Genomic DNA, 57,671 nt, shown 5'->3' with positions numbered 1-57,671 from the left:
CTTCCCATTTTCCGTTTACCTTTTTCAATTGCATATCAATAATACCTAAGTTACTGCCAAAAACGCCAGGCATTACAACTGGAACACCATTAAATATATCCTGCACTTCAGTATGTGAATGTCCCATTAATACTGCATCTACGTCAGGAACCTCTGTTAAATAATACGACGCGTTTTCCATACCAACGTTGTATCCACTTTTATCAACACCGGAATGAGCTAGTGCAACGATAACATCTGCACCTTCTGCTTTCATTTTTGGTACCATTTTCTTCGCTGTTTCAACTATATCTTTCGCTTTAACTTGTCCTTCTAAATTCGCTTTATCCCAATTCATAATTTGTGGTGGAACAAATCCCATTACACCAATTTTCACTATTTGTTTTTGGCCTGCTTCATCCACTACTTCTTTCTCTAAAATATGATATGGTCTATCAAAGTAATGCTCGTCATTCTCATCATTACCATCATGGTCATCTCTGTAGACATTCGAGTTAATAACCGGAATTTTTGTTTTACTAGTCACTTCCTTTAAATAATCTAAACCATAGTTAAATTCATGATTCCCAAGAGAGATGACGTCATACTTCATTAAATTCATTACACGATATAATGGATGTGTATAACTAGGATCCACACGATTCTTCTGATCTTTTATTTTATTTGCTACATAATCTCCAAGCGGTGTCCCTTGTAATGCATCCCCATCATCAAATAGGACAGAGTTCTTCACTTCTTCACGTGCTTTATTAACGAGTGTTGCAGTTTGCACGAGGCCTACTTTATTATCTGTTTTCGTTTGATAATAATCGTAATTCATTAAGTTAACGTGAATATCCGATGTTTCTAGAATTCGTAACTTAACTGTACTCTCCCCAGTGTTCTCATCTGCATGAGCTGTTGTTGGCATTACTTGCGGTGCTATAACACCAATCGCAAGAGTTGCTCCAGCTAGCATTTTTTTTGACTTTTTCACAAAAAATCCCCCTTATACAATTACCAGAAATAATGAAATGAATCCCTATCTGTCTCTAACCACATACCTTTTTTCTTCTATTAGAGACACAATTTTCATTTCACCCTGCGCTAACGAGTAGTCCCCTTAAACGCCCGATTGATGAAGACTAACAATTAATAGGAAATAAAGCTCCCACTAATTAAAGTTTCACCTTATCTGACATTATCATATATAAAGTTCTTTCCTATCGTCAATATTTTTTGACAAACTTCAACAAATTTTCTGTAAAGTTATTATAAACTTTTCATAAACATATAATATGCCCTTACATTGCTAATACTGCTGAATATGATACAATTACCAATTACAAGGAGGATGAATTTATGAAAAAAGTCATCTTAACAATTGTTTGTCTCCTCCTTCTGATCATTTCTTATTCTTATTTTGAAAAGAACGACGAGACAAAACAAAATGAATCTGAAGAAAAAACAGAAAAAACATCTGCCCCAAATTGGATTGATAAGCAAACAAACGAATCTTTTTATCATCTTGTATTAGGTGATTCACTCGCTAAAGGATATGGATCGACACAAGGTGGATTTGCTGAATTAGCTTCTAAGCAAATAGAAGCACAAATTCATAAACCAATTACAGTAGAAAACCTTGGGGTAAACGGTCTTACAACAGATCGTCTCGCTAAAAAAGTTCAATCAGAAGATGTAAAGGAAAAAATTAGAGCAGCAAATATAATTACAATTAATATTGGAGGAAATAATTTATTTCGTTTAAATCGTGATGTCGGTGTTATAGATGATATAAAAATGTTAAATAAAGAAAAAGCCCATTTTGAAGCGGATGTAAAAAATATTGTAAAGACAGTCCGAGATCAAAATCCGAATGCTTTACTCATTCTTTCTGAACTCTATAACCCGTTACAACTCGATGACTCCATCGCAAGTTATGCAGATATGTTTTTAGATGGCTGGAATGAATCTGTTTATTCCATTGCAAAAGTGAATCAACCATCTATCGTTTTGCCAATTCGTAAATTAATATCGAATGATAAAAAAGAATTGCTCTTTGACCAAGTACACCCAAATGATAAAGGCTATACGATTATTGCCGATTCATTTACAAAAAAAGTATTGGCCTACAAATATTAAAATTCCCATGAAACAATTCTATTTTTATAACATGTCTTTTTTGTTACAATGAGAGTGGAAGGGGGCCTTTATATGGAATCACGCGAGTGGGAACGTATTGTTGATCATCTTCTTTCGCTAGTGCCTCTTTTTTATCGCAAATTTATGCTTCCTGGAGAATTCTCTTCTCAAAGACATATGCCGCCATCACATACACAAGTATTACTGCTTTTGCATGAAAACGGCACATTAGCAGTTTCCGAAATCGGCAAGCGGCTAGCGATTTCACGGCCTAACATGACACCTCTATTAAACAAACTTATTCAAGAAGAACTAATAGAGCGTCATTATAGCGAAAAAGATCGACGGGTCATTTTAATTTCTCTAACAGCTGAAGGGAAATTATTAGTAAATCAGTATCAGCAATTCATTTTAGACAAACTAAAAGAAAATTTCCAAACATTATCTGAGGAAGAGCGCGAAAAGCTCATTCATTCTCTTCAAACCATTCAAAATTTAATTTTGAAAACAAACGTATAAAGCTGCTTCTAAATAGAAGCAGCTTTATGATTCGTAATAATTACCATAGTACACATTGGAATATGGCCATGTTGTTAAATATGGTTTTTTTTCCTGTGTAGGCTGTTGTTGTGGTAATTGTGGTAATTGTGGTATTTGCTGTAATTGTTGTTGCCGATATAATTCGTATTGTCTACTCGTATTATAAACCGGATAATAATTTACATATGGATATACTTGAGGTACGTAATAATAATACATTATCCTCTCCTCCTTTTTCTTAAACATATTCAAAGGAGAAAATGAATGTGACATTGTTTATAATTGTACAAGTGGTTCTCTCACTCGTTTCTTCCTTTTCTTCAAGCGTAACTTACGGTTCTTTTCGTATAAATAATACACAACGAAATATGAAATGAGACCAAACACAACTCCTAAAATCGTCATTCCAATTAATACATACACTTCACTTTGTAATAAGCTCTTTAATATCGTAAAAATGTGACTTGAAAACAAGTCCGATATCGTAAATGGTTCATGATGAATTTTCTGTACATGAAATGGATAAATCATTTTTCCTAGCGCATACGCAAGCGGAAATAAAAATACTGGGAGAAACGATATTTTCCCAATAATATTGCCAATAACTGCCGCAGGAAAAGATCCCTTTGCTAACCTGACGATTGGATAAAATATTACATATACGAGCGATGCCGTATAAATGACTAACATTTCTAAGCCGAATCCTATAGCAAACCCTAACGATACTTTCTTTGCGCCTTCTGGCGATCGAAGCAACTTATAATATTGAAACTTTAATATTCTCCACATCCGCTGAAAAAACGAATATGTTTTCTTAGTTGTTTTCACCCTCATCATCTCTTTAACTATATTTTTATATGTAGTATGTCCTTACACACTCTGAAAAACAAATTTAGTTTTCTCTTTTATTATAAATGATATCGAAATGGTTAACTAAATATACATATGACATTTCACTATAAAAAAATACGTGTATCAACTTATTTCTACGCTGAAACCAAAAAAGCACTTGTTGCCTTTAATCGACAATCAAGTACTTTCAGTTCATATTGTTTTTAATTTGCACTAGATTTTATCTTAACCTTAAAACTTGTATATCTTGACAATTAATATCCATTTTCTTTTCTGTTCACTTCAAATATATTTTGCTCTGGCTGTATTAGTATTTATGTTTTTATAGCTGTACAGTAACAGACACTTAAAAAACATGATTGCATAAACTACCCCTTTAAAGCTAATATCTCTTCTCTATTATAGTCAATCATTACTAAAAAGTACTCGTCAAAATTCTCAAATCTATCTATTTCTTCACCCGCAAACCAAATTATTTCTCCTGGTCTAGAAGAATTAGGTAAACATAAAACAAATAAATCCCTATCAAATTCCGAAACTGCTATTGGTAATAGCTCCTGCCTTAAAACACCGCTTTCTTCTAAAACAACATCATCTATAGCTTCTAATAGTACCTGAGCATAATCCATTATAGCTGATTCCTTTAATTGCTCCGTACCAAATAAATCCACCGTTTGATAAAAAACTGCCCATCCATTGGCATATTGAAGAAATTCTCTATACATTAAATCAAGTTTATATCCCAATTCTTGTTCAATAATGCGAATAGATTTTTCATTTGCTCCCACCTCCGGAAAATGGTGTGGCCATATTTTTTCTACATCTTGTTTCATTAGCTCCTGCTTCACTAAAATCATTGTAGCTATCTTATCTTTCCAATTATTCATCGTCTACTCCTCCTCTACAAACTTAAATTTTGTAGGTTTATAACCAATTGAATATTTATTAGCCTGTCTACCTATGCTCATATTAACTTTTGGGTAAAGGTCTAACCAACTATGAGGATCCGGTTTCCCCATCCAAGTTGTATCAGGAACATGACCAACATATCCTTTGTATGTTTCTCCATTATCAGCAGCTCGCTTACCTTCTAGTCTTGCCGCACGTAAGTCTTCTTTTCTTAATTTACCTTTAGTTGATACCTTTCCTGTTGGCGATAAAGCACTAGCTTCAACCGTACCCTATGTTTTAACCTTAAAATAAAAAGCACTTGTTGTCTTTAATCGACACCCAGTGCTTTAAGTTCATCTGTTTTTAAATAGTATAGATTTTCAAGTTTTGTAGTAACAGTTTGACAGCCTTTATATGTCATGACAACTACTACGTTAAAACTTACGATTTTGTATGAGTTCATTAGTTTTATATCCATTCCATGTGTTTATATTCATCATCCAGTAAAATGTCATCTCGCCTAAGCTCGTACTTCGTTTTTCTATTCTATCATTGCACAAAGTACTCCATGATGGTACAACCATCATGGAGTATGTACTTTTTAATAGCTTATTCTTTCCACTCCAATAATAAATTCTTTTCTGTTACTTGGCCTTATGTACTTATATATCCTTTCAACTTTAAACATTAGATGCTCTTAATTACCTCATTAACAGATTCACTAAACATATCTGGGTCTTCATTTTTTATATCAATCAATAATTCTTTAATACTAATCGTAATTGATGGATCAAATCCCGAAAGTACTTTTCCATATGCTAATCTTACTTGAGGATGATTAAGAATTCTATAATGTAAAATTTCTACCCATTCTTGAGCTGAGCTAATCATCTTTGGAAAAGCTTTAGCAATACATACAAGTCCTTCTTCTATGTTATTTTTATATAAGCTCTCTATTCCATAAATCAAATCAAACATAACATCAAATTGCTCAGTCTCATCATCCAGAACTAAACATAAATCTGTAATAACAGAGACGTCGTTATACGCTATTACTTCCATTAATGACTCATTAAAATCTCGTATCTCATTCTCCCTTTCTAATAAACGATTATCGTATAATCTTTTTAAATGACTCTTTATATCCAAAGATAATCGTCCTTTCCATGTTTTATTTATCAAATAAATGTGGATAAAGCTCTTTGTTTCTTTTTATAACTCCTCGTAAACCTTCTCTTATCTCAGCAGTATATAAACCATCTTTTATATACATTCTTCGAGCATCCAAACTAGTATGAGCTAAAGTTTAAATACTCCTTTGATTTTATCTTGATAGACCATATACATTTCACGATATCTCCACCAGTTTCTTCATTTTAAAATGTTTCTTTTATCGTAATTCATTTATTTTCTTGCATAACTTAATCCTCTCGAACTAAATAGTTTTTATTCTTATCTTCCCAGTATCTATACTTATAGAGTACTTGTTCATCAAATCGCTGTAAATAACCTTCCCACTTATTCGGAATATATTCTTCAAAAGATATTGATTCCGGATAAGTGGAATAAAAAATTAAACGATCAAAATCTATGAAGAAACATTGATTATAATCATAATAGGCTTCTTCTCTATTAGTTCTTAGTTCCCTTAAAAATTCTAACCTAATATCTTCTGTAAATCTTTCATATTTTTCTATTCTTTCTAAAAAATTAGCTATTGTAGTCTCATTTAAAATACGAATGCCTTTTCTTTCTTCTCGATATTCACTAGGAGCGTACCCAGCTTGATCATAATCTAAATACCATAAATCCGGTTCAGTTATATACCAACTATCGACTAATGGGGGGAGGTAATTCTTATGCAACACCTTGAAATACATATTTCCCAATGCATTGTCGTCATATTTGAATATTAATTTAAGATCATAAGTTTTTATGTGAAACTTTTTAGATTACTAAAAAACCTTGAAAGACATATAGCCAATCAAGGTTTCAATAGAATTTTACCCAATTCCATAGTATAGATTATTGATTCTTTTATTTTCTTAAAATATATACTTATATGCATAAAGTTTTATGCTAGTAGATATATAGCTGTACTAATCACTAAAATACCTTCTTAAAAATCTACTTTTTCTCCCGAATCAGTATAAACAAAATACTTTTTATTATTTTCATTTAGTAAAGTAATATCTGTGCCAATTGGCATATTAAAAATATTCATTACCGCTGGTTCTATTTCAATAATAGTTCCCCAATCACAAACTGACATATTTGATGCATCAGCAAGATATTCATCTGTATCTATTTCTGACAAAAATCTCCATCCATTATCGATAGCATTAACTGGTTGTTCTTTAATACACCATTTCACATTCCCTTTATTTTGTAAAATATTCTTAGATACAACGCTACCACCTAATCCACTACTCTTTTTCAAACAATCATCTCCAAAACTTTTTTCATATCATCTGTTCCACGTTCTTCAATTAAATCCCTTAATGAATATCCATATTTATTTTCATCATTAATATTCGGTCGTTTTCCCAAACATTTTACTATTAAATCATTTCCCTCCTTTGTTCTTTTTTTTAATACTTCTTGACATAAAGACCATATTGCAGAATTACCAAATTTTTTATCTTTTAAATTCAAATCTACCCCCATATCAACCAGCCTACAAGCTACTTCAACCGCACCTGGACAATTAATATTTGCTGCTAAATAGTGAAACTCATTACAGTCATCATTAGAAATTATATTAACCTTTGCACCATTATCCAATAGAAAGTTTGCTATATCAAACTTTCTACTAATTAATGATTTTTCAAGTAAACTAATACCATTTTTATCAATTGAATCTACAATCTCTTCAATACAGTTTCCCTCAATTTTTAGCTTCTCTAAAAATAATTTAAGATTCCCGAATTTTATAATAGTCCCATAATCAGCTTTATTAATATCCATTTATACTATCACCCTCTCATTCATACTTATGACTTCGGTTAGTACTTGGCAATTCCGGTCGATAGTTTTCAGGGTTTCTATACCACTTTAAGAACTCTTCTTTTGTAATAATCTCGTTCATATACAATTCATGCATATCAGAATATTTCTCTCCTGGTATATGCCCCATATCCCATTGACCACTTCTTGTTTTAGATTTATCCCAAATTATTTCTACACCTGATGGATCATAAACTTTCCCATCGATAGAATCTTTCGCATTTTCCCACACTTCTTCAACCTGACCTTTTCCATAACTAGGCCTGCTTTTACTATATGGTTTTTTAGTAACGATACTATCCTCTGTAGCTTTTACAGTATCCTTAACTCCATTGACTTTCTCCACAGGTACTTTTTTAGCTTTATTCACAGCCTCAGCAGCCTTAGCAGTCATTTTAACTCCTTTACCTACTTTAGCTATCTTTCCAAAGGGTGTAAGCCCTGCTACTGCCATTCCTCCAGCAAATACTCTATCCAAAGTAGATAGTTTTTCGCCAGTAGATGGATCAATCCCATCCCAAGCACGACGAATATCATACTCACCACTTATTTCACCTACTATATCCCTAGCAAGTTTTTCACCATCAAAATCCTCTTTTTCTGACGATAGTGGTCCACACATCGCTCCTTGTTCCATTGTAACATCTTGATTATCTGTATTGCGGAATTTTTCAGCAATTCTTTTCAAATCTTCCTCTACTTTTACAAGTGAATGAATAGATGCAAAAGCTTTTGGTCTCGCATCATTGAACAGTTGAATGAACTGTTGATTAGAGGCACCAATCCACTGAAAACACAACTGATCTATTTCATTACATAAATTATTATGTATAGATTCTAATGCGATTCGGGTATTACTTGCACGATTCGCAACTTCTTCTAGCATTTCAGGTGTTACTTTAATTTGAACCATTTTTTTCCTCCCTCTCCCCATTAAAATTATGAGACAAAAAGAAAAAAATGTAAATATAGAAATTTCAGAATATCTAAAAATCTTCATGTTACATAAAACCTACTTAACGGCAAACGAAGCCTATGTGTATGTGAAGTAAAGGGCCTTCCTGGTAAACTAGGCACAAATGGTTATACAAAAAATTTAGTAGCTGTTTCTCTAATAGATATCCTCCCTCTATCCATATAATTAAGTACATTCAGTATATACTCAAAGTAATATCTTTTTACCGTATTTACTTTCTCTTCTAAAAAGAATTTAACCATAAAAAACACCCCAGTTTTTATTCGTATCTAGCAACTGGGGTGTACATCCTTTAGGAAAGCTCTTCTATATTTTTAAATAAACTCACTAATAATGCTTTTTGCGCATGCAATCGATTACCAGCTTGCTCAAAGACGATAGACTGTGGTCCATCTATAATTTCTCCTGTTACTTCTTCTTCACGATGGGCAGGTAAACAGTGTAAGAAACGATATGTTTGCTTCGCATGCTTAACAAGTTCGTTATTGATTTGGTAAGGTTGAAATAAAGAATATTTCTCTTCTTCGCCCTCTTGCCCCATGCTCATCCAAACGTCAGTATAAATGAAATCTGCTTCATTCACCGCTAATTCAGGATCATGCAAAACTTCAATTTCAGCTCCTGTTTCTTCAGCAATCGCTAACGCTTTTTTTACAATCTCCTCATTCGGTTCATACCCTATAGGCGTTGCAACAGTCATATGCATTCCAACTTTTGCACTCGCTAGCAACAATGAATGACATACATTATTTCCGTCACCTACGTAAGCTAATTTTATTCCTTTAAATGTATTTATTTCTTCATATATCGTCATGAGGTCTGCCAATGCTTGACAAGGATGATGGTCATCCGTTAATCCATTAATAACAGGAATACTCGATTCTTTTGCAAGCTCTTCTACATCCGCGTGTGAGAATGTACGTATCATGATCCCGTCAATATACTGCGATAATACTTTCGCAGTATCTGAAACAGTTTCTCCTCTTCCCATTTGCATCTCTTTCCCACTTAAAAACATACCATGTCCCCCGAGTTGTACCATTCCCGCTTCAAAAGATACACGAGTACGAGTTGAATGCTTATCAAAAATAAGCCCTAATATTTTGCCTTGTAATAAAGGCTCTTGCTTATTCTTTTTTAAATATATAGCGAAATCAATTAAAGAAATAATTTCTTCTTTCGTTAATTCTTCTAGTGTTAAAAGATCTTTCGTATTTAATTTCGGTACTTGTACAGTTGACATGCAACTTCCCCCTTATATGATTGATACGTTTTTTGTACAAACTACTTTTTTTATTATATATACTGCCTGTTCTAACTCTTCATTCGTGACAATGAGTGGCGGTAATAGTCTTATAACATTAGGCCCTGCTTGTAATACGAGAAGTCCTTCGTTTTCTAGTTGTTCTATAAAACTTGCAACTTCATGCTTACACTCAATCCCAATCATAAGCCCCTTACCACGTATATTTTGAATACATTCGACATGCTGTAATTCCTCTTGCAACTTCTCTAATACATACTCGCCTTTTTCTTGTACTTCTTTTAAAAACAATGGTCTTTTACTCACTTGCAATACTTCTTTCGCTGCAGCCATCGCGATGTAATTCCCGCCAAAAGTTGAACCGTGTGATCCTGCAGTAAACGACGTTCCGAGCTCTTTCCCGCCAATCATCGCTCCGACAGGAATCCCATTCCCAAGTGCCTTTGCAACGGTAACGATATCAGGCTCTATTCCCACTTGTTCATAAGCGAATAGTGTTCCAGTTCTTCCTATCCCCGTTTGTACTTCGTCTATAATAAATAAGGAACCGAACTTATTACATAATGTTTCAATCTCTTTCAAAAAAGATAAATCAGCAGGTATTACTCCTCCCTCTCCTTGAACTACTTCTACCATTACCGCCGCAACTTCTTCATTCATTACTTCCTCTAATGCTTTAATATCGTTAAAAGGGATATGTAAAAAAGATGGAAGTAATGGACCAAATCCTTCTTTTACCTTATCTTGGCCTGTTGCACTCATCGTTCCAAATGTTCTACCGTGAAAAGACTGCTGGCATGTTACGACGAGAGATTTTCCAGTATGCTTACGTGCTAACTTTAAAGCCGCTTCATTTGCCTCTGCCCCACTATTACAGAAAAACACATAATCTAATGCTCTATTTTCTGTTAATAATGACGCAACTTCTTCTTGTAAGCTGTTTGTAAACAGGTTAGATATATGCCATATATCATCAAGTTGCTCTTGTACACCTTTGAGAACAGTAGGGTGACAATGTCCTAAATTACATACGCCAATTCCTGATGTAAAATCTAAATATTGCTTACCTTTATTATCAATAACTTTCGTTCCAGTTCCCTTTACAAACTCAATAGTTCTTCTGCCATACGTTTGAAAAAGATGACTCGTCATGCAATACTCACACCTTTCGTTACCGTCGTTCCAATACACTCTCCCGTAACCTCAGTAAAATCTTTTGTACCATTCACAATACTTATCTTTTGCACTCCCATTTTTAATGATGCTAGTGCCGCCTGTACTTTCGGAATCATCCCACCTGTAATAACACCTGTTTCTATAAAAGTTGCAATTTCAGATTCATCCGTTTCCTTTACCAAATTCCCTTCATGTAATATTCCATCTACATCCGTAATAAAAATCAGCTCTTTTGCCCCTAACGCGGCCGCAATCCCAGCTGCAGCATTGTCCGCATTTATGTTATAAATTTCATTACCATTTACCCCGATTGGAGCAATAACAGGAATATACCCCATATTTATTAATCCTTTTAATAAGGCTGTTTCTACATAACTTACTTCTCCCACATATCCTATCTCCTCGCTGACAGGTTGAACTTGAAGTAAATTACCGTCACACCCTGAACAACCTACAGCAAGTAAATTATGCTTTTGTAAATTCATTACGAGTTTTTTATTCGTACTTCCGCATAGCACCATTTGAACAACATCCATAACTTCTTTTGGTGTTACGCGTAATCCATCTCTTTTTTCTACGTTGATGTTACAATCTTTTAATTTGGCATCAATTTCTGGCCCACCACCATGAACAATCACCACTTTATACTTCTGTTGCAATTTCTTTATACAATCAAAAAACACAGCATTTAATTCATTCAACATACTACCGCCGCATTTCACTACAATATAATCGCTCATCTTCTCTCTCCTTATGTACGATAACAAGCATTTATTTTCACATATTCATAGCTTAAGTCACAGCCCCAAGCTGATCCTGTCTCTTCACCTAAGTGTAAGTACACATTAATGACTATTTCATCTTCTTGTAATCTCTCTTTCATTTCTTCTTCAGAAAATATTTGAGGCTCACTATTTTTTAATACCGATATAGATTGAAGAGTAATGTCAATTGTGTTCGGATGAATAGCTACTTCACTTTGTCCAATACTGCTAATAATTCGCCCCCAGTTTGGGTCTTCACCATGTATTGCTGTTTTCACAAGACTCGAACCGACTATTTGCTTTGCAATTTTTTTTGCCTCTTCATTCGTTTGAGCTCCTAGCACATTTACTTCTATTAACTTCGTAGCTCCTTCACCATCTTGCGCAATTTTTTTCGCTAAATCTTCACATACTTGCTGTAAAGCACATACGAAAGTTTCCCAATCTGTATGTTCCATATTTATCGGCCTTGTTTCTGATAATCCACTTGCCATAACGATGACCATATCATTCGTAGAAGTATCTCCATCTACCGTAATTTGATTAAATGTATGATTCGTTATTTGTGATAACGCTGTTTGCAATACGTCATGCTCTATATGAGCATCTGTCGTAATAAAACTAAGCATCGTTGCCATATTCGGATGAATCATCCCTGAACCTTTTGCAACACCCGCAACCGCCACTTTCTTCCCATCAATAATCATTTCATAGCAAGTTTCTTTCGTTATAAGATCCGTCGTTAAAATTGCTTCAGAAAAACAATATGCTTCACTTTCTTCCTTCGTCGGTATAAGAGTCGCAACTCCCTTTCGGATTATATCCATCGGCAGTGGAACACCAATTACACCTGTTGAAGCTACTGCAACGTAATTTTCTTTCATCCCAAAATGTTCCGCCCCTAATGCGCGCATCTCGTATGCGTCTTGTAATCCTTTCATTCCAGTACAAGCATTTGCATTTCCACTATTAACGATAATTGCTTGTAACTTCCCTTCTGCCGTTATACTATCCTTCGTTACTTGCAAAGGAGCTGCTTGTATTTGATTCGTTGTATACACAGCGGCACATGATGCTGGTACATCACAAACGATGGCACCTAAATCCTTTTTCTCCTTTTTTAAACCATTTGCAGTACCAATTGCCGAAAAGCCTTTCGGCGTTACAATTGAACCATTTTCTAATTTTGTAATAGACGCTACTTTAATCATCATGTCCCCCTTATAGATAAAGCGGCATATGTTGTAAACCTGTTGTCTCTTCTAGTCCCGCTATTATGTTTGCATTTTGAATCGCTTGCCCAGCCGCGCCTTTCATCATATTGTCTATAACAGAAACGACCGTAACTCTTTCAGCTCTTTCATTGTAAGCTATGCCAATATCACAATAATTTGAGCCTCTCACTTCTTTTGGACTTGGAAATTTCCCTTGCGTACAAATTCGGATGAAAGGCGATTGTTCATACGTTTCTTCATACAATTTTTGAAGTTGCTTTGTTTCCATCTTTTGTTTTACTTTTGCATAAAGTGTAATCATGATTCCTCGTGATATCGGTATTAAATGTGTGCTAAATGTAATTGGCTGTGATTCACTATTCCATTCTGTAAGCATTTGCTCAATCTCTGGAACGTGCTGATGCTCATTCACTTTATAAATGTGCAAGTTATCATATAGCTCAGGAAAGTGAGTCATTGTTGTTGGTGTTTTACCTGCTCCTGATACCCCTGATTTCGCATCAATAATAATCGAATCTTCTTCAATCATGCCGCTACGTACTAACGGCGCTATCGCTAGCAATGTGGCTGTAGCAAAACATCCTGGGTTTGCAATTAAATTTGCCTTTTGAATCCCAGTCCTTTTCCATTCACTTAACCCATACACTGCTTTTCTAAGAATTTCTTCTTTCGCTGCTGGCCTTTTATACCACAGTTCATATGACGAAGGATCTATCATACGAAAGTCTCCAGATAGGTCAATTACTTTTAAACCTTCTGCTAATAACTTGGGAGTTAACTCCGCCGATACTCCTGCTGGGGTTGCTAGAAATACAATTTCTGCTTCTTTTCCTATCGTCTCCACATCAATTTCTTGTAACGTATGAAAAAGGACATTTCGAAGATGCGGATATACATTTGTTATACACTCACCAACTTGTGAAAAAGAATGGAGAGATGCTATCGAAAAATATGGATGTTGTTCTAATAAACGAATTAACTCAATGCCCCCATATCCAGTGGCTCCAATAATTGCGACTTTCATAAGTTCCTCCTCATATCGATTCTTTAAATTAAGTATGATTATAATATTGTATATTTATAGAGTCAATTAAATATTTATAAATTTTTAAATCTAAAAAAACTTAATTTTATTAGAAAAACAATATACTCAACCGGATTTTTATACAAAAATAGTGCATAGTAGTTTTTTTATTTCACTTCAAGTACAATAGAACAATACATACGTACATACAGGCGGGGAAAAATATGAACGAAAAATTAATTGAGAAAATGATTATAAAAAGTTTTCAACAATATCAATGCAGTCCAATATCAAAAGAAGATCAGGAAATGCTAGTGAAACATATTCAAACGGTGACTCATTCAAATATTGAAATTGATTTATACGAGGAAATTGAGGATATTGTTTATGATTATGTAACTGGAAAACAATAAAAAATAGGAGATTTCCATATGGAAATCTCCTATTTTTTACTTAATGATTTACCTGCTACACGTTCAAATAAACCTGGGAATAAAGCATAAAGTTTCGGGCCAATTCCCATCCACTTCGGTAAGTTTACTTCACGTTTTTTCGTGTGCATCGACTTTACGATTTGTTCTGCTACGTATGTTGGTTTTAACATGTAACGTCCCATATTCTTTACATATGTACCAGATTGATCCGCTATTTCAAAAAAGTTTGTATCTATCGGACCTGGATTAATTGCTGTAACATAAATATCTGTATTCGCTAATTCCATGCGTAAACTATTCGTAAATCCTAATACGGCGTGTTTCGTTGCTGCATAAGCACTCGATTTCGGAGTTGCAATTTTTCCAGCAAGTGAAGCAATATTAATAATATGTCCTTCATTCTTGTTTACCATATAAGGTAGTACCGCTTTCGTACATGCTACTAATCCAAATACATTTACTTGGAACATATCTTTTACTTCACCCATTGACGCATCTTCAAACGTTTTAAAAATACCAAATCCCGCATTGTTTACTAATATATCAATACGTCCCACTTCTTGTAATACCTTTGAAAAAACAGACTGTACTTCCATCTCTTCACTTACATCTAATACATAATAATAGCAAGGCGTATTATAAGTTTCTTTAATTTTGTCTACTAACGCTTGTAGTTTCTCTTCTGTTCGAGCCATTAATACTGGAGTCGCTCCCTGTGCTGCAACTTGCATTGCAACTTGCTCACCAATTCCACTAGAAGCACCTGTAATGACGATTACTTTATTTTGTAAACGTCCTGTCATTGCTGTCACCTACTTTGCATAATAAATCAATTGTTGCGATGACTCATCAATCATCACTTGTTGATTATATGCTAAATAGTCCAATTGTCCAACCGTTTCTGAAATAGTAAGTGGTAATTGTTCTTTATATAATACCGGAAATAGTTTTACACATACTTCAAATGCTGTCATTGGTTTTTCCTTTAATAACTCAAGTACTTTAAAAGCACGTGTTTCTTGCTTTTGTAATCTCGTTTCAATAAGTTGTTTCACATTTAGAACATCTTCCCCATGCCCTGATAAAATGCGTGAAATATTCATTTCGCTTAAACGCTGTAATGTTTGATTATATTGTAGTAATGGGCGTGCCCGTTCTGTTTGCCCTTCATATGGTGGTTCTAGTATTGGATTCGAAGAAATATGACTAATGAGAGCATCTCCACCAATTAATATTCCATCAGATTCTCTATATAAAGAAATATGAGTAGAAGCATGACCTGGTGTTTCAAGCACTGTAAATCCAGGCAAAGAATTAATACGATCTCCTTCTCTCACAGTATGCGTTAACGATCTATTACAAGAATATTTAAGTGTCCTCGTCGTCAATAACGACTCGTCTTTCAAAAATGCTACTGGCACACCAAACTGTAAGGCCGTCTCTCTAAAAAATTCATGATACCGCTTTAAAAACTCTGGATTTTGTGTGATCCAAGGCTCATTCCAAGGATGTCCAATAATATTCGTCTTCTCAGAAAATATATTTAAAAGTCCACAATGATCTGCATGATGATGCGTAATGACTACTGTTTCAATATCTTCTATCGTATGTCCTAATGTACCTAATTGACTTTCTAACGCATTTCTTGCCTCTTCTGTATTCGTCCCTGTATCAATTAATGTTAATGTCTCCCCCTCAACTAAAAACACATTCACAGTTTCCACTGCAAATGGTACAGGAATCTCCATTCGGTGAATCGCCGTCATGCTTAGCCCCCCTGTCTCTTTCCGGTTCAAAAATGAATACTTCTTCAGTTTACAACTTCTATATATATTTGTCATTATTTTCAGATAAAAAGAGGTGTTTCCTATAAAAAAACGAATGTATGTACATTTATAAGAATTTCTAACCAAAATTAAAGGAGGAACATCATGTCTATTCAAAACATTTCCTTTCTCGGTGCAGGCTCTATTGCTGAAGCTATTATTGGTGGCTTGTTACATGCAAATGTTGTTAAATGTGAACAAATTACTGTAAGTAATCGTTCTAACGAGACAAGATTACAAGAGCTACATAAAAAATACGGTGTCAAAGGTACTCATAATAAAAAAGAATTACTTACTGATGCAAATATTCTTTTTCTAGCAATGAAACCAAAGGATGTTGCAGAGGCGCTTATCCCTTTTAAAGAATACATAAATAATAACGTGCTTATTATTTCATTACTAGCAGGTGTTTCTACTCACTCAATTAGAAAACTACTTCAAAAAGACGTTCCAATTATTCGTGCAATGCCAAATACATCCGCAGCCATTTTAAAATCAGCTACCGCTATCTCCCCTTCGAAACATGCAACAGCGGAACATATTCGCACTGCAACATCTTTATTTGAAACGATTGGTCTCGTCTCTGTTGTAGAGGAAGAAGATATGCATGCTGTCACTGCATTATCCGGAAGTGGACCTGCTTATATTTATTACGTAGTGGAAGCTATGGAAGAAGCTGCAAAAAAAATTGGTTTAAAAGAAGATGTTGCAAAATCACTTATTCTTCAAACGATGATTGGTGCTGCTGAAATGCTAAAAGCAAGTGACAAACACCCTTCTATTTTGCGAAAGGAAATTACTTCTCCTGGCGGAACTACCGAAGCAGGTATTGAAGTATTACAAGAACATAAATTTCAACAAGCACTTATTTCTTGTATTACACAGGCAACGGAACGATCACATAATCTTGGAAAAACATTAGAACAACTAACAAAAGAAAAATAAAAAAAAGGAGCTCAAGTTTATTTGAGCTCCTTTTTCTATAATTACACTTAGTTATTGTTCTTCCCAAAAATCTCTTCTTGCAGGCGACGACCAGTCGGCGTTGCTGCAAGTCCACCTTCCGCTGTTTCACGAAGTGCTACTGGCATCGTTTGTCCGATTCTAAACATTGCCTCAATTACTTCATCACATGGAATTGTACTCGTTACACCAGCTAATGCTAAATCTGCTGAAATCATCGCATTTGCAGCTCCTGCTGCATTACGTTTTACACAAGGTACTTCTACAAGTCCTGCAACAGGATCACACACTAAACCAAGCATGTTCTTTAATGAAATTGCCATCGCTGTAGCTGCTTGATCTTGTGTTCCACCAGCCATCTCAACTGCAGCTGCAGCCGCCATTCCACTTGCTGAACCAACTTCAGCTTGGCATCCTCCTGCAGCACCAGAAATACAAGCGTTATTCGCAACAACCATACCGAAAGCTCCTGCTGTAAATAAGAATTCAATCATTTCTTCACGTGTAGGCTGCAATTTTTCTCTTAGCGCAAATAGTACACCTGGCACTGTTCCAGCAGACCCTGCTGTTGGTGTTGCACAAATAATTCCCATCGCTGCGTTTACTTCATTTGTTGCAACAGCTTTGCTTACTGCATCCAAAATCGTATCTCCAGATAAGCCTTTTCCACTCTTCATATACGCTTGAACTTTTACAGCATCTCCACCAGTTAAACCAGTTGGTGATTTCACGCCGCGAATACCACGTTCTACTGCTTGTTCCATCACGACTAAGTTCTTTTCCATACCAGCAATTACTTCTTCACGTGAAATACTTCTTGTTTCCATTTCACATTGAATCATAATTTCTGCGATTTTTACATTTTGTTCTTTAGCTTGCGCCACTAGTTCCGCTGCGTTCCGAAACATGGTGTGTCCCCCCTGCAATTAATCCATAATAGTTACTTGACAAATATTTTGTTGCGCTTTTATTTCTTCAATCACTTCATCTGCTAATAATTCATCTGTTTCAATAACCATAAGCGCTCTTCTTCCTTTTTCTTTACGAGAAACACTCATTGTACTAATGTTAATCTCGTTTGTAGCAAGGATTGAAGCTACTGCTGCAATAGCACCAAAGCGATCGTTATTTACAATAAGTAGTGCTGGACTTGTGCCTGATAATTGAAGATCGAATCCGTTTAATTCTACAACTTCAATTTTACCGCCACCAATTGAGCAAGCAACAACTTCAATTTCTTCTTCACCTTTATACAAACGAATTTTCGCTGTATTTGGGTGAGGTGCATTGGCATCTTCTTCAATGAATTCCACTTCAATTCCGCGCTCTTTTGCTATTTCTAGCGCCTCTGGAATACGTAAGTCATCTGTTTCAAATCCTAATATTCCACCGATTAGTGCTACATCCGTACCATGCCCTCGATACGTCTTTGCAAATGATCCATATAACGAAATGCTTACTCTTTCTGGTTCATGACGAAACAGCTGGCGAGCAACTTGCCCCATTCTTGCCGCGCCTGCTGTATGTGAACTTGATGGTCCAATCATAACTGGACCGATAATATCAAATACTGAGCGATACTTCATCATAACTCCCCCTAAACCTCTATGCAAAAATTTATTCTACTATTCTATTAACCTGCTACATCTGTCGCTTTTCCAGTTGTACCACGAATTTGTTCTGCTGTATGAATTGGATAATTTTTAAATAAAAGTAATCCAATATAACCTGAAATAATACCAGTTATAATAATACATAAGAATCTTAGCATTATTTTCATTAAAAAATGATATAAGATAATCCACAATAAAGTCTGGTAGCAATCCAAAGTTTAACACAGAAGCCATTGCAAGGATAGCATAAACAAGCGATATCTTTCCTATTATAATTCTCATGTTACTCTCTCATGGTTTAGTCAACTTCACTTGTTACGATAATAACTAAAAAGCATGTGACTTATCATAAATTATAATCTGCCCTCATTATAGCTTGTTTTTTATAAAACGCTTACTTTTGTTGAATTTTAAAAGTTCTGAATAAAAGTCCATTCCTACTATTTGTATCACTTGTATGTCATCTGACTTATATAACAGTTTTTCTAAATAATCATTATTTCGTATTTTTATCGTATATATTCAAACCATTCTAATTTTCTGTATCATCCAAGTATAAGTATAAAATAATAACAGTTTTATTTTTAAATTTTTTTAGACATAAAAAAATGGTAACCCATTGTTACCATTTTTTACAAAATTATTATTTTTCTACTGGGAATGATTTCAAATCTGTCGCTATTTCTGTATTAGAAAACAACTCTCTTGCCTCTTTCAATAATTCCTTATATGTATCTCCTTGATAGCGAGAACTAATGTGAGTTAAGATTAATCGCTTCGCATTTGCCTGAAGTGCAATGCTCGCAGCTTGCTTAGATGTGGAATGAAAATAATCATGCGCTTGTTGCTCATCTTCTGCTGCGAAAGTCGCTTCATGGACAAGTACATCTGCATCTTGCGCAAGCTCCCTACTCGCTTCGCAATATCGCGTATCACCTAAGATAGTAATAATTCTTCCTTTTTGAGGTGGGCCGATAAACTCATTTCCATTTAATATCGTGCCATCCTCTAATTCAACTACTTCTCCATCCTTTAAACGTTTAAAGATTGGACCTGGTTTCACACCCATCTCAAGCAACTTATCAACTAAAAGAGCACCTTGTATATCTTTCTCTACAATACGATATCCAAAACATTCTATACCGTGTGACAATCTTTTCGTTTCTACATAAAATTCATTATCTTCAAATACGGTACCTTCTTCTGTTATCTCCACAACTTCAAGTGGATATTTCACATGTGTCGTACTTACCGATAATGCCACTTCAATAAATTGTTTAATTCCTTTCGGTCCATACACCGTTAAAGGCGTAGTTCCTCCTTGAAATGAACGGCTACCTAATAAACCAGGCAATCCAAAAATATGATCGCCATGTAAATGCGTAATAAATATTTTTTCAATGCGGCGCGGACGTACAGATGTATGTAATATTTGATGTTGCGTGGCCTCGCCACAATCAAATAACCAAGTTTGTCCTCGTTCTTCTAACAATTGTAAAGCAATTGCTGAAACGTTCCTTCCTTTTGAAGGAACACCTGCACCAGTTCCTAAAAATACAAATTCCACTTTCTTTCCTCCAGCTCTAAATATACTCTATCTCTCATCTTACGGAATGTTATTTCAAATGGCAAATTGAATTTACATAACCAATCATCTAGACAACTATATAACACGAACATTATACTTAAAAAATTTAGCAATCGTTCGTGTTTTGTGTTAAAATGATTATACTACATTTTAAGGGAGCGTTTTATTATGAAAGAAGTATTTCGTTTACAAACTGATTTTTCATCTTCATTTGATCGCTGGGTAAGTTCTTTCGTGTCTGATCACCCAGCACAATTAGAATGGACAACTTTAAAGGAATTAATCCATGAATATACAACATCACATACAAATGATACGTTACCAGCATATATTTCTTCAGCTTTAACATATTACGCCCAACGCGTTTCAACTACAAACAGTTCAGAGATTGTTATTTTTGAAAACCCTACAATCTCGTAATCTATAATAAAAAAGCACTGGTTACAGTGCTTTTTTATTTATACTTATTTAGCAAATGATTATATTCCGTCCAAAAGTCTGTATACATACTTTGATCAAACTCATCTAAAATTATCTTTTCACTTGATTTATTGAATAATTCTTTTGCTTGTAGCGCAAAAGAAACAATTTGTTTTCTATATTCATTTTCATTTACTTCTATATGAAGCCCTTCATAGTATATAGCCTTTTGATCAGTAGAAATAACTTTGACAAAATTCTTTAAAACCACATTTTCACCTATATGGTTTATAGTCCAATGAATTGAAATTGGGCATCCTAACATGAGCATAGTGCCACATCCGTGCAAAATAAGCCCCTCTTCATTTTCAATATCACAAATATATTCTTTATCTAAAGTTCGTAACAGAGCTAAAGCTGATTCACTTATTCCCCATTCCTCATCCATACCTGTTTGTGTAATAATCGTTCCATCCACATTTAAATAAATTTCCCCGTGAGAACATAAATCTTCCTGCTCATTAAACAACCACTTTTGATTCTCAATATTTATAATAAAATTTTGTGGTATCATTACAAATTCCCCTTTTATAAAAATATTTATTTTCCACATTATTTATAATTAATATCATGTATTTCATCCCATATATCTATTATAAATCCATTTAATATTTTAAAAACACAGATAAAAAAGATATTGACACTACGATTTTACAGTGCTAACATTCAACATGTAATTGAATATGGTCTCTGTTAGGTGAGGCTCCTGTATAGAGAAACGCTGCTGCCCAAAAATGTCGAGAGACGCCAATGGGTCAACAGGAAAGGTCGGAATGAAGGCCTTTTTTAACGTAGCTGGTTTCAGTACCTATGCTATACAGTGCTAAAACTCAACGAGGGAGAGGTGCATGTATTTTGTCATACACAAAAACTGTTTTTATTTATGTCTACTAGCAGTCTTTGTTGTGGACTCTTTTAACTGCGAATTCAGACCTTTACTCGTTTTGAGTAAAGGTCTTTTTACGTCTATATGCACCTTACTATGAAACAAACATAGCATATTCAGAAACTACTAAATTGTACGGAGGTGAGGAACAGTTGGCAATTGATGATTCGGCCCAGATACCCATACGTTTTACATTCATATTTCATCATGTAGGTAGGAAAGAAACTGTTCCTCACCATTTCAAATAGTTAGGTAACAGATTGTTTCCTCCTTCATGACAGAGGAGGAACTACCGATGTTTAATTTACAAAGACAAGAAACAAAGCATGCTTATGAGCAAGATAGCATGAAAACAAATAACGAATTATTAGTGGAGATTGCAACACAAGATGTAATCTCTGCGTTAAAACTTCTAGAAACAACACAAGATGGATTATCTAAACAAGAAGTGGCTCGTAGACTTTCTTTATACGGTCCGAACGAAATAGCTCATAATAAAATGGCGCCGTGGTACATTCAATTTCTGCTGGCATTTAAAAATCCATTTATTTTCGTTTTATTAGCTCTTGGAGCACTCTCCTTTTTCACAGATGACATACAAGGAACAATTGTCGTATCTGCAATGGTACTACTTAGTGCAACGATTCGGTTTTCCCAAGAATTTCGTTCTCAAAAAGCTGCCGATAAGTTAAAGGCTATGGTTCGAACAACTGCGAGCGTATTTAGAATAAATGGATTTGTACATGAAACAAAAAATGTAACGAATTTAAATCGAAATTACACAACAGAAATTCCAATTGAGGAACTTGTACCTGGCGATATTATTTCCCTTTCAGCTGGTGATATCGTTCCAGCTGATGTGCGTGTTGTATCCGCTAAAGATTTATTTGTTAATCAATCTTCTTTGACAGGGGAAGCACTTCCTGTAGAAAAATACGAACACTGCTACCATACAGAAAATAAGCATATCTTACCGAAAAACATGAAAAAAAATTACAATCCACTCGATATGGAAAACCTTTGCTTCATGGGAACAAATATTGTAAGTGGTAGCGCAAAAGCTGTTGTCATCTCAACAAGTACCGATACGTATTTCGGCTCTTTAGCAAATAAGGTAATCGGAAAGCGTGTAGAAACAAGCTTTGATAAAGGTGTAAACAAAGTAAGCTGGCTCTTAATTACATTCATGCTTATTATGGCGCCTATCGTCCTTCTCATTAACGGATTCACAAAGGGAGATTGGCAAGAAGCTTTCTTCTTCGCTATTGCCGTTGCTGTTGGCCTTACACCTGAAATGTTACCAATGATTGTAACTGCTAATTTAGCTAAAGGTGCCGTTAACATGTCTAAACAAAAAGTAATTGTAAAACAGCTAAATTCTATTCAAAACTTAGGTGCTATGAACATTCTTTGTACAGATAAAACCGGAACTTTAACAGAAGATAAAGTTGTCCTTGTTCGTCACTTAGATTCTAATGGAAATAAATGCAATCGTGTCTTGCAATTTGCCTATTTAAATAGTTTCTATCAAACTGGATTGAAAAACTTAATAGATAAAGCTGTTATTAAGCATACAGAGGAAAACAATACATTTGACCCATCAGCTTTTCAAAAGCTAGATGAAATTCCATTCGATTTCGCCCGCCGGCGTATGTCAGTCATCGTAAAAGATATTTCAGGTGAACATACAATGGTTTGTAAAGGTGCCGTAGAAGAAATTTTATCAATTTGCAACTACACTGAAGTGGATAAAAAAATCGTTACACTCACTGAGGAAATACGCTCAAATGTCAAAAAACTAAGCGAGACATTGAATAGTGAAGGTATGCGGGTTATTGCTGTGGCTTATAAAAAAGATAGAAACATAAATGATAAAGAGTACGCAGTAAAAGACGAAACTGATATGATTCTCGCTGGATATATCGGCTTTTTAGATCCCCCGAAACCATCTGCAGCAGCTGCAATTCAAGCATTACAAAAGCATGGTGTACAAGTGAAAATTTTAACTGGCGATAACGAAATTGTTACACGAAAAGTTTGTAAAGAAGTTGGATTAGATATCGGCGAACCAATCCTCGGTTACGAGATTGATTCTTTACCAGATAAAGCATTAGCAAAACTTGCTGAAGAAACGACTGTATTTGCGAAGCTTAATCCAATGCAAAAATCTCGCATTATACACGCATTACAAGGAAACGGACACACTGTAGGTTACATGGGAGACGGCATTAACGATGCTGTAGCATTACGTGAAGCTGATGTCGGAATATCTGTTGATACTGCTACTGATATTGCGAAAGAAGCTTCTGATATTATTCTACTCGAAAAAAGTTTAACTATATTAGAAGCCGGGATTGTAGAAGGACGTACTACATTCGGAAATATTTTAAAATATATTAAGATGACAGCTAGCTCTAACTTCGGTAATGTGTTTAGCGTGTTAGTAGCAAGTGCTTTCATTCCTTTTTTACCGATGCTTGCCATTCATCTTTTAATTCAAAACTTACTTTATGATATTTCACAACTTTCTATTCCATGGGACAAAATGGATAAAGAGTTTCTAGAAAAACCCCGAAAATGGGATACTGCAAACTTACGAAACTTCATTATTTGTATCGGCCCAATTAGTTCCATATTTGATATTATCACATACGTAGTCATGTGGAATGTATTTGGCGCAAATACACCGAGCGAGCAATCATTATTCCAGTCCGGTTGGTTTGTGGTTGGATTGTTAACACAAACTTTAATTGTTCACATGATACGAACACAGAAGATTCCATTTATTCAAAGCGTTGCATCAACACCCGTCGTTTTATTAACCGCTCTTATTATGGCAATCGGGATTTATATTCCATTCTCACCACTTGGTGCAGCCGTTGGTTTACAAGCATTGCCACTTAGCTACTTCCCTTGGTTAGTAGGAATACTATTAGGCTACGCTTTTTTAACACAATTCCTGAAAAAGCTTTATATTAAAAAGTTTCATAGCTGGTTGTAAAAATAAGAATGAGTGGGTATTCCCCGCTCATTCTAAAAGACATAACACATATTTATATATGGAGGTGACCATGATGGTATGGTACGACATTATATTCAGATTAGTTATAGCAATTATTGTAGGAGCTTGCATTGGAATGGAAAGACAATGGAGACATCGAATGGCTGGGTTACGAACAAATGCTCTCGTATCACTTGGTGCCTGTATATTTGTTTTATTATCCGTCATGCTTGATCATGATGCTAGCCCCTCCCGCATTGCTGCTCAAGTCGTTAGTGGCATTGGCTTTTTAGGGGGTGGCGTTATTATCCGCGATGGTTTTAGTATTAGAGGGCTAAATACGGCAGCTACTTTATGGTGTGCAGCTGCTGTCGGTACTCTTACAGGCGCCGGTTTCCTCGTTGCAGCTATATTAGGTGCAGCCGGCGTGTTACTAGCAAATATACTTCTTCGCCCAATTGCTCTTTTTATGAATAAAAAATCAAAAGAAGAATCACCTGAACAAACGAACTACTTACTTTCCCTTACTTGTTCAGAGGAAAATGAAGCACATATTCGTTTTTTACTTATGCATATGGTAAGTACAGAAGGGCTCGGTTTAAAAGAGTTGTATAGTGAAGATGTAGATTCTAATCAAAAAGTTTGTATACAGGCTACATTACATTGCAAGACAAATGCAGCTATCTTAATTGAAAAAATAGTAAGTAGAATGCTATTAGAATCTGGCGTTACTGGAGCTGGATGGAAGACTTCTTTAGATTTAGAAGCGAGTTAAATAGGAAAGGTGTCATGATTTTTACTACTTCATGACACCTTCTACATAAACTTATTTTCTAACTTTTGTTGAAACGACTTCTCTTGCTTACGTAGTAGTTGACTACCTCGTTGTAAAAGTGGTGTTCCATACTTATCATTAATTTGATCAATGACCGCAAGTAGCGGTTCTTTTTTTGCATCCTCTTCAAATGAAAACAAATCTAATTGTTTCACCGATTCTGTCTTCCACTCTATTTCAGTAGCTGTAACACCTAGTAAACGAACGGAATCACCATCCCAATGTTGCTTCCATAAACGGGATGCTGCTTGAAAAATATCGCGTTCTTCCCAAATCGCATTTTTCAATTGCTTACTCCGTGTTACTGTTCGCCTATCATGGTATTTAATCATAATTTGAATATTATAGCTGACAAGGGTTCGCTTTTGTAACCTTTTACTCACTGACTTTGATAAACGTTCTAACATATCAAGTAATTCTTTCTCTTCATCCATATCCTTTGAAAAAGTCATCGAGTTACCGACACTTTTATGCTGTCCCATTTGACTCGGATCCACTTCCCTATCATCCATACCTTTTGCACGCCTTTGCAAATCAACACCGTGCTTGCCAATTTTAGCGCGAATGATATGCTCGTCTCCCTTTGCCAACTGTTCAATTGTCTGTATATGAATATCATTTAATTTTTCAGCTGTTTTCTCACCAATTCCATGCATTGCTCCAACTGGACGTGGCCAAATCAGTTCTGGAATATCGCGTTTTCGAAGCACGGTAATACCAAGTGGTTTTTTCATATCTGAAGCGGTCTTTGCTAGGAAAAGATTTGGAGCGATTCCAATACTACACGGAAGCTGCAACTCTGTTAATAGTGCTTGTTGAATCATCTTTGCTATTTCAAGAGGAGAACCAAGTGCGTAGCAATCTGTAATATCTAAATATCCTTCATCTATTGAGACTGGTTGTATCTTTTCTGTAAAACGAGAAAGGACTTGAAACATTTGAAATGAAGCTTCGCGATATAATGTGAAATTAGGACGCCTTACAACTAATTGCGGGCATAACCTTTTCGCTTCCCAAAGGGGCATCGTCGTACGTATTCCGTATTCTCTCGCCTCATAACTACATGTTATAATAATTCCTTTTCTCTCTTTTTCATTTCCAGCAACCGCTAATGGCTTTCCTTGTAATGATGGATCATGAGCAATTTCAACAGATGCGAAAAAGCAATTCATATCTACATGTAAAATTACACGACCATTTTTCGGATACATTTCTCGCATAGTACTCACTCCCTAATCAGAACGTTCGTTCTTTTATTATATCAAATTTTGCACAATAGTTATAATAATTACTTGTTCTTTTTTATAATCCATATAAAGAGGATACACATGTGAAAGAGGCTGATTATGGTGAAATTAACTATATGTTCCTTGTAGTTATATTAATTATTTACTCCTTCCAATTTTCAACATGAATACGTTTGGATTTTTCTCTCGTCTAATATTATATACTGCTATGATTTTTCTTGTATTGGCTTATACGCCTTGTAAAAACAATCGAATCAAAATAAAAAGCGTGTAAATCACAATTGATTTACACGCTTTTTCTATTCTATTACTTCGCTACTTCTTCAATAATTGCAACAACTAATTCTGCTGTTTTTGCTAACTCTTCAACAGGAATCTTCTCGTTTGTTGTATGAATTTCTTCATAACCAACTGCCAAGTTAACTGTTGGGATACCGTGTCCTGCAATTACGTTTGCATCACTTCCGCCACCACTTTGGTGAAGAGAAGGTGTACGACCAATTTTTTCAGCTGCACGTTTTGCAACTTCTACAACGTGATCGCCATCAGCAAATTTAAATCCTGGGTACATAACGTTTACTTCAACGTCTGCATGACCACCCATTTCTTTTGCAGTTGTTTCAAATGCTTCTTTCATTTTCGCAACTTGTGCTTCCATTTTCTCATTGATTAAAGAACGAGCTTCTGCGAAGATTTGTACATGATCGCAAACGATATTCGTTTGTGTACCACCTTCAAAACGTCCAATGTTTGCAGTCGTTTCAGAGTCAATGCGACCAAGTGGCATCTTCGCAATTGCTTTCGCTGCGATAGTAATTGCAGATACACCTTTCTCCGGTGCTACACCAGCGTGAGCTGTTTTCCCGCGAATAATTGCGTTCACTTTCGCTTGTGTTGGAGCTGCAACAACGATTTCACCAACTTTTCCATCACTATCTAATGCGTAGCCATACTTCGCTGTAATACGCTCACGATCTAAAGCTTTTGCACCAACAAGACCTGATTCTTCTCCGACTGTAATAATAAATTCAATTTTACCGTGAGGGATATTTTTCTCTTTTAAAACACGGATAGCTTCGAACATTGATGCTAATCCAGCTTTATCATCCGCACCTAAAATTGTTGTACCATCTGATACGATATATCCATCTTTAATAGAAGGCTTAATTCCATTACCAGGAACTACTGTATCCATATGAGAAGTAAAGTAAATTGTATCAACACCATCTTTTGTTGCTGGTAAAGTACAAATTAAGTTACCTGCACCATGACCCGTTACAGCCATTGTGTCATCTTCAAATACTTCTACACCTAAATCTGTAAATTTCTTCGTTAATACTTTGCAGATTTCTGCTTCAAATTTCGTTTCAGAATCTACTTGTACTAATTCCATAAATTCATTTACTAAACGTTCTTGATTAATCATAAGACTGCGCCTCCTGCACTACCATTATGTATGTAACACTATTAATTATAACAGAATTTCGCAAAAGTTTCGAAATACAAGACAAAAAACAGATGGTTTACATGTCTAGATAACCATCTGCTTTCTATTACTCATTTAACAATACCCAGCGCATATGATCCTCCCACACGCCATTTACCATTAACATCTTCCTAGACACGCCTTCATATTGAAAACCTATCTTCGTCACTACTTGTATAGATGCTAAATTACGAGGCATAATCGGAGCTTCTATACGATGTAACTGAAATTCCCCAAAAGCAACTTGAATTGCTTTTCTAAGCGCTTCTGTCGTATACCCTTTGTTTAACTCTGCTTTATCTAATTTATAACTGAGTACACAAGATTGATAAATGCCACGAACGATTAAATTAAATGAAATACACCCAATTATTTTCGTATCATCACCCTTTTTAAAAATCCATAGTCTGATGATTTTCCCTTCTTCGAACTCTTTTCTATCCTTTTGCAACTTTTTCTTTTGATAATCTAGCGTAAAAAAATCATCCGGTCTATACTCTTCCCAAGCTTTTAAAAATTCACGATTTCTGTCGTAATATTGAAGAACTGTTTCAGCATACGACTCATCAATTTCCCTTAAGTATAAACGATCTGTTTCGTATATTTTCATCATCGTATCTCCATTCTTCAGCTTGCCCAACTAAAAATTAACAATATACCCTTTTACTATATTCTCTACACACACTCAAATTTCCTGTTATATTTTGCAACCCCTTCCCGAATTTTGTCCTTACTCTCCCCTTGTCCATAATTTCATTTCTCGTTACAATGAAATTGTACTGATTTGCAAGGAGGTATAACGATGCATAAAAAAGCTCAAAAAATTATGGTTTATGTGATGCTAATTTCTATGCTTGTAACAACATTACTTGCTGGCGCGAGTATGTTTTGGTAAAAAGGGCGATGTGTTCGTCCTTTTTTTACTTTTTACACATGACAAAATAAACCATCTCGACATCGAGATGGTTTATTTTATATAAAACACAATCGCTACAATACTAAAGGAAAATGACATTACAAGTGCTATTACAAAACTTGTATATTGTTTCTGCTGAAATGCCCCAATAACAAAAGTGAGATTAAGTAATGCCATACATACAATCGCTACAAGATAAGAACATATATTAAAAGTTGCCAATATGAATGTAATAACAAATAGAAATCCCATAAAAAACTGCATATACGAAAGTTTTGGATTCAAGTACATATGAGCAACCCCTTTATCTAATTTTATCTTTCTATACTTTCATTAACGCATGGTTATGTACACATGTCAAGACAACTTATTACAATAGAAAAAGCCAACCTTTTCGTTGGCTTCTTCATATGCAACGGCTCCTTTTTCTTTTGCCAATTGCTGAAATGATTTTTTCGATTTCACAATCCATACTTTCGTTCCAATTGGAATACGATCAAACAAATATTCCACATCATTTTTCTTCATTCTTATACATCCTTGTGAAATATACTTTCCAATTGAACTCGGTTGGTTTGTTCCATGTATTCCATATTTACTTCCATCAGTTCCCCTTGCATTAAATCCAATCCACCTTGACCCAAGTGGATTTTTTGGCGATCCACCTGGAATATCCTTCGCAATGTAATACGGATCCTTCGCTTTCATTACAACATCAAAAGTTCCTTCTGGAGTTAATTCATTCGTTTTCCCTGTCGCTACTGGAAAAACCTTTTGAATCTTTCCATCGTCAATGTAAGCTAATTTATTCGTTGCTTTATTTACAATAATAAAAGAATCTCCGGCACGTGGATTATCCCCAAGAGGCCAAATTGGCGATAAAGAAAGACATAATATGATAGAGAGAAGATACGGCATAGATAATTCCTACCTTCTATATAAGTTCTTTTATATTATCCTTTCCCTTAAAGCGACTTTTAATGAGTAAATATTGTTCCATTTCATACACAAGTTGAACAAGTTTCGCACGTATCTCAAATTCTTCGCGTGTAGCTGGCAATGGCATGTCTCTAAATAATCCCCTCATTTCCTGAAGCTGCCTTAAGGAAATAACGCCTGTACTCTCAGGGCTAATAGCATTACCAATATTTTCAACAACATCTGCAATCATGTCAGCTTGTTCATACGTCCACGATAAAGAAGCTGCTAGTGGTATCATTCGCTCTAAAATTTCGAATTGTTGCATACGCATATTAAAATAACGATAGTAATAATCATCTTCTCGCATAAATGCATTTTCAAGTTTTTTAAACGATAAATCTCTTGCTTCATTTAACATATTCTCGGTTTCAATGAGTTCTGATCCACTCCAACTACTTTCTCGATTTCGTAAATACACAACCATTTCAAACAAAATCGTTTTAAAATTACTCTCTATTTTATCCTGATACTCTTTTAGCTTATTTTCACTACTCGGCATATACATATTTACTAATAACGCCACGCTAATTCCTATCGTTAATATAGCAATTTCATTTCCAACTATAAACCATGTAATTTGCTTCAATGAATATAGATGCATAACAATAACTGAACTCGTGACAATACCTTCTTGAATTTTAAGCATTACTGCAGTCGGAATAAATGTAAGTAACAATATGCTAATTGCAAGTGGTGTATAGCCGATCGTTTCAAAAATACAAAACGCGAATACCATTGATAATACACACGCTAGAAAACGATGTAACGACACTTGAAGCGATTTGCGCTTCGTATTTTGTACACATAAAATAACTAAAATACCTGCTGAACTATAAAATTCTAATCCTAATAACTGAGCAATAAAAACTGCCGCGCCTGTCCCTATTGCTGTTTTTACTGTACGGTATCCAATTTTGAACATATCATTGCTCCTATATGTATAAACGTATTTACAGCTAGTATAAAAAAAGGATGACACAATGTCATCCTTTTCTACTTATTATTCACATAACCTTTTCATATTACAATATTTTTTGTAAAAATTGTTGCGCACGTTCACTTTTCGGCGCTGCAAAAAATTCTTCTGGCGCACTATCTTCTACAAGCTTTCCTCCGTCCAAGAAAAGAACACGATCTGCCACTTCTTTTGCAAAGCCCATTTCATGTGTAACGATAGCCATCGTCATTCCTGTCGTAACTAACGATTTCATAACTTCTAACACTTCTTTCACCATCTCTGGATCTAGCGCCGATGTCGGTTCATCAAATAACATAACTTCCGGTTCCATCGCTAACGCTCTTGCAATTGCTACACGTTGCTTTTGTCCTCCCGACAAACGATTCGGATACGTATTTTTTTTATCTACTAATCCAACCTTTTCTAAAAGTTTCTCAGCTTTCTTTTCAGCTTCTTGCTTCGTTACCCCTTTTACATTGATAGGAGCATACGTAATATTTTCTAATACAGTCATATGAGGAAATAAGTGAAAATGCTGAAATACCATACCGACATTTTCACGAACATGCATAACATTCGTTTTCGGATTCGTTACTTCTTCCGTTCCAATCCAAATGTGACCATCCGTTGGTGCTTCTAACATATTCATACAACGTAAAAATGTTGATTTTCCTGATCCAGAAGGTCCTATAATTGCAACTACTTCCCCTTTTTCAATCGTTGTTGTAATTCCTTTTAATACTTCGTTTTTACCAAATGATTTATGAAGGTTTTCAATTTTAATCACTTTTCTTCATTCTCCCTTCAATTGCCTTCCCGACTAATGTAAGAATAATGACTAACATATAATAAATCAGTCCAACAAAAAGTAATGGTTCAAGATATTTAAATGTCTCACCGCCTACAATGTAAGCACGACGCATTAAATCAGTCGCGCCTATTACTGTTACTACAGCTGATTCTTTCGTAAGTGTCGCAAATTCGTTCACAAGCGCTGGTAATATATTTTTTAATGCTTGAGGGAAAATAATATTTCTCATCATTTTTCCGTATGGTATCCCTAAAGCCATTGCTGCTTCTGTTTGTCCTTTATCAACTGCTTGAATACCAGCACGAATTACTTCTGACATGTATGCACCTGAATTCAAGCTAAATGCAAGTACAGCTGCTAAGAATGCTGGTATTTCATAACCAATTATTTGCGGGACACCGAAATAAATAATCATTAATTGCAATACAAGTGGTGTACCACGAAAAATTGATGTATAAAAATCTGCTGCTATATTTAATGCTCGTATTCTAGCAATTTTACAAAGTGCTAATAACGTTCCTAAAATAAATCCTGCTAAAGCTGATACCGCTACAATTTTCAAAGTAACTTCTAAACCTTTTAGTATATATGGTATCGAAGGCGTAATCGCCGAAAAATCTAAGTTCATTCTTTTCATTCCCCTCACAGAAAAGTGAAAGGCAGCTTATTTTCCGCTGCCAAACCATTTCTTCACTAATTTATCCATTTCTCCATTTTCTTGCATTTTTTTAATTACTTTATTAAATTCAGCTGTTTTATCACTGTTTTTCGGAAGGGCAATTGCTGCTCCAACTTCTTCTGGCGCTTCTTTAATTTCAATTCCTTGTAAATCTTTCATTTTCTCTAAATAATTTTTAGCAACTGTGTCTTCTATAATTGCAGCGTCAAAACGACCAGCTTTAATTTCTTGTACGATTTCTGGTATACGGTCACGTCCCTCAACTTGGAAATCTACTTGTTTTTTAAATTCTGCCGCTTTCTCTTCTTGAATAGATCCTGTTTGTACCCCTACTTTTTTCCCTTTTAAATCCTCTACAGATTTAATGTTAGAATCCTTTTTAGAAACAACCATATTTTTCGCAACAAAATAAATATCTGTAAAATCAACATTATTTTTACGCTCTGCAGTTGGCGTCATGCCTGCCATTACGAAATCAACTTTTCCTGAACTAAGAGATGCTAATAAACCACCAAAATCCATATCTTTCACTTTCACTTCATACCCAAGTTCTTTTCCGATATATTTAGCAACATCAACATCAAAACCAATAATTTCATCACTTTTTGAAGCTTCCACGTATTCATATGGTTTATAATCTGCTGAAGTCCCCATTACGAGTACTTTCTTATTTCCTTTTGTTTCTTTTGATTCCCCATTACTACAAGCGCTGAATATACTTACAATTAAAATAAGTGCAAACGATATTGATACTAACTTCTTCATCTTTCTTCCCCCTAATAATGTATATTTAAAAGTTTAATAGAATATTTATTCGATGTTTGTATTGTATCAGCACTTTTATTTTTATGCAATATATAAAATAAAAATAAATAATAAAGCAATATAAATGCTATTTGTTATGTATAAAATGATGCATAAAATAACATAACTATGCATATCTCTGAAATTTTAATAATAAATAAAAAAGGCGGCACATCCACTTGATTGTGGACGTGCCGCCTTTTCTCTTATTTTTTATAGTTCTTCACAATTCTCTTCAAAATATGATTGTAGTTTCGCAATAACTTGCATCGGTTCATGACCTTCAATTTCATGACGCTCTACCATCGTTACAATTTTTCCATCTTTTAATAAAGCAAATGATGGAGAAGAAGGTGGGTACCCTTCGAAATATTCACGCGCTCTTGCTGTCGCTTCTTTATCTTGACCTGCAAACACCGTTACAAGGTGGTTAGGACGTTTATCATAATGTACGGAATGCGCAGCAGCAGGACGAGCAATACCACCTGCACAACCACATACAGAGTTTACCATTACAAGTGTTGTTCCATTTCTTTTAAACGCTTCTTCTACCGCTTCTGGCGTCGTCAATTCTGTATATCCAGCAGAGACAATCTCTTCACGCGCTTGGCGGACAACATCATTCATAAAAAAGTTAAAATTAATCACTCTTTTCCCTCCTCTAAAACTACCTATTTGTATCTTACCAGTTAATGTTTATGAAATACAAGTAAGTTTACTTGTATTTCAGTATAGAAAAGGTGTTAGAGCAATTGCTCTAACACCTTTTCTTTAATGACCACGATGTTTTTGCTTTGCTTTTTGTACTTTAATTAAACGTCTTCTTTCTTTTTCAGCTTCTCGCTTCTCCTTAGACTGCACTTTCTTTTCTTGTTTATGCAATTCATAAGATAAACTAATCGCCTCTTGCGCCTTAGTAAAACGTTTAACATTTGTTTCTTTTGCTGCTTGTCGTATGATACGCTTTATGTTTTTAGGACGCTGTTTTTCTTTAACTTCTACACCACATTTTGCAAAATGCTGAAAATGCTCTAAAAGTGAACTATTCACAAACATAAGCACTTCTTCATCTGACGGTTCCGCTCCAAAAATATACCTCGCTCCATACAATTTCCCTTGTTCTTTACATGTAATGATTCCAACAAAAAATTGGCCATCGTGATATACTGTCAACTCCATTGACAGCCCCTCCTTTAAAAAATTAGAAATACGGGACATCCCGGAGGGGAAGGTTACTGACATGAAATCATGCGTCTGGACTACCAACCAGAGCTGTGTTTTTGTATTTCTTTCACTTTTATTATATCTTTTTTTTCCATAATCTTCATATATTCAACAATCATTTTTTTATGCGATCCTACAATATAGTCAGGTAGTTCTGTTACTGAAAAGAATTTAAGCTGAACTGCTTCTTCTTTATTCATAACAAAATCCCCTTCGTATTCATCCGTATAATAGGCGGTTGTTACAGATTGAAATTCATCACCGTTTGCTAATTTTGTAAAGTAGTTCGCTCCAGAAAATACATTGATTAGTCGCAAGTTCTTCACTTTTATTCCTGTCTCTTCATATACTTCACGATAAGCTGTTTCTTCTGGTGATTCACTAAGCTCCATTAGCCCGCCAGGTAGCCCCCATTTTCCGTACGGCTCTGTCCGCTGCTGCAATAAAACATAACCATTTTCATTTATAACGAGTACAACAGCACCAACTAAAATTAAAGGGCGATGACCAACTATTTTTCGTAATTCTTCTACATATCCCACCGTATCGCCTCCTTTTTCGTTGTCCACACTATTGTATCATATGTACGAAACGACAAAATGCGTATATTTTTCATTTTTTTAACAAAATATTTATTTTATGTGATTCATCTACTGTAGCTAACATAATGGATTCGACTTCTGTACTCTCCTCTAGAAATTCTCTCGCCCACGCTTCTGTTTTTCCTAATAATGCAAGAACATCTTTCTGAATCCTCCCATCCTTTACTAATACAAAAGAAACTGGAGATTTTCTTCCCGCCACTTTAAGATCAAGCCGCGAAACTGCTTCATATTCTGGATACCGAAATATAGAAACGACACCGTTCGCTTCCCATAATGCTAATTTAATCGTTTGAATATCGCTCACATTTCGCATACGAAGTTCCGAAAACAAATATTCCACGGTATTTCTCGCCTTTTTCAAATTGCTAAAATCAATGGAACCATTATGTATAAGAATGATAGGTGCTGGCTCTAAAAAGCGTCTCCATTTATCCCATTTCAGCATTAAAACTGAGCTTATAATATGAAGTACAACGAGTATGAACGTTGTAATCATCGAGCCCAGTAACCCTACTTTTTCATCAGACAATGCGTTAGAAACATTCCCACCAAGCAATAACACTAATACAACATCTAAAAAACGAAGTTGTGCGATAGACCTTTGCCCCATTGCTTTCGCAACTAATATTAAAAATATGTATGCTATAATAGCCCGAATAACCCATTCACTATTAGAAAGATGCCGTGCTCCTTCAAAAATATGCATATGCATCACTTTGCACTCCTTACCCGTCTCAAACTGCTATCCTGTTTTAGTTTGCAACGTTTATGAGCATATATGTAAAAAAAGCTGGTTCGTTTAAAAACGAACCAGCTTTTTTTACTTAACGGAAAACATATATTTTTTATAAGTTTTCCGTACCGATAGTATGAGCCCCATCATAATCATATTCGAGAATAAGGAACTTCCCCCATACGATAAGAAAGGTAATGCAATACCTTTTACAGGCATTAATCCAACGATCATACCGATGTTTTGGAATATTTGAACTGTTAATATACCGATCGATCCAGCGCATAATAATGTACCAAATAAATTATCAGCGGAATAACCAATAATAATTGTTCGATATAGTAGTAATAGGAACAAGAAAACAACTAAGGCTGCTACGATAAATCCACCTTCTTCGGCAATTGTAGCGAAAATAAAGTCAGTATGCTTCTCTGGGATATAGACGCTTCCTCCCCCAAACCCTTTACCTTCCATTCCTCCACTACCTACAGCTAAAATCGATTGCTGTGTTTGATAACCTTGATCTGCATTTTCAAATGGATTTAACCAACCTACAATACGCGACTGTTGGTGAGGTTTTAGTAAAGTAACTAACTTATTATAGAAAAAATCTTGATACTTAAAGAAAATAAATATTAAAGCAGATAATATGGTCAACGGAATAACTGTACATAATGCTATCAATTTCTTTTGAATACCTGACATAAATAAAATACATGCAATAGCAGCAGCATATAAGAACACCATACCTGTATCAGGTTGACTATATACAACCGCCATAGGTGGAAGTGACACTAGCATAATTTTACCTACTAGCTTTAAATCTGTTTGGAATGTCCTTGCCATATACTGTGCATTATGTTTTACTGCTATACTCGCTACTACAAGTAGCAATGCAATTTTGAAAAACTCAGACGGCTGAATTTGTCCAAATACTGGGAAAACAAACCATCTTTTTGCACCTAATTTTTCAGGTGTAAAACCTGATGGTGGTAATACTTTCAAAAGAATAAGTGAAGCAAACCCAGCAATATAAAGCGGCCAAGATAATTTTTGTAACTGATCTAAATCAATGCTTGCAACAAGAAGTAACAATACAACCCCAATTATGTAGTTAACACCTTGTTTCATAGCAAAGTTTGCAGCTCCATACTGTCCCGTTTGCTGACTGCTATATATAGCAGCTATACTCGTCACACATAGTGCACACAAAATTAAAATTAATTTTACATCTAAACTTTTTAGAAACTCGGTACTTCTTTTCATGACATCCTCCTGAAACATTGTTACGGCAAAAATAAAAAACCAGGAGTCAACATTCTTCATGTTTTGACGACTGATTACACATTATCTATAAAACACTTATATAGAATAACTCTCTTTTTCATACAATACAATATATTATACTACAGTTTCATCAGTAAGATTTGCCAAAAAAATTATTCTTTTCTTATTTTATATCCATATACCATATATCAGCAATGTATTTTCGTAAATTCCTAATACATAATCGTTTATTGTAAGATTACTGGGAAAGGTATTTATACATATAGTAGGATGTAGATGAAGAAATAAGATGATAAAAAGCTCGCATAAGCGAGCTTTTTATTAATATACAGATGTATTATTTTCTGACATGTTTTCTAAAATTTCTTTAACACGCCCTAAGAACTTACCACAAATTAAACCATCAAGTACGCGGTGATCAAGTGATAAACATAAGTTAACCATGTCACGAGCACCGAACATACCGTTATCCATAATTACTGGGCGTTTTACAATTGATTCAACTTGTAAAATAGCCGCTTGTGGGTAATTAATAATACCCATAGATTGAACAGAACCGAATGATCCTGTGTTATTAATTGTAAATGTTCCACCTTGCATTTCGTCTGCTTTTAACGATTTCGTGCGTACTTTTCCTGCAAGTTCTGTAATTTCACGAGCGATACCTTTAATTGTTTTCTCGTCCGCTTGCTTAATTACTGGTACAAATAGTTCTTCCTCTGTTGCAACAGCGATAGAAAGGTTAATATCTTTCTTCTGAACAATTTTATCGCCAGCCCACATTGAATTGATTTGAGGATACTCTTTTAACGCTTGTGCTACTGCTTTTACGAAGAAAGCAAAGAACGTTAAGTTAAAGCCTTCACGCTTCTTAAAGTCACCTTTGATTGAGTTACGGTATGACACAAGGTTTGTCACATCTACTTCAATCATCATCCAAGCATGTGGTGCTTCGTGTTTACTACGTAACATGTTCGCTGCGATTGCTTTACGCACACCTGTTACTGGAATTTCGATATCTCCAGGCATTGTAGGTACAGAAATTGGTTTCGCAGCTTCTACTTTTTGCGCTACTGGTGCTGCTTTTGGTGCTTCTGGGCGAGCTTCTACTACTGCCGCTACAGCTTCCTCTTTCTTCGCCGCACCTGCTTGCGGAATATTTCCAGATTCCACTAGCTTTAAAATATCTTTACGAGTGATACGGCCGTTTGCTCCCGTACCCTCTACTAGATCTAAATCAACGTTATGCTCACCCGCAAGTTTTAACACAGCTGGTGAAAAACGTGGTTTTCCATCAGTTGGTTGTTTTACTTTCGGTGCTTTCTCGGGCGTAATTGCTGCTGCCTTTGGTTCTTCTTTCGTTTTTTCCTCAACAGCTGTTGCTGCTACTTCGTCTGCGCCTTCTACTTGAATCACACAAACTACTTCACCTACAGCTAATGTATCACCTTCACCAGCGATTAACTCTTTCACAATACCAGTGAAAGAAGATGGTACTTCAGCATTTACTTTATCAGTCATTACTTCTGCAAGCGGATCATACTTGTTTACGTGATCGCCAACATTAACGAGCCATTTACTAATTGTGCCCTCTGTAACGCTCTCCCCGAGCTGAGGCATTGTAATATTTTCTACAGCCATGTATAGTCCCCCCGATTAAAATTCCGCAAGTTCACGCATTGCTTTTTCAACTTTATCTGGATTTACCATAAAGAATTTTTCCATTGTTGGTGCATATGGCATTGCTGGAACGTCTGGACCTGCAAGACGTGCGATTGGCGCATCTAAATCAAATAGACAGTTTTCAGCAATAATTGCTGCCACTTCACTCATAATGCTTCCTTCTTTATTGTCTTCTGTTACAAGAAGAACTTTACCTGTTTTAGAAGCTGCTTCAATGATTGCTTCTTTATCTAATGGATATACAGTACGTAAATCAAGAATGTGTGCAGAGATGCCATCTTGTGCTAACTTTTCAGCTGCTTGAAGAGCAAAATGAACACATAATCCGTACGTGATAACTGTAATATCATCACCTTCACGTTTTACATCTGCTTTTCCGATTGGTAATACGTAGTCATCCTCCGGCACTTCACCTTTAATTAAACGATATGCACGTTTATGTTCGAAGAATAATACTGGATCTTCATCACGAATGGCTGCTTTTAATAAGCCTTTTGCATCATATGGTGTAGAAGGGATAACGATTTTTAAACCTGGCTGGTTTGCAAACATCGCTTCTACAGATTGTGAATGATACAATGCACCGTGAACACCCCCACCAAATGGTGCACGGATTGTAACTGGACAAGTCCAATCATTATTAGAACGATAACGAATTTTTGCTGCCTCAGAAACAATTTGGTTTACTGCTGGCATGATGAAATCAGCAAACTGCATTTCAGCGATTGGACGCATACCATACATTGCTGCACCAATTGCTACCCCAGCAATTGCAGATTCTGCAAGCGGTGCATCAAGCGCACGATCTTCACCAAATTGATCATACAAACCGTGTGTCGCTTTAAACACGCCACCTTTTTTACCAACATCTTCTCCTAAAACGAATACTTTCTCATCGCGTTCCATTTCTTCGCGCATTGCTAATGTAATAGCATCAATATAAGACATTACAGCCATGAAACGTTCCCCCCTATTCTGCGTATACGTGCTTCAATGCATCTTCAGGTGCTGCATACGGAGCATTTTCTGCATATTCTGTTGCTTCATTTACGATATGCATAATTTCGTCTAACATTTGTTTTTCCGATTCCTCAGTTAACACACCAGCTTCTTTTAAATAAGCCGCGAATGTTATAATTGAATCTTTTTTCTTTGCTTCTTCTACTTCTTCTTTATCACGATAAACACGATCATCATCGTCACTAGAATGTGCTGTTAAACGATATGATACTGTTTCAATTAAAGTTGGGCCTTCACCACGACGACCGCGATCTGCTGCTTCTTTTACAGCTTTATATACTGCAAGCGGATCGTTTCCGTCTATTGTATATCCAGGCATACCATAACCAATTGCACGATCTGATACGTTTTTACATGCTAATTGTTTTTCAACCGGAATAGAGATTGCATATTTGTTATTTTCACACATAAAAATAACAGGTAGTTTGTGTACACCAGCAAAGTTTGCCCCTTCATGGAAGTCACCTTGGTTTGAAGAACCTTCTCCAAATGTAACGAACGTTACTAAATCTTTCTTCTCCATTTTTCCAGCTAGTGCAATACCAACTGCATGTGGTACTTGCGTTGTTACTGGAGATGAACCTGTAACAATACGATTTTTCTTTTGACCGAAGTGACCAGGCATTTGACGACCACCAGAGTTTGGATCTCCAGCTTTCGCGAAAGCAGACAACATAAGCTCTTTAGCTGTCATACCAAATGCTAGTACAACACCCATATCACGGTAGTATGGTAATGCATAATCTTTCTCTCTATCAAGAGCGAACGCCGCTCCAACTTGTGCAGCCTCTTGTCCTTGACAAGAAATTACGAATGGAATTTTACCAGCACGGTTTAATAACCACATACGTTCGTCAATTTTACGTGCAAGTAACATCGTACGGAACATTTCTAATACTTGCTCATCACTTAAGCCAAGCTCTTCATGGCGCTTTTCTTTTACTTCTGCCATTTTTCATAACCTCCTAAATCCACATTTTTATGCGTGTAACGCTCTTCCATCTACAGCAAGTGCTGCTTCACCAATCGCCTCAGATAATGATGGATGCGGATGAATTGTATGTGCTACTTCCCAAGGTGTTGCATCAAGTACTCTTGCAAGACCAGCTTCAGAAATCATATCTGTTACATGTGGTCCAATCATATGAACACCAAGAATGTCATTTGTCTCTTCATCAACTACAAGTTTTACGAAACCATCTGATTCTCCGTATACAAGTGCTTTTCCGATTGCGCGGAATGAGAACTTACCTACTTTTAACTTATAGCCTTTTTCTTTCGCTTCTTGTTCTGTTAAGCCAACAGAAGCAACTTCTGGACTGCTATATACGCATTTTGATACCATAGAGTAATCAATTGGTGTAACTTCTTTCCCTGCAATATGTTCTACTGCAGCAATCCCTTCATGAGAAGCAACGTGAGCAAGTTGCAGGCCACCGATTACATCTCCAATTGCGTAAATATGCGATTCTTTCGTTTGATAAAACTCATTTGTTTGAATGTATCCTTTTTCCACAACGATATCTGTGTTCTCTAAGCCAATATTTTGCGTATTCGCTTGTCTTCCTACAGATACAAGCATTTTTTCTGCTTTAAATTCTTTATTCTCACCGTTATGTTCAGCTTGGATTGTTACTCCATTATCTTTTACCAATGTTTCTGGTAATACTTTTGCACCAGTTACCACTTTAATACCTTTTTTCTTGAATAGACGTTGCATTTCTTTTGAAACGTCTTGATCTTCTAGTGGTAATATCGTTTTTGCATACTCTAATACTGTAACTTCTACACCGAAGTCAGCAAGCATAGATGCCCACTCAATACCGATTACACCGCCACCAACGATAATAATCGAACTAGGAAGCGTTTCCATTTTTAGGGCATGATCCGAAGACATTACGTATTCTCCATCTAATTCTAAACCTGGTAATGAATTTGGACGAGAACCTGTTGCAACAAGTACATTTTTTGGAATTAACATTTCATTCTCTTCTCCACTTGCAAGTTCAACTGAAATTGTCCCTGGCATAGGAGAGAAAATAGACGGGCCAAGAATACGACCAATACCTTCAAACACATCAATTTTACCTTGTTTCATTAAATGTTGAACACCTTTATGAAGCTGCGTTACAATCTTCTCTTTACGCTCTTGTACTTTCGCAAAGTTTAGTTCTACATTGCTTGCAATAACTCCGAACTCTTCGCTTTTTTTAGCAGTTGCATATACTTCCGCACTACGTAAAAGAGCTTTACTAGGAATACATCCTTTGTGTAAACAAGTACCACCAAGATTTTCTTTTTCGACTAGTGCTGTTTTTAACCCTAATTGTGATGCACGAATTGCAGCAACATATCCACCAGTACCGCCGCCAACGATGACTAAATCATATTCTTTTGCCATTATCTCAACCCCTAGCTACCGTTTCTTTTTCACGTACAACGTATTCTTTTGGAGCTTCTTCTTCACGTAATACACGAAGTGCTCCTTCTGCTAACGCTTCTAACTCATCTTCGCCTGGATGTACGATAACATCTGCAATCCAGTCCACTCGCTCTTTTATTTCATCGACAAGAATTTTACTGTATGCCAGTCCACCAGTTAATACGATTGCATCGATTTTCCCGTGAAGTACAGCGCTAGCTCCGCCAATCTCTTTTGCAACTTGATATGCCATTGCTTTGTAAATAAGAGTTGCTTCAGGATCACCTTTTTCAACCATTTGCTCTACTTTAATCGCATCATTTGTACCGATTAAACTTACAAGTCCACCTTGTCCGACAAGTTTTTTAATCATTTCATCACGGTAATACTCACCAGAGAAACACATTTCTACTAGTTGCCCTACTGGTACTGTACCAGCGCGCTCTGGACTAAATGGTCCTTCTCCGTTTAAACCGTTATTCACATCGATTACTCTTCCTTTTTTATGAGCACCAACTGTAATACCGCCACCCATATGTGTAACTAATAAATTTAAATCCTCGTATTTGTGATTTAACTGTTCAGCTACTTTACGAGCAACTGCTTTTTGATTTAATGCATGGAAGATACTTTTGCGTTCCATACCAGCAATACCACTTATACGAGCAACCGGCTCCATCTCATCTACAACGACAGGATCCACAATGAATGCAGGAATGTTTAATCCAGAAGCAATTTCATATGCTAAAATGCCTCCAAGGTTTGAAGCGTGATGACCGCTAAAGCCATTTTTCAAATCTTCTAACATCGCATCGTTTACTGTATACGTACCGCCTTCGATTGGACGAAGTAATCCACCACGTCCACAAACAGCGTTTAATTTTGAAATGTTAATACCATGAGAATGTAGAACTTCTAAAATCGTTTCTTTTCGAAACTCATATTGGTCGATAATTCTCTTATATTTTCCAATCTGTTCTACGTCATGACGAATCGTTTCTTCTAGAACGGGTCTTTCATTATCAAAAACACCAATTTTTGTGGATGTACTACCTGGGTTAATAACAAGAATTCGATTTACAGACAATGTTGCTACCTCCACTAATAAATTCAAAAGGAAGTGGAAACCTCATAAGAGGTAACCACACCTTTTGTAAAAGTTATATATGAATGATTAGCGACGGCTAATAATATCGTGACCGTTGCGTAAGTAAGTGCTACGAGAATTTTTCAAGCTTGCAATGCGCTCTTCAGCTAGACGATCTGCCGCTACATAAGTTGCTATGCCATCGCGTTTTGAAATTTCGATTACTTTTGCAATCGTGTCATAAATAGACTCAACACGTTTTAGTGCACGTTCTCTATTGTATCCATATAATTCGTCTGCTACGTTAATTACGCCACCTGCATTAATTACATAATCTGGTGCGTATACAATACCCATTTCATGAATGATGTCACCGTGACGATCTTCTTTTAATTGGTTATTTGCAGAACCTGCGATTACTTTTGCTTTAAGTTGTGGAATAGTTTCATCATTAACTGTTGCGCCTAATGCACATGGTGCGTAAATATCGCATTCAACACCGTAAATTTCATTTGGTTCAACTGCTGATGCACCGAATTCTTCTACAGCACGTTGTACAGCTTCTTTATTAATATCTGTAACGATTAATTTTGCTCCTTCAGCGTGTAAATGTTTGCATAGGTGATATGCTACGTTACCAACGCCTTGAACAGCAATTACTTTTCCTTCTAAATTGTCAGTACCGAAAGCTTCTTTTGCAGCTGCTTTCATACCACGATAAACACCGTATGCAGTTACTGGAGATGGGTTACCAGAAGAACCGAATGATGGTGAGATACCTGTTACAAAGTCAGTTTCTTCGTGGATAATATCCATATCATCTACTGTTGTACCAACATCTTCAGCTGTAATGTATCGTCCGTTTAGCCCTTGGATATAACGTCCTAGTGCACGGAACATTGCTTCGCTCTTATCTTTACGAGGATCACCGATAATTACTGTTTTCGCACCACCTAAGTTTAAACCAGCTGCTGCGTTTTTGTATGTCATCCCTTTTGCAAGACGCAATGCATCTTCAATCGCCGCTTCTTCAGAATCATATGTCCACATTCTTGTTCCACCAAGAGCCGGTCCAAGTGTTGTATCATGAATTGCAATAATTGCTTTTAAACCAGATTCTTTATCTTGACAAAATACTACTTGCTCATAATCATATTTTTCTAAGTATTCGAAGATTTCTAATGTCATTGTCGTTTCCCCCTAATGTTTTACCCTTTTTGGTTTATTTTGAAGCAGTCGCAACTGCCAATGCTAATGAATATACTTTTGTTTCTGCTGAATCAGCACGAGATGTTAAAACAATCGGTGCTTTTGCGCCAGCAATCATTGCTCCTACTTTTGCATCCGCAAAGTATACGAGTGATTTATATAGCACATTTCCAGCTTCAATCGTTGGGACGAGTAAAATATCTGCCTTACCTGCTACATCACTTACTATGCCTTTATGCTCTGCTGCAATTTGTGATACTGCATTATCTAAAGCAAGTGGTCCATCAACGATACAATCTTTAATTTGTCCGCGGCGATTCATTTGTGTTAACATCGCTGCATCAATTGTCGCCTGCATCGCTGGATTCACAACTTCTACTGCTGCAATTGGTGCCACTTTTGGCAAGTCGATTCCTATTGCCCGGGCAACTTCTACAGTATTTTGTATAATAGCAGCTTTTTGTGTTACATCAGGTGCGATGTTCATCGCTGCATCTGTAACGAAAATAAGACGATCATAATTTAGAACTTCAAATGCTGCTACATGTGAAAGTACGCTACCTTTACGTAGGCCCCACTCTTTGTTTAACACAGCCTTCAAAATATTCGCTGTTGGGATGTTACCCTTCATAAGCACGTCTGCCTCACCATTTCTCACAGATTTAACAGAAAGTTCTGCAGCCTCTGCATTAGACATTGCTGCAATCACTTCAACATGTTCTGAAGTTTGTAAACCATGTTCTTGTAGCATCCCCATTATTTTTTCTTGATTTCCATATAGACGAAATTGAGCTAGCTGTAATTTAATTGCTTTCGCTACAGCTTCAATTACTTCATGATCTTCAGCTACTGCTACAGCTACAGTTTTTTTAGGCTGTCCCGCTGCTTGATCAATTAAGTATTCTAACTTCATATTTTGTAATCAACCCTTTCCGTCGTCCCTCGTCTATTTATAAAGCAAATACCGTGCCAACTTTCAAAAGTGGTCTTACCAATAATGAAAACGCATTCAAAATGCAGTAAAATCAATACTTTGGAAAATAACAAAAGATTCTGTCTTATTTTGTCGCTTTTTGTATACCATGCAATAAATTGCACGGTACGCAATTTATTGCATGCTATTTTTTGCATGGTCATACTTTTCTAGCTTATAATATAAATTTCGAACGGAAATTCCTAACGCTTTTGCAGTTTGTGTTTTATTCCCATCAAATCTCTCCAAATATTCATGAATAATATTCCCTTCAAACTCTGTTACTAAATGTTCAAGTGGCTTTTCTTCTAATTCAGGTAATAAATGAGATTGCTTTGACTCCACCTGCTCTTCATTATGTAATGGCGGTAAATGTTGTACATCAATATAGATCTCGTTATAATTCATAAAAATAATCGCTCGTCCTAAAATATTTTCAAGTTCTCTCACATTTCCTGGCCATTCGTATGATTGTAAATATAAAATAGCTGAATCAGTGAGCCCTTCTACATTACGACCATAATCTTGATTAATTTTTTGAATCAACCTGTCCGCAATTTTCGGTATATCTCCTTTACGTTGACGAAGAGATGGAATTTGAATTGGAATTTTATTTAATCGATAATATAAATCCTCCCTAAACTTCCCTTCTAGAATAGCCTTTTCTAAATTCACATGTGTCGCTGCAATTACTCGAACATTAATGGGTATTGCTTTCGTTCCACCAACTTTTACAATTTCTTTTTCCTGCAATACACGAAGGAGTTTCGCTTGTGTATTTGCAGATAACTCCCCTATTTCATCTAAAAAAATACTACCGTTATTCGCTTCCTCAAAGAACCCACGTTTCCCGCCTCTTTTCGCTCCAGAAAACGCCCCTTCCTCATAACCAAATAATTCACTTTCTAACAACGTCTCCGAAATGGCCGCACAGTTTACACGGACAAATTTATTGTATTTTCGATTACTTCCATTATGGATTGCATGTGCAAACAATTCTTTACCAGTCCCAGATTCACCGCGTAACAGTACCGTTGCTGGTGTATTCGCTCCTAGCTTCGCCTGTTCGATAGCTGCCGTTGTTTCATCTGAATTTCCGACAATATCATCAAATGAATATTTTGCTTCTAATGTGCGAATAATTTGCCTTGCTCTATTCAATTCATTTGTTAACTTTTGAATTTCCGACACGTCACGGATAACGCCAACGCTTCCTTTCAATATTCCATCCACAATAACTGGCGCTACGTTTACAATTACATCGCGCTTTTTTTGCCCAATCTTCATATGTATTCCGCGCACCGCACGACGCGTTCGAAGTACTTTCATATGCATACTTTCGCCTTCTACAATATCAGTTGTAGCAGGCTTCCCAATAATATCTTCTTCTGTTAGACCCGTTAATTTCGTATATGCCGGGTTAATGACTAAACCTCTTCCTTTTTCATCCACAACCGAAATCGCTTCTTCAGATGAGTTGATAATTGCCTCTAATAGTGTTTGAATTTCTTTTAAGTCTGTAACTTCTTCCGCTAAATCTACAACTTCTGTTATATCTTTAAAAATTGCAAATGCCCCTTGTACCTCTCCGCCTTCTTTTAATATCGGTATACGCGTTGTAATAATTTTCTTTCCATTCTCTAATGTTAGTTCATAATTTACTTCTATTTGTTTCGTACGTATAATGCGAAGTAATTTACTAGTGGGAATGACTTCTAAAATATATTTTCCTATCGCCTCTTCTTTTTTATATCCGATAATACGCTCCGCACTTTTATTAAAAAGACGAACTTGTCCCTCTCGATCAATTACGATCATGCCGTCATGCGTAGAATTTAAAATTAATTCTCCTTGTTGCGTTTGTTCCTCTAACCGCCCAATTAACCCTTCCTTCTCATGCGCTAATCCTGTAACAATTTTTGCAATATCACCTGGTATAAGAAGAGTGTCTTTTTTCTTTTTTTCCAATAAAACTTTATGTACATCATCTTCACCTGTCATATCAAATATTACATCGATATGCATAGAAAGAAATGGAGTTACGCTTTCTCCAATTGCAATTCCATATTCCTTAGCAATTTGTAATCCTTTTGCCAACGGATTTATATCAATAATCCCTATAATTTGAAATATATTCGAACTTTGTAACAGATTCAGCAGTGCGCTCCCGCCTTCACCTGCACCAACAATTAATACTTTTTGTTTCATATATTACACTTCCTCTCGAAGTAACTCTGCAAATTTTTTCACACCCTTATCTTACTCGTTCAGCACCCTCTTGACAAACCCCCTTTCCGTATAACATCATTAAAATATACGAAATAATCTGAAAAGGAGAGTTATGTATGCAGCGTTACGTTGCTCTACTATTAGCACTCATCCCTATTTCATTAGCTGTGTTTGGTATAAAGTTAATGAGAGATACTGTATTCGGGATTCTATTTCCACCAATCTCTATACTGTGGTTACAATTTTTAATCGGCGCTCTCTGCTTCGGGCTCGGGTTTTATATCTTCGGTGGCTTCGTCTTGCACCGAGACCGTAAACGAAATAAAGTACAAGCTCGATTTAGAAGATAGGAATGCCCCACTATTTATAAATAAAAAAATGAGACCGTTACACGCGGTCTCATTTTTTTATTGGCAACAACGTTCTTGCCGTTTCAGGGTAATCAGTAATAATCGCCGATATATTCATATCAAAATATTTACGCATAAGCGTTTCTTCATTAATTGTATAAGGGCGAACCTCTACACCACTTTCCATCGTTAGTTCGGCAATAGCATCTTGAAGATAACGATAATTCGGATGTACTGCTGTAGCTCCCATTTTTTTTGCGTATGCCCACGGACTATGCAAACCTTCGCGATATAAAATAGCTGTTTGAATATCAGGAGCCATCATATGGCACCGTTTCATACTGTAGTGATTAAACGAAGAAAATACAACGCGATCCTCTAAACTAAATTTCCGTACAAGCGTTATAACTTCTTCCTCTAAACCTCTGTATGGAATTTTATTATTTTTAAGTTCAATATTAAGTAGCAAACTCGTTCGTTCAAGCCATTCTAATACCTCTTCTAAAAGTGGTATTTTACAAAACCCTACTTTATCACCAAATTTATAACTTGCATCTAACTTGCATAAATCCTCATATACATAATTCCGAACCGCACCTTTTCCATTTGTTGTCCGGTCCACCGTTTCATCATGAATGACGACAACTTTTCCATCTTTCGTTAATTGAACATCAAGTTCAATTCCATCCGCTCTAAAAGACTCAGCTGCTTCAAATGAAATCATTGTATTTTCTGGGTACGTTCCAGCCGCACCACGATGTGCAAATATAAGAGTCATCCTCACTCCCCCAATCTTATGCTATACTATACGAAAAAGGAGGTACTTCTATGAGACCATTACAAATTTCTCCAGATACTGCAGTCCGCTTATCAAAAGCACTAGGTGTTCCACTTGAACAACTCATGCATATGCCGCAGCACATTTTAATTCAAAAGCTAGTTGAATTAGAAAAACAAAATAAAGACGAAGAGTAATACAGTCCTGTTTTGCAGGGCTTTTTATTGCCCTCCATTATACCATGGATACTTTCCCTACTAAAATTCTTTAATAGATGTACTTCGGTGCAATTTAGCCGTTCCTTCATCATTTAATAATGAATCATATCTTTTCTTTTTTGTTACAAGTCATAAAGAAAGCAGACTATTTATTTATAAGTCCCCATTGCATCCTTAAAACACGATAATACAAAACTAGAAAGCCTTTATATTATTTTTTATTGAACGTGCGGAGCATCCCCTGATTCGTATAGTTCTTTCGCCTTTTCCTCCCCGAATGTAGTTAAAATATAATGTTGCTCTTCTAACGCATCCATTGCTCTAGTTGCTTTACAAACGCTATCTTCTTGAGCATCCGAGAAATAATTGTGATCTTCTACAATTTTACTAAAATCTTTTTTCACCCATCTATCAGCAATTGCTAAAAGCTCATTTTTCTTCGCAAAGCTACTCTTATTTATGATTTCTTTTAACTTTTTAGCATTATTTTGAACCATTGGGATAGAGCCCGATTTTCGTTCTGCCACCACTTTTTGATGAGTCATGTGATGCATCGCTATAATGACTTCGCTTTCAGTAGAATTTTCAGTAACATACACATCAACAAAGACTCCATCTACCTCTCTACCTACTATCGTTTGGTCTTCTTTTTTGTCTATTTGAGCACTCACCTCTTTATCTGCTGGATTATCGGCAAGTTCTAACATTCCAAATGTAACTGCTACAGCAAGAACTCCCATAGCTGCTACTATTCCTAACCAAGTTAAAATTTTATTTTTCATTCCCCTTCTCCCTATCTATACCTATTTAATTACCTTATAAAAAACTCACTTATATGTAATATTACTAAAAATAGGTTTTATTTTCCATGGTATGAAATAATCTCTTTTTCTCAACAAAATAAAAAGACCAACGAATCATAAAATTCATTGGTCATTGAGTGAAAAGTTTATTGGTTTTAAAATTGATATTAAGTATAGATTTCAAGAATTTGTCGGCTTAGCTAAAGAGTAAACCCTTACTATCTTTACTCTCAGCTAGCTTTATGTTCAAGTCTCAGCTTATCCGCAACCATTGCGATAAACTCAGAATTCGTAGGTTTTGCTTTTGACATGGATACTGTATAACCGAATAAGGACGAAATAGAATCAATATTCCCACGGCTCCAAGCTACTTCAATCGCGTGACGAATTGCTCGCTCCACACGGCTTGCTGTGGTATTATATTTCTTTGCGATATCTGGATACAATACTTTCGTAATCGATCCTAATAATTCGATATCGTTGTATACCATGGAGATTGCTTCTCGTAAATACATATATCCTTTAATATGAGCGGGTACACCAATTTCATGAATGATACTCGTAATACTCGCATCTAAATTTTTCGGTTTTCCATCTACTGTTGTTGCTGATCGGAATGATGGTAGTGGACGTTTAATCATAGCATTTGCTTTACCACTCACTTGACGAATATGACTCGTTAAATTCTCCATATCAAATGGTTTTAATATGAAATATGAGGCACCTAAGTCAACTGCTTTTTTCGTCACATCTTCTTGCCCGAATGCTGTCAACATAATTACGCTAGGCTGTTTTAACCTTTCAATATGTCGCATTTTTTCCAATACAGCTAAACCATCTAAGTGTGGCATAATAATGTCTAAAACGAGTACATCAGGCTGCTTATCTGTTAATAAGTTTAAACACTCTTGACCATTATAAGCAGTACCGATTACTTCCATATCATCTTGAGCAGCTACATAGCTCTCTAACATTGATACTAGTTCTTTATTATCATCCACAAGACATACTTTAATTTTCTCCACAGCTTTTCCTCCCTTACCGAATCGATTCTCCGACATGTGTATCCTTCTAGGCTACATGAATTGTTCGACAATTGTGTGAAAATTCCCTTTTAAAGTTTCTTACTTTCCGATAAAATCACAAAAAAATATGTTTATCGTTCATTTATTCCCTTTCGCAACACATTCCATCATAGAAATACAACGAAACGTTCAACCCTTTTCTTTTATTTTACAACAAAAAACACCTCTTGCGGAGCTTTTACAAAATTTCAACGAATTTTTCAACAGAAAAAGCGAGCTAATATGTATTAGCTCGCTTTTTTCTCTTGATCATAAATATTAATTCCAGCTTGATGTAACATCCATTCAATATGAACACCATATCCTGATGTTGGATCATTTACAAATACATGTGTAACAGCACCAATTACTTTTCCATTTTGTACAATTGGACTTCCACTCATTCCTTGTACGATACCGCCCGTTTTCGCTAATAGACGTTTATCTGTTACTTTTATTACCATACCCTTTGTAGCTGGGAATTTTTGCTGCACTGCACTAACAACTTCAATATCAAACGCTTCTACTTTATCTTGATCAATAACTGTTAATATTTTTGCCGGTCCTTCTTTTACTTGATGAGATAATGCGATAGGCATTGCTTTATCCATTATACCGTTTTTCATATTCGTATTTAATTTTCCAAAAATACCATATGGACTATTAATTGTAATATTGCCAATCACTTCACGATCTGGTGAAAATCTTGCTAATTTCTCGCCTGGATTCCCATGACTGCCTCTTTCAATTGATGTAACTGTCGAGCGCATAATTTGTCCATCTTCGACTTGAATCGGCTTTTTTGTATCATTATCAGAAATAACATGACCAAGCGCCCCGTATTTCATAGAATCCGGATGAACAAATGTCATCGTTCCAATTCCAGCTGCCGAATCACGGATATACAAGCCAATTCGATAAGACGATTCACCATTGTCTTTTTGCGGCGTTAGCTTCGTGCGAATATATTTTCCATCTCTTAACAATACAAGATTAAGCGGTTCACCTGTTTCTCCACTATTATGAATAAACGGTGCTACATCACTCATTCTTTCAATGGTTTTACCATTAATTTCAGTAATCATATCTCCAATTTGTACACCTGCTGTTTCACCAGGAGATATTTTACCTTTTTCAGTTTGAATTAAATGATGGCCTACAACAAGTACACCTTTTGTATTTAATTTCACACCAATTGATTGTCCACCTGGAATCACTTTAAAATCTTTTAACACTTTCACATTTACTTTTTTCACTGGAAAACCCGCAAGCTGAAATACCATATCAGCTTCACCATTTTGATGAGAATTTACCATAAGTCCTTGTTTTTGTTCATTCGAACTCACTGTAAATACATGACGATTTGTGGATGAAGCTTTGAAAACTGGTAATGATGATATTTCTGATTGTTGTCCTTCAAAAACAACAAGTTGTTTCGGTGATGAAATAAACGTTCGAAGCGGTTTAAAACATCCAATAAAAACTAAAGAAACAAGGAGACAAAGACCTATTATTTTTCGAAATTTTTCTAATTTCAACTTGTTCACTCTCCTCGCTCCTACCCCACATTCAGCCTCTTGGCTTCACTTTTTAATCTCTCCTTGCAGTGCTTTATTTATAACCGGAAGAATTAAGAAATCGTCATTTGAGAAAAAAAGCTATCCATTACTGGATAGCCTCTGCTGTCTGTTTAAAATGATGCGCTTGCGTAAGTAATTCTTTCGCATGCTCCGTCGTTAAATCTGTGATTTCCACACCAGAAATCATTCGAGCTATTTCTGTTACTTTATCCTCCATAGTTAAAACAGTAACTGATGTAATTGTCCGATCATTCGCTACTTGTTTTCGAATAAATAAATGCGAATCTGCCATTGAAGCTACTTGAGGTAAGTGCGTAATACAAAGTACTTGCGAGTTTACTGATACTCGATAAATTTTTTCAGCAATAGCCTGTGCGACCCGGCCACTTACACCCGTATCCACTTCATCAAAAATAACAGATGCAACCCCTTGATGCTTAGAAAAAATGCTTTTTAAAGCTAAAATGATACGAGATAACTCTCCGCCAGAAGCAACCTTTGAAAGTGGTTTTAGCGGCTCTCCTGGGTTCGTCGAAATATAAAATTCCACATGATCGTAACCATCCGCCGTAAGTCTTACCGGTGCACCTTCCACAAGGGGCTCTTCTGCATTTCCTTCTCTCTTCATAATTCTCACTTCAAATTTCGTTTTTTCCATATATAATTCTTTTAATTCCTGATGGATTGCATTTGTAAGGTGTTCTGCAAGCTCATGACGCATATTACTTAACAACGTTGCTTCTTTCAGAATAACACTTTCTAATTCCTTCAACTGTTTCTTCGTCGTTTCAATATGAACGTCTTTATTTTCAATTGTAAATATTTCTTGTTCAATTTTATCTGCATACGCTAAAATCTCTTCTACAGTATTTCCATATTTTCTCTTTAGCATACGAATTTCATTCAAACGTGTTTCGATTTCATCTAAACGATTTGGATCATATTCCATCATATCGAGCTTTTCTCTCAGTTGATATGCAACCTCTTCTAACAAGTAATAGCTATTTGCAATTGAATCATGATTCTCTTGATACATTTCATCTAAATGTGTAATACTTTCCATTTGTCCCATTGCGCTTCTTACATTATCTAATCCTTGTCCGTCAGCACTCAATGAACGATATGCATCACCTAATGCTTTATAAATCTTTTCAAAATTAGAAATTTGCAATCGTTCCTCAGTTAATTCATTTTCTTCATCCATCTTTAAATCAGCTTTGCGAATTTCTTCATGCTGAAATTGAATTAAATCTAAGCGATGTGCCATCTGTTGTTCATTTTCACTTAACGATTTCAATTGTTTTTTTAATTTTTCATAGTCAGCGTATACGTTTTGATATATGTCTAATTGTTTAACGATTCGATCCCCATCAAAGTGATCAAGCATAAACAGATGTCGTTCTTCATTCATTAAATCTTGCGTTTCATGCTGTCCATGAATATCAACAAGTGTTTTCCCAATTTCTTTTAATATGCTAAGTGTAACAAGCTTCCCATTTACACGACATACACTCTTCCCGTTCGCAGCAATATCACGCTTTAAAATAATCATGCCATCTTCTATTTCTATATCTAACTCTTCTGCCTTTTCAATACATGGATGCTTATCATCTTCAACATAAAACAGCCCTTCAATCTCAGCCTTTTCTGTTCCATATCGAACAAATTCTGCTGACCCACGGCCACCTACAAGTAAACTAATCGCATCAATAATAATCGATTTTCCGGCCCCTGTTTCACCGCTTAAAACCGTTAAACCTTTTTGAAAAGAAATATTTAATGCTTCAATAATAGCAAAGTTTCTAATCGATAATTCCGATAACAATGCCCCATTCACCTCGTTATAAAATAATCCCTTACTAAAGGATTTTCTCAGTTCTTCATTCAAATAATCATGCTATATATTTGTATGTATATACTCTTCTAACCCGCTTCATTGTACCAAACATTTGTTTTACGGGTCAATCCATCTATTTTCTAACTTTATGCAAACAAAATATTATATTACAATTGAAAAATCATATTTTTGACCAATAAAAATATCTTGTTCACTTCCCACTTTACGATGGAAAGCAAACAAGATTTTTTGTTACAACATATTTAAGAAACGATCAGAGACAACACCTGTATCGTCAGGTGTACGGCAAATAATTAAGCAAGTATCATCACCACAGATGGTTCCGATGATCTCATCCCACTCTAAATGATCAATAAGTGCTCCAAGTGAATGAGCGTTACCAGGCAATGTTTTTAGCACAAGCATATGTCCTGCCGTGTCTAATTTTACAAATGAATCCACTAGATTTCGTTTTAATTTTTGTAACGGGTTAAATCGTTGATCTGCTGGCAAGCTATATTTATAGCGCCCATCATGTAATGGCACCTTCACTAAGTGCAGTTCTTTAATATCGCGCGATACTGTTGCTTGCGTTACATTAAATCCCTCATTACGTAAAATATCAACTAATTCATCTTGTGTTTCAATTTCTTTGTTTGCAATAATTTCCCTGATTTTAATATGGCGCTGACCTTTATTCATACATTTGCACCTCACACTATCTCTTACCATAGTTTAAACATTGGTATACTTCACTTATTTATGTTAACTTATAATTCGTTTCTTGTACACAATTGTTTTTACAATCATTATACAATTACAGCAAAAAGAGGAACAACATATGTTATTCCCCTTTCCCTTTTTGTTTTAGAACGTCATGCGCTTCTGTAACAACTTGCTCTATAGAAATCGGAGAATGATTTTCGCCATTCTCACGTTCACCATGCCATTTCAGATGAATTAAAAATTCAATATTACCATCCCCACCCGTAATTGGTGAGAATGTTAAACCTTCCACATCATAGCCCTCTTTTAAAGCAAAATCGACAATCATCTCTACAACAGCTTCATGTACTTTTCTATCACGAACGATACCTTTTTTCCCAACTTGCTCTCTTCCAGCTTCAAACTGCGGTTTAATTAACGCTGCTACATCTCCGTTAGGCATAAGCATTGTTTTTAAAACTGGCAGTATAAGCTTTAATGATATAAATGAAACATCAATACTTGCAAATTGAGGTAAACCACGTTCTAAGTCTGCTGGTGTCACGTAACGGAAGTTTGTTCGTTCCATTACAACAACACGCTCATCTTGACGTAATTTCCACGCTAGCTGATTGTATCCTACATCTAATGCATAAGATAATTTCGCTCCATTTTGAAGCGCGCAATCTGTAAAGCCACCAGTTGATGAACCAATATCTATCATAACTTTATCTTGTAAATCAAGATGAAATGTCTCTAATGCCTTTTCAAGTTTATAACCACCACGACTTACATACGGCATAACTTGTCCCTTCACCGTAATCTCAGTATCTTGCGAGATTTTCTCTCCTGGCTTATCAAGTCTCATCTCATTTGCATATACGAGTCCGGCCATAATGGCGCGCTTTGCTTTCTCACGCGTTTCTATAAGTCCTCGCTCTACTAATAGTACATCTACTCTTTCTTTTTTTACGCTCATTTGTTACGCCCTTTTTTGTTTTGATGGAATCATTGTATGAATACGGTCTACAACAGCATCTGTCGTTAAACCAATTTCTTCTAATAATTTTGTTACACTTCCGTGCTCTATGAAGCGGTCTGGAATACCCATTCGTTCAACTAATGCACTATGGTAACCATTTTCAGATGCAAATTCAACTACTCCTGTTCCAAAACCACCGATTAAACAAGCTTCTTCAATCGTTAAAATCGGTATATTCTTCCCTAGAAGATCATGTAAATATGCTTCATCCATTGGTTTAATAAAGCGAGCATTCACTACTTTCACTGAAACCCCAGCTTTTTCAAGACGCTCAGCTGCTTCCATTGCCATTGGTATTGTCGTACCAAACGTTAAAATAGCTGCTTGTGTACCCTCTTTTAACGTCTCCCACGTACCGATTGGAATCGCCTTTAATTCTTCATCCATATGAACGCCAAGTCCATTACCACGAGCATAACGCAATGCGATTGGTCCATCTTCATATTGCATCGCCGTATAAACTAAATGTTGCCCTTCATTTTCATCTTTCGGCATCATAAGCACCATATTCGGCAAGTGACGTAAGAATGAGATATCAAATACGCCTTGATGCGTTTCACCATCTGCTCCTACTAATCCCGAGCGATCTATTCCGATGAAAACATTTAAATTTTGGCGGCATATATCATGAACAACTTGGTCATATGCTCTTTGTAAAAATGTCGAATAAATTGCTAAGAATGGCTTCATTCCTTGCGTTGCCATACCTGCTGCCATTGTTGTAGCGTGCTGTTCTGCAATACCTACATCAATCATACGATCTGGGAATTCTTTTTGGAATTTCTCAAGTTTTGATCCAACAGGCATTGCAGGTGTAATTGCTACGATACGCTCATCCGCTCTCGCTAGCTTAAGTACTGTTTCACTAACGACAGCACTCCATGCTGGTGCAACTTCTTTTGGCTTAACGAAGTCACCTGATTCAATTTTATAAGGTCCTGTTCCATGCCAAGTTCCAATAACGTCACTCTCAGCCGGTTTATAACCTTTTCCTTTTTTCGTAATAACGTGAACAAGTACTGGGCCTTTTGTTTTCTTTGCATATTGCAACGTTTCGAATAACTTTTCATAATCATGCCCATCGACTGGACCTAAATATGTAAAGCCTAACTCTTCGAAAAAGACACCAGATACTAGTAAATATTTAAGACTATCTTTTATTTTCTCTGCTGTCGCAGCCACTTTCCCGCCAACTGCTGGGATTTTCTTTAATATATACTCTAATTCATCTTTTACCCAGTGATATTTTCCTGCGGTACGTAAACGACCGAGTACATTATGAAGCGCACCAACGTTTGGTGCAATTGACATTTCATTATCATTCAAAATAACAATCATGTCTGTTTTTTCATGTCCAATATGGTTCAATGCCTCTAAGGCCATTCCACCTGTTAAAGCACCATCTCCAATAATTGGTATAACATATTCTTTCGTTTTCTTTAAATCACGTGCCAGAGCCATTCCC

62 protein-coding genes and 1 riboswitch (2 of these 63 running past the window's edge) are annotated in these 57,671 nt (G+C 35.8%); of the genes, 10 read left to right on the top strand and 52 right to left on the bottom strand.

Features of this window, described 5'->3' with window-relative positions; genetic code table 11:
• On the bottom strand, positions 1 to 976 hold the 5' portion of the coding sequence (gene cpdB, locus CQ064_RS14610) for a bifunctional 2',3'-cyclic-nucleotide 2'-phosphodiesterase/3'-nucleotidase (protein ID WP_000748654.1). It extends 1,370 nt beyond the left edge of the window; only the first 976 of its 2,346 coding nucleotides appear in the window; its start codon is at positions 974 to 976; the stop codon falls past the left edge of the window.
• Between the two features lie 365 nt (positions 977 to 1,341).
• On the opposite strand from cpdB, the gene CQ064_RS14605 reads away from it, so the two are divergent.
• Positions 1,342 to 2,121 (top strand): GDSL-type esterase/lipase family protein, encoded by a 780-nt coding sequence (locus tag CQ064_RS14605; RefSeq protein WP_000755849.1) that lies wholly within the window; start codon positions 1,342 to 1,344, stop codon positions 2,119 to 2,121.
• Positions 2,122 to 2,193: 72 nt separating this feature from the next.
• Positions 2,194 to 2,640: a MarR family winged helix-turn-helix transcriptional regulator gene (locus CQ064_RS14600; RefSeq protein WP_000445819.1), complete on the top strand. Its 447-nt coding sequence runs from the start codon at positions 2,194 to 2,196 to the stop codon at positions 2,638 to 2,640.
• Between the two features lie 24 nt (positions 2,641 to 2,664).
• Here CQ064_RS14600 and CQ064_RS14595 read toward each other — a convergent pair whose 3' ends face one another.
• The 14 genes from CQ064_RS14595 to argC form a co-directional block, all read right to left on the bottom strand.
• Positions 2,665 to 2,880 carry a hypothetical protein gene (locus tag CQ064_RS14595; protein ID WP_000291960.1) on the bottom strand — a complete coding sequence of 72 codons (216 nt, stop codon included), beginning with the start codon at positions 2,878 to 2,880 and terminating at the stop codon, positions 2,665 to 2,667.
• A gap of 57 nt (positions 2,881 to 2,937) precedes the next feature.
• Positions 2,938 to 3,498 (bottom strand): DUF2062 domain-containing protein, encoded by a 561-nt coding sequence (locus CQ064_RS14590; protein ID WP_003271548.1) that lies wholly within the window; start codon positions 3,496 to 3,498, stop codon positions 2,938 to 2,940.
• A gap of 383 nt (positions 3,499 to 3,881) precedes the next feature.
• Positions 3,882 to 4,400, bottom strand: coding sequence for an SMI1/KNR4 family protein (locus CQ064_RS14585; RefSeq protein WP_001067165.1), 519 nt, complete (start codon positions 4,398 to 4,400; stop codon positions 3,882 to 3,884).
• A 332-nt stretch (positions 4,401 to 4,732) separates the two neighbouring features.
• Entirely contained in the window at positions 4,733 to 4,867 is a 135-nt protein-coding gene (locus CQ064_RS34080) for a hypothetical protein (protein ID WP_003271546.1), read from the bottom strand.
• Positions 4,868 to 5,091: 224 nt separating this feature from the next.
• The gene (locus CQ064_RS14580) at positions 5,092 to 5,553 is read right to left on the bottom strand and encodes an Imm30 family immunity protein (RefSeq protein WP_000351980.1); all 462 of its coding nucleotides are present in this window, start codon (positions 5,551 to 5,553) and stop codon (positions 5,092 to 5,094) included.
• Positions 5,554 to 5,825: 272 nt separating this feature from the next.
• Positions 5,826 to 6,284 carry a hypothetical protein gene (locus tag CQ064_RS14575; RefSeq protein ID WP_003271544.1) on the bottom strand — a complete coding sequence of 153 codons (459 nt, stop codon included), beginning with the start codon at positions 6,282 to 6,284 and terminating at the stop codon, positions 5,826 to 5,828.
• 239 nt (positions 6,285 to 6,523) lie between these two features.
• On the bottom strand, positions 6,524 to 6,844 hold the full coding sequence (locus CQ064_RS14570; RefSeq protein ID WP_000749724.1) for an immunity protein Imm33 domain-containing protein: 321 nt from the start codon (positions 6,842 to 6,844) through the stop codon (positions 6,524 to 6,526).
• Positions 6,841 to 7,371 carry an ankyrin repeat domain-containing protein gene (locus CQ064_RS14565; protein ID WP_000353922.1) on the bottom strand — a complete coding sequence of 177 codons (531 nt, stop codon included), beginning with the start codon at positions 7,369 to 7,371 and terminating at the stop codon, positions 6,841 to 6,843. Before CQ064_RS14565 ends, CQ064_RS14570 begins: the two co-directional genes overlap by 4 nt.
• A gap of 16 nt (positions 7,372 to 7,387) precedes the next feature.
• Positions 7,388 to 8,323: a WXG100 family type VII secretion target gene (locus CQ064_RS14560; protein WP_000249939.1), complete on the bottom strand. Its 936-nt coding sequence runs from the start codon at positions 8,321 to 8,323 to the stop codon at positions 7,388 to 7,390.
• Between the two features lie 355 nt (positions 8,324 to 8,678).
• Entirely contained in the window at positions 8,679 to 9,629 is a 951-nt protein-coding gene (argF, locus tag CQ064_RS14555; RefSeq protein ID WP_000108842.1) for an ornithine carbamoyltransferase, read from the bottom strand.
• Between the two features lie 12 nt (positions 9,630 to 9,641).
• Complete coding sequence (locus tag CQ064_RS14550) at positions 9,642 to 10,802, bottom strand: acetylornithine transaminase (protein ID WP_000200543.1); 1,161 nt, start codon at positions 10,800 to 10,802, stop codon at positions 9,642 to 9,644.
• Positions 10,799 to 11,566 carry an acetylglutamate kinase gene (gene argB, locus CQ064_RS14545; protein ID WP_001286789.1) on the bottom strand — a complete coding sequence of 256 codons (768 nt, stop codon included), beginning with the start codon at positions 11,564 to 11,566 and terminating at the stop codon, positions 10,799 to 10,801. Before argB ends, CQ064_RS14550 begins: the two co-directional genes overlap by 4 nt.
• Before the next feature lie 11 nt (positions 11,567 to 11,577).
• The gene (gene argJ / locus CQ064_RS14540; RefSeq protein WP_000598387.1) at positions 11,578 to 12,801 is read right to left on the bottom strand and encodes a bifunctional glutamate N-acetyltransferase/amino-acid acetyltransferase ArgJ; all 1,224 of its coding nucleotides are present in this window, start codon (positions 12,799 to 12,801) and stop codon (positions 11,578 to 11,580) included.
• A 10-nt stretch (positions 12,802 to 12,811) separates the two neighbouring features.
• The gene (argC, locus tag CQ064_RS14535) at positions 12,812 to 13,849 is read right to left on the bottom strand and encodes an N-acetyl-gamma-glutamyl-phosphate reductase (RefSeq protein WP_000861238.1); all 1,038 of its coding nucleotides are present in this window, start codon (positions 13,847 to 13,849) and stop codon (positions 12,812 to 12,814) included.
• A gap of 224 nt (positions 13,850 to 14,073) precedes the next feature.
• Between argC and CQ064_RS14530 the strand changes: the two genes are divergently transcribed.
• On the top strand, positions 14,074 to 14,262 hold the full coding sequence (locus tag CQ064_RS14530; RefSeq protein ID WP_001003222.1) for a YqzH family protein: 189 nt from the start codon (positions 14,074 to 14,076) through the stop codon (positions 14,260 to 14,262).
• 29 nt (positions 14,263 to 14,291) lie between these two features.
• Here CQ064_RS14530 and CQ064_RS14525 read toward each other — a convergent pair whose 3' ends face one another.
• Both CQ064_RS14525 and CQ064_RS14520 read right to left on the bottom strand, forming a co-directional pair.
• Entirely contained in the window at positions 14,292 to 15,086 is a 795-nt protein-coding gene (locus CQ064_RS14525) for an SDR family NAD(P)-dependent oxidoreductase (RefSeq protein WP_000147794.1), read from the bottom strand.
• Between the two features lie 9 nt (positions 15,087 to 15,095).
• Entirely contained in the window at positions 15,096 to 16,049 is a 954-nt protein-coding gene (locus CQ064_RS14520) for an MBL fold metallo-hydrolase (protein WP_000125135.1), read from the bottom strand.
• A 165-nt stretch (positions 16,050 to 16,214) separates the two neighbouring features.
• On the opposite strand from CQ064_RS14520, the gene proI reads away from it, so the two are divergent.
• The gene (proI, locus tag CQ064_RS14515; protein WP_000027242.1) at positions 16,215 to 17,054 is read left to right on the top strand and encodes a pyrroline-5-carboxylate reductase ProI; all 840 of its coding nucleotides are present in this window, start codon (positions 16,215 to 16,217) and stop codon (positions 17,052 to 17,054) included.
• Between the two features lie 47 nt (positions 17,055 to 17,101).
• On the opposite strand, the gene sdaAA is transcribed toward proI, so the two are convergent.
• The 4 genes from sdaAA to rnz form a co-directional block, all read right to left on the bottom strand.
• Positions 17,102 to 17,980: an L-serine ammonia-lyase, iron-sulfur-dependent, subunit alpha gene (gene sdaAA, locus CQ064_RS14510; protein WP_000489461.1), complete on the bottom strand. Its 879-nt coding sequence runs from the start codon at positions 17,978 to 17,980 to the stop codon at positions 17,102 to 17,104.
• Positions 17,981 to 17,998: 18 nt separating this feature from the next.
• A complete protein-coding gene (gene sdaAB / locus CQ064_RS14505; protein WP_000877449.1) occupies positions 17,999 to 18,658 on the bottom strand; it encodes an L-serine ammonia-lyase, iron-sulfur-dependent subunit beta in 660 nt (219 codons plus the stop codon).
• A gap of 47 nt (positions 18,659 to 18,705) precedes the next feature.
• Positions 18,706 to 18,843 (bottom strand): hypothetical protein, encoded by a 138-nt coding sequence (locus tag CQ064_RS33625; RefSeq protein WP_000943432.1) that lies wholly within the window; start codon positions 18,841 to 18,843, stop codon positions 18,706 to 18,708.
• Between the two features lie 485 nt (positions 18,844 to 19,328).
• The gene (rnz, locus tag CQ064_RS14495) at positions 19,329 to 20,252 is read right to left on the bottom strand and encodes a ribonuclease Z (RefSeq protein WP_000397454.1); all 924 of its coding nucleotides are present in this window, start codon (positions 20,250 to 20,252) and stop codon (positions 19,329 to 19,331) included.
• A 189-nt stretch (positions 20,253 to 20,441) separates the two neighbouring features.
• On the opposite strand from rnz, the gene CQ064_RS14490 reads away from it, so the two are divergent.
• Positions 20,442 to 20,693, top strand: a complete 252-nt coding sequence (locus CQ064_RS14490) for a DUF3932 family protein (RefSeq protein WP_000665709.1) — start codon at positions 20,442 to 20,444, stop codon at positions 20,691 to 20,693.
• A 34-nt stretch (positions 20,694 to 20,727) separates the two neighbouring features.
• Here CQ064_RS14490 and CQ064_RS14485 read toward each other — a convergent pair whose 3' ends face one another.
• Positions 20,728 to 21,267 carry a hypothetical protein gene (locus CQ064_RS14485; RefSeq protein WP_000613045.1) on the bottom strand — a complete coding sequence of 180 codons (540 nt, stop codon included), beginning with the start codon at positions 21,265 to 21,267 and terminating at the stop codon, positions 20,728 to 20,730.
• A gap of 168 nt (positions 21,268 to 21,435) precedes the next feature.
• A riboswitch (M-box (ykoK) riboswitch) is annotated at positions 21,436 to 21,603 on the top strand.
• A gap of 331 nt (positions 21,604 to 21,934) precedes the next feature.
• Between CQ064_RS14485 and mgtA the strand changes: the two genes are divergently transcribed.
• Entirely contained in the window at positions 21,935 to 24,640 is a 2,706-nt protein-coding gene (gene mgtA, locus CQ064_RS14480) for a magnesium-translocating P-type ATPase (RefSeq protein WP_000482680.1), read from the top strand.
• A gap of 73 nt (positions 24,641 to 24,713) precedes the next feature.
• Positions 24,714 to 25,415: an MgtC/SapB family protein gene (locus CQ064_RS14475; RefSeq protein WP_000262338.1), complete on the top strand. Its 702-nt coding sequence runs from the start codon at positions 24,714 to 24,716 to the stop codon at positions 25,413 to 25,415.
• A gap of 41 nt (positions 25,416 to 25,456) precedes the next feature.
• Here CQ064_RS14475 and CQ064_RS14470 read toward each other — a convergent pair whose 3' ends face one another.
• The 3 genes from CQ064_RS14470 to CQ064_RS14455 form a co-directional block, all read right to left on the bottom strand.
• Complete coding sequence (locus CQ064_RS14470; RefSeq protein ID WP_001208854.1) at positions 25,457 to 26,695, bottom strand: DNA polymerase IV; 1,239 nt, start codon at positions 26,693 to 26,695, stop codon at positions 25,457 to 25,459.
• Positions 26,696 to 27,029: 334 nt separating this feature from the next.
• Positions 27,030 to 28,148 (bottom strand): tripeptidase T, encoded by a 1,119-nt coding sequence (locus CQ064_RS14460; protein ID WP_000609803.1) that lies wholly within the window; start codon positions 28,146 to 28,148, stop codon positions 27,030 to 27,032.
• Between the two features lie 127 nt (positions 28,149 to 28,275).
• Positions 28,276 to 28,821 (bottom strand): GNAT family N-acetyltransferase, encoded by a 546-nt coding sequence (locus CQ064_RS14455; protein ID WP_001987197.1) that lies wholly within the window; start codon positions 28,819 to 28,821, stop codon positions 28,276 to 28,278.
• Positions 28,822 to 29,010: 189 nt separating this feature from the next.
• Between CQ064_RS14455 and prli42 the strand changes: the two genes are divergently transcribed.
• A complete protein-coding gene (gene prli42, locus CQ064_RS33620) occupies positions 29,011 to 29,103 on the top strand; it encodes a stressosome-associated protein Prli42 (RefSeq protein ID WP_000549037.1) in 93 nt (30 codons plus the stop codon).
• A 72-nt stretch (positions 29,104 to 29,175) separates the two neighbouring features.
• Here the strand turns inward: prli42 and CQ064_RS14445 are convergent, their stop codons facing one another.
• From CQ064_RS14445 to CQ064_RS14345, 19 genes are all read right to left on the bottom strand, one after another.
• A complete protein-coding gene (locus CQ064_RS14445; RefSeq protein ID WP_000281167.1) occupies positions 29,176 to 29,415 on the bottom strand; it encodes a DUF3894 domain-containing protein in 240 nt (79 codons plus the stop codon).
• 66 nt (positions 29,416 to 29,481) lie between these two features.
• Positions 29,482 to 30,042 (bottom strand): L,D-transpeptidase, encoded by a 561-nt coding sequence (locus CQ064_RS14440; RefSeq protein ID WP_001146569.1) that lies wholly within the window; start codon positions 30,040 to 30,042, stop codon positions 29,482 to 29,484.
• A gap of 16 nt (positions 30,043 to 30,058) precedes the next feature.
• A complete protein-coding gene (locus CQ064_RS14435; RefSeq protein WP_000472669.1) occupies positions 30,059 to 31,027 on the bottom strand; it encodes an aromatic acid exporter family protein in 969 nt (322 codons plus the stop codon).
• Positions 31,028 to 31,127: 100 nt separating this feature from the next.
• Positions 31,128 to 31,850, bottom strand: coding sequence for an amino acid ABC transporter ATP-binding protein (locus CQ064_RS14430; protein WP_000590203.1), 723 nt, complete (start codon positions 31,848 to 31,850; stop codon positions 31,128 to 31,130).
• Complete coding sequence (locus CQ064_RS14425) at positions 31,843 to 32,502, bottom strand: amino acid ABC transporter permease (RefSeq protein ID WP_001046915.1); 660 nt, start codon at positions 32,500 to 32,502, stop codon at positions 31,843 to 31,845. Before CQ064_RS14425 ends, CQ064_RS14430 begins: the two co-directional genes overlap by 8 nt.
• A gap of 36 nt (positions 32,503 to 32,538) precedes the next feature.
• The gene (locus tag CQ064_RS14420; RefSeq protein WP_000737678.1) at positions 32,539 to 33,318 is read right to left on the bottom strand and encodes a transporter substrate-binding domain-containing protein; all 780 of its coding nucleotides are present in this window, start codon (positions 33,316 to 33,318) and stop codon (positions 32,539 to 32,541) included.
• A gap of 252 nt (positions 33,319 to 33,570) precedes the next feature.
• On the bottom strand, positions 33,571 to 33,984 hold the full coding sequence (locus CQ064_RS14415) for a BrxA/BrxB family bacilliredoxin (protein WP_001979317.1): 414 nt from the start codon (positions 33,982 to 33,984) through the stop codon (positions 33,571 to 33,573).
• A gap of 144 nt (positions 33,985 to 34,128) precedes the next feature.
• The gene (locus tag CQ064_RS14410; RefSeq protein WP_000424203.1) at positions 34,129 to 34,536 is read right to left on the bottom strand and encodes a YjdF family protein; all 408 of its coding nucleotides are present in this window, start codon (positions 34,534 to 34,536) and stop codon (positions 34,129 to 34,131) included.
• 80 nt (positions 34,537 to 34,616) lie between these two features.
• Complete coding sequence (locus tag CQ064_RS14405; protein WP_000542554.1) at positions 34,617 to 35,123, bottom strand: NUDIX hydrolase; 507 nt, start codon at positions 35,121 to 35,123, stop codon at positions 34,617 to 34,619.
• A 70-nt stretch (positions 35,124 to 35,193) separates the two neighbouring features.
• The gene (locus CQ064_RS14400; protein WP_000550972.1) at positions 35,194 to 35,898 is read right to left on the bottom strand and encodes a DUF421 domain-containing protein; all 705 of its coding nucleotides are present in this window, start codon (positions 35,896 to 35,898) and stop codon (positions 35,194 to 35,196) included.
• A gap of 108 nt (positions 35,899 to 36,006) precedes the next feature.
• Positions 36,007 to 37,185 (bottom strand): FtsW/RodA/SpoVE family cell cycle protein, encoded by a 1,179-nt coding sequence (locus tag CQ064_RS14395; protein ID WP_000831180.1) that lies wholly within the window; start codon positions 37,183 to 37,185, stop codon positions 36,007 to 36,009.
• Between the two features lie 342 nt (positions 37,186 to 37,527).
• Entirely contained in the window at positions 37,528 to 38,847 is a 1,320-nt protein-coding gene (locus tag CQ064_RS14385; protein WP_000257645.1) for a dihydrolipoamide acetyltransferase family protein, read from the bottom strand.
• Between the two features lie 15 nt (positions 38,848 to 38,862).
• Positions 38,863 to 39,846 (bottom strand): 3-methyl-2-oxobutanoate dehydrogenase subunit beta, encoded by a 984-nt coding sequence (gene bfmBAB / locus CQ064_RS14380; RefSeq protein ID WP_000290071.1) that lies wholly within the window; start codon positions 39,844 to 39,846, stop codon positions 38,863 to 38,865.
• Positions 39,847 to 39,859: 13 nt separating this feature from the next.
• Positions 39,860 to 40,861, bottom strand: coding sequence for a 3-methyl-2-oxobutanoate dehydrogenase subunit alpha (gene bfmBAA, locus CQ064_RS14375; protein ID WP_000852551.1), 1,002 nt, complete (start codon positions 40,859 to 40,861; stop codon positions 39,860 to 39,862).
• A 27-nt stretch (positions 40,862 to 40,888) separates the two neighbouring features.
• The gene (gene lpdA, locus CQ064_RS14370) at positions 40,889 to 42,310 is read right to left on the bottom strand and encodes a dihydrolipoyl dehydrogenase (RefSeq protein WP_001051295.1); all 1,422 of its coding nucleotides are present in this window, start codon (positions 42,308 to 42,310) and stop codon (positions 40,889 to 40,891) included.
• Positions 42,311 to 42,314: 4 nt separating this feature from the next.
• Positions 42,315 to 43,418: a butyrate kinase gene (gene buk, locus CQ064_RS14365; protein WP_000115781.1), complete on the bottom strand. Its 1,104-nt coding sequence runs from the start codon at positions 43,416 to 43,418 to the stop codon at positions 42,315 to 42,317.
• A gap of 87 nt (positions 43,419 to 43,505) precedes the next feature.
• The gene (locus CQ064_RS14360; protein WP_000171355.1) at positions 43,506 to 44,606 is read right to left on the bottom strand and encodes a leucine dehydrogenase; all 1,101 of its coding nucleotides are present in this window, start codon (positions 44,604 to 44,606) and stop codon (positions 43,506 to 43,508) included.
• 34 nt (positions 44,607 to 44,640) lie between these two features.
• Complete coding sequence (yqiS, locus tag CQ064_RS14355) at positions 44,641 to 45,540, bottom strand: phosphate butyryltransferase (protein WP_000764676.1); 900 nt, start codon at positions 45,538 to 45,540, stop codon at positions 44,641 to 44,643.
• A gap of 195 nt (positions 45,541 to 45,735) precedes the next feature.
• Positions 45,736 to 47,808 (bottom strand): sigma-54 interaction domain-containing protein, encoded by a 2,073-nt coding sequence (locus CQ064_RS14345; protein WP_000810971.1) that lies wholly within the window; start codon positions 47,806 to 47,808, stop codon positions 45,736 to 45,738.
• A gap of 137 nt (positions 47,809 to 47,945) precedes the next feature.
• Here CQ064_RS14345 and CQ064_RS14340 point away from each other — a divergent pair, with 137 nt between their 5' ends.
• The gene (locus CQ064_RS14340) at positions 47,946 to 48,179 is read left to right on the top strand and encodes a DUF2627 domain-containing protein (RefSeq protein ID WP_001190211.1); all 234 of its coding nucleotides are present in this window, start codon (positions 47,946 to 47,948) and stop codon (positions 48,177 to 48,179) included.
• Between the two features lie 49 nt (positions 48,180 to 48,228).
• Here CQ064_RS14340 and CQ064_RS14335 read toward each other — a convergent pair whose 3' ends face one another.
• Positions 48,229 to 48,957, bottom strand: coding sequence for a glycerophosphodiester phosphodiesterase (locus tag CQ064_RS14335; RefSeq protein ID WP_000172589.1), 729 nt, complete (start codon positions 48,955 to 48,957; stop codon positions 48,229 to 48,231).
• Positions 48,958 to 49,007: 50 nt separating this feature from the next.
• On the opposite strand from CQ064_RS14335, the gene CQ064_RS14330 reads away from it, so the two are divergent.
• Complete coding sequence (locus CQ064_RS14330; protein WP_001247671.1) at positions 49,008 to 49,154, top strand: YycC family protein; 147 nt, start codon at positions 49,008 to 49,010, stop codon at positions 49,152 to 49,154.
• A gap of 239 nt (positions 49,155 to 49,393) precedes the next feature.
• On the opposite strand, the gene CQ064_RS14325 is transcribed toward CQ064_RS14330, so the two are convergent.
• The 7 genes from CQ064_RS14325 to dxs all read right to left on the bottom strand — a co-directional run.
• Complete coding sequence (locus CQ064_RS14325) at positions 49,394 to 49,957, bottom strand: PRK06770 family protein (protein WP_000790987.1); 564 nt, start codon at positions 49,955 to 49,957, stop codon at positions 49,394 to 49,396.
• Between the two features lie 251 nt (positions 49,958 to 50,208).
• The gene (gene spo0A, locus CQ064_RS14320) at positions 50,209 to 51,003 is read right to left on the bottom strand and encodes a sporulation transcription factor Spo0A (protein ID WP_011110369.1); all 795 of its coding nucleotides are present in this window, start codon (positions 51,001 to 51,003) and stop codon (positions 50,209 to 50,211) included.
• 287 nt (positions 51,004 to 51,290) lie between these two features.
• A complete protein-coding gene (gene spoIVB, locus CQ064_RS14310) occupies positions 51,291 to 52,589 on the bottom strand; it encodes a SpoIVB peptidase (protein WP_015055189.1) in 1,299 nt (432 codons plus the stop codon).
• Positions 52,590 to 52,707: 118 nt separating this feature from the next.
• Positions 52,708 to 54,447, bottom strand: coding sequence for a DNA repair protein RecN (recN, locus tag CQ064_RS14305; protein ID WP_000947734.1), 1,740 nt, complete (start codon positions 54,445 to 54,447; stop codon positions 52,708 to 52,710).
• Between the two features lie 264 nt (positions 54,448 to 54,711).
• The gene (gene argR, locus CQ064_RS14300; protein ID WP_001032580.1) at positions 54,712 to 55,161 is read right to left on the bottom strand and encodes an arginine repressor ArgR; all 450 of its coding nucleotides are present in this window, start codon (positions 55,159 to 55,161) and stop codon (positions 54,712 to 54,714) included.
• Positions 55,162 to 55,303: 142 nt separating this feature from the next.
• The gene (locus tag CQ064_RS14295) at positions 55,304 to 56,143 is read right to left on the bottom strand and encodes a TlyA family RNA methyltransferase (protein ID WP_000111872.1); all 840 of its coding nucleotides are present in this window, start codon (positions 56,141 to 56,143) and stop codon (positions 55,304 to 55,306) included.
• Positions 56,144 to 56,146: 3 nt separating this feature from the next.
• Positions 56,147 to 57,671, bottom strand: the 3' portion of a protein-coding gene (dxs, locus tag CQ064_RS14290) for a 1-deoxy-D-xylulose-5-phosphate synthase (RefSeq protein ID WP_000366452.1). 368 nt of this gene lie beyond the right edge of the window; only the last 1,525 of its 1,893 coding nucleotides appear in the window; its start codon lies beyond the right edge, outside the window — the gene reads right to left on this strand; its stop codon occupies positions 56,147 to 56,149.

The sequence above is a fragment of the Bacillus sp. MYb78 genome (assembly GCF_002975115.1).
Taxonomy (GTDB): Bacteria; Bacillota; Bacilli; order Bacillales; family Bacillaceae_G; genus Bacillus_A; species Bacillus_A cereus.
The sequence above is the reverse complement of the archived record's forward strand: the minus strand, read 5'-3'. Positions and strand labels throughout refer to the sequence as shown.

What these genes read in the sequence shown, in the direction of transcription:
- CQ064_RS14605 (WP_000755849.1), top strand. Translation starts at nt 1,342, where the DNA reads ATGAAAAAAGTCATCTTAACAATTGTTTGTCTCCTCCTTCTGATCATT.
- CQ064_RS14600 (WP_000445819.1), top strand. Translation starts at nt 2,194, where the DNA reads ATGGAATCACGCGAGTGGGAACGTATTGTTGATCATCTTCTTTCGCTA.
- CQ064_RS14595 (WP_000291960.1), bottom strand. Translation starts at nt 2,880, where the DNA reads ATGTATTATTATTACGTACCTCAAGTATATCCATATGTAAATTATTAT.
- CQ064_RS14590 (WP_003271548.1), bottom strand. Translation starts at nt 3,498, where the DNA reads ATGATGAGGGTGAAAACAACTAAGAAAACATATTCGTTTTTTCAGCGG.
- CQ064_RS14585 (WP_001067165.1), bottom strand. Translation starts at nt 4,400, where the DNA reads ATGAATAATTGGAAAGATAAGATAGCTACAATGATTTTAGTGAAGCAG.
- CQ064_RS34080 (WP_003271546.1), bottom strand. Translation starts at nt 4,867, where the DNA reads ATGAACTCATACAAAATCGTAAGTTTTAACGTAGTAGTTGTCATGACA.
- CQ064_RS14575 (WP_003271544.1), bottom strand. Translation starts at nt 6,284, where the DNA reads ATGTATTTCAAGGTGTTGCATAAGAATTACCTCCCCCCATTAGTCGAT.
- CQ064_RS14565 (WP_000353922.1), bottom strand. Translation starts at nt 7,371, where the DNA reads ATGGATATTAATAAAGCTGATTATGGGACTATTATAAAATTCGGGAAT.
- CQ064_RS14560 (WP_000249939.1), bottom strand. Translation starts at nt 8,323, where the DNA reads ATGGTTCAAATTAAAGTAACACCTGAAATGCTAGAAGAAGTTGCGAAT.
- argF (WP_000108842.1), bottom strand. Translation starts at nt 9,629, where the DNA reads ATGTCAACTGTACAAGTACCGAAATTAAATACGAAAGATCTTTTAACA.
- CQ064_RS14550 (WP_000200543.1), bottom strand. Translation starts at nt 10,802, where the DNA reads ATGACGAGTCATCTTTTTCAAACGTATGGCAGAAGAACTATTGAGTTT.
- argB (WP_001286789.1), bottom strand. Translation starts at nt 11,566, where the DNA reads ATGAGCGATTATATTGTAGTGAAATGCGGCGGTAGTATGTTGAATGAA.
- argJ (WP_000598387.1), bottom strand. Translation starts at nt 12,801, where the DNA reads ATGATTAAAGTAGCGTCTATTACAAAATTAGAAAATGGTTCAATTGTA.
- argC (WP_000861238.1), bottom strand. Translation starts at nt 13,849, where the DNA reads ATGAAAGTCGCAATTATTGGAGCCACTGGATATGGGGGCATTGAGTTA.
- CQ064_RS14530 (WP_001003222.1), top strand. Translation starts at nt 14,074, where the DNA reads ATGAACGAAAAATTAATTGAGAAAATGATTATAAAAAGTTTTCAACAA.
- CQ064_RS14525 (WP_000147794.1), bottom strand. Translation starts at nt 15,086, where the DNA reads ATGACAGGACGTTTACAAAATAAAGTAATCGTCATTACAGGTGCTTCT.
- CQ064_RS14520 (WP_000125135.1), bottom strand. Translation starts at nt 16,049, where the DNA reads ATGACGGCGATTCACCGAATGGAGATTCCTGTACCATTTGCAGTGGAA.
- proI (WP_000027242.1), top strand. Translation starts at nt 16,215, where the DNA reads ATGTCTATTCAAAACATTTCCTTTCTCGGTGCAGGCTCTATTGCTGAA.
- sdaAA (WP_000489461.1), bottom strand. Translation starts at nt 17,980, where the DNA reads ATGTTTCGGAACGCAGCGGAACTAGTGGCGCAAGCTAAAGAACAAAAT.
- sdaAB (WP_000877449.1), bottom strand. Translation starts at nt 18,658, where the DNA reads ATGAAGTATCGCTCAGTATTTGATATTATCGGTCCAGTTATGATTGGA.
- CQ064_RS33625 (WP_000943432.1), bottom strand. Translation starts at nt 18,843, where the DNA reads ATGCTAAGATTCTTATGTATTATTATAACTGGTATTATTTCAGGTTAT.
- CQ064_RS14490 (WP_000665709.1), top strand. Translation starts at nt 20,442, where the DNA reads ATGAAAGAAGTATTTCGTTTACAAACTGATTTTTCATCTTCATTTGAT.
- CQ064_RS14485 (WP_000613045.1), bottom strand. Translation starts at nt 21,267, where the DNA reads ATGATACCACAAAATTTTATTATAAATATTGAGAATCAAAAGTGGTTG.
- mgtA (WP_000482680.1), top strand. Translation starts at nt 21,935, where the DNA reads ATGTTTAATTTACAAAGACAAGAAACAAAGCATGCTTATGAGCAAGAT.
- CQ064_RS14475 (WP_000262338.1), top strand. Translation starts at nt 24,714, where the DNA reads ATGGTATGGTACGACATTATATTCAGATTAGTTATAGCAATTATTGTA.
- CQ064_RS14470 (WP_001208854.1), bottom strand. Translation starts at nt 26,695, where the DNA reads ATGCGAGAAATGTATCCGAAAAATGGTCGTGTAATTTTACATGTAGAT.
- CQ064_RS14460 (WP_000609803.1), bottom strand. Translation starts at nt 28,148, where the DNA reads ATGATTAATCAAGAACGTTTAGTAAATGAATTTATGGAATTAGTACAA.
- CQ064_RS14455 (WP_001987197.1), bottom strand. Translation starts at nt 28,821, where the DNA reads ATGATGAAAATATACGAAACAGATCGTTTATACTTAAGGGAAATTGAT.
- prli42 (WP_000549037.1), top strand. Translation starts at nt 29,011, where the DNA reads ATGCATAAAAAAGCTCAAAAAATTATGGTTTATGTGATGCTAATTTCT.
- CQ064_RS14445 (WP_000281167.1), bottom strand. Translation starts at nt 29,415, where the DNA reads ATGTACTTGAATCCAAAACTTTCGTATATGCAGTTTTTTATGGGATTT.
- CQ064_RS14440 (WP_001146569.1), bottom strand. Translation starts at nt 30,042, where the DNA reads ATGCCGTATCTTCTCTCTATCATATTATGTCTTTCTTTATCGCCAATT.
- CQ064_RS14435 (WP_000472669.1), bottom strand. Translation starts at nt 31,027, where the DNA reads ATGTTCAAAATTGGATACCGTACAGTAAAAACAGCAATAGGGACAGGC.
- CQ064_RS14425 (WP_001046915.1), bottom strand. Translation starts at nt 32,502, where the DNA reads ATGAACTTAGATTTTTCGGCGATTACGCCTTCGATACCATATATACTA.
- CQ064_RS14420 (WP_000737678.1), bottom strand. Translation starts at nt 33,318, where the DNA reads ATGAAGAAGTTAGTATCAATATCGTTTGCACTTATTTTAATTGTAAGT.
- CQ064_RS14415 (WP_001979317.1), bottom strand. Translation starts at nt 33,984, where the DNA reads ATGAATGATGTTGTCCGCCAAGCGCGTGAAGAGATTGTCTCTGCTGGA.
- CQ064_RS14410 (WP_000424203.1), bottom strand. Translation starts at nt 34,536, where the DNA reads ATGGAGTTGACAGTATATCACGATGGCCAATTTTTTGTTGGAATCATT.
- CQ064_RS14400 (WP_000550972.1), bottom strand. Translation starts at nt 35,898, where the DNA reads ATGCATATGCATATTTTTGAAGGAGCACGGCATCTTTCTAATAGTGAA.
- CQ064_RS14395 (WP_000831180.1), bottom strand. Translation starts at nt 37,185, where the DNA reads ATGAAAAGAAGTACCGAGTTTCTAAAAAGTTTAGATGTAAAATTAATT.
- CQ064_RS14385 (WP_000257645.1), bottom strand. Translation starts at nt 38,847, where the DNA reads ATGGCTGTAGAAAATATTACAATGCCTCAGCTCGGGGAGAGCGTTACA.
- bfmBAB (WP_000290071.1), bottom strand. Translation starts at nt 39,846, where the DNA reads ATGGCTGTAATGTCTTATATTGATGCTATTACATTAGCAATGCGCGAA.
- bfmBAA (WP_000852551.1), bottom strand. Translation starts at nt 40,861, where the DNA reads ATGGCAGAAGTAAAAGAAAAGCGCCATGAAGAGCTTGGCTTAAGTGAT.
- lpdA (WP_001051295.1), bottom strand. Translation starts at nt 42,310, where the DNA reads ATGGCAAAAGAATATGATTTAGTCATCGTTGGCGGCGGTACTGGTGGA.
- CQ064_RS14360 (WP_000171355.1), bottom strand. Translation starts at nt 44,606, where the DNA reads ATGACATTAGAAATCTTCGAATACTTAGAAAAATATGATTATGAGCAA.
- yqiS (WP_000764676.1), bottom strand. Translation starts at nt 45,540, where the DNA reads ATGAAGTTAGAATACTTAATTGATCAAGCAGCGGGACAGCCTAAAAAA.
- CQ064_RS14345 (WP_000810971.1), bottom strand. Translation starts at nt 47,808, where the DNA reads ATGAAACAAAAAGTATTAATTGTTGGTGCAGGTGAAGGCGGGAGCGCA.
- CQ064_RS14340 (WP_001190211.1), top strand. Translation starts at nt 47,946, where the DNA reads ATGCAGCGTTACGTTGCTCTACTATTAGCACTCATCCCTATTTCATTA.
- CQ064_RS14335 (WP_000172589.1), bottom strand. Translation starts at nt 48,957, where the DNA reads ATGACTCTTATATTTGCACATCGTGGTGCGGCTGGAACGTACCCAGAA.
- CQ064_RS14330 (WP_001247671.1), top strand. Translation starts at nt 49,008, where the DNA reads ATGAGACCATTACAAATTTCTCCAGATACTGCAGTCCGCTTATCAAAA.
- CQ064_RS14325 (WP_000790987.1), bottom strand. Translation starts at nt 49,957, where the DNA reads ATGAAAAATAAAATTTTAACTTGGTTAGGAATAGTAGCAGCTATGGGA.
- argR (WP_001032580.1), bottom strand. Translation starts at nt 55,161, where the DNA reads ATGAATAAAGGTCAGCGCCATATTAAAATCAGGGAAATTATTGCAAAC.
- CQ064_RS14295 (WP_000111872.1), bottom strand. Translation starts at nt 56,143, where the DNA reads ATGAGCGTAAAAAAAGAAAGAGTAGATGTACTATTAGTAGAGCGAGGA.